Below are 52650 nucleotides of genomic sequence, written 5' to 3'. Positions count from 1 at the left end.
GCCGGCGCCCTGTTCCCGGTCGGCCAGTTGGCCGACATCTCGAACTCGGGCACGCTGTTCGCCTTCTTCATGGTGTCGATCGCGGTGATGATGCTTCGCGTCAAGGAGCCGGGCCGTCACCGTCCGTTCCGGACCCCGCTGGTCTGGATCATCGCGCCGCTGTCGGCGGCGGGCTGCGCGTTCCTGTTCTGGAACCTGCCGCACGACGCCAAGATGGTGCTGCCGATCTGGGGCGGCATCGGCCTGGTGATCTATCTGCTCTACGGCATCCGCAAGAGCCACCTCGGCCGCGGCCTGTTCCAGGTGCCGGAACTGGACCCCGACGCGCCTCCCGGACCGGTTCCGCCGATGCCGGGCGCGCGGTCGCCGACCGACAACAAGGACTGATCTCCACGATCTGTTCGAGCAAAGGCCCGGGAGCGATCCCGGGCCTTTCGCTTTTCCACCGCCTCGCCTACAGGCTTGGGCAGGACCTATGCGGATGTGGCGGAACTGGTAGACGCACTGGATTTAGGTTCCAGCGCCGCGAGGCGTGGAGGTTCGAGTCCTCTCATCCGCACCACGTCCGTCAGTCGAGCGTGACGCCGAGACGGGTCGCCTCGGCCTTGTAGAGGGCGGTGGCGCGGTCCCACTGGACCTCGTTGGCGCGGCCGATCTCCTCGACCATATTGATCAGGGACACGGCTTCGCGGCACGAGCCGACGGAGTCGCCGGCGTCGCGCATCTCGGCGATCTGCATCGTCGATTCCAGCAGGCGTGTCAGGCGGGCCATCTGCTCCTCCAGCCCCTGCATGATCACCTCGTCCTCAAGGAAGGACATGAGGAAGGCGTCGCGGTCCCGCTCGGTCCAGACGCCGCGGTCCATCAGCACCTGCCCGTACCATTGGGTCAGGTGCTCGAAATACTCCTGCGAACCGCGCGCGGCGTTCATGACGTCGGTCCCGCCGCCCGCCTCGAAGGAATCGTAGAGGGCCTCGGCCATGACCGGGTCGTCGCATTGGGCTGGATCGACACGGACGGGCGGCGCCAGGGCGGGCCGCACCGGGCGGTCGACACGGGTGCGCCCGAACGCCTCGTCCCAAGCCAGCTGGCGCAGGGATTCGTCGGCGCAGCCGGCGATCACCGACACGCCCATCTGCGACAGCTCCAACCGGACCTTCGAGGCGGGATCCGACACGGGCTCGGCGTAGACGATGGTTTCATTCTCCTCGTCCCAGGTGCGGCTGGCGAACAGGCCGGACCCGTCCACGGCGGCGTCGAGTTGATCGAGCAGCCGCGTCGCTCCGGCCCGTCGCTCCTCGGCCGTGCCGGCGTCGTCGGCGTGATAACCCCACAGGTCGACGCCGAAGAGAGTCTTCGATCGCTGGGTCGCCAGCACCTCGGCGCTGCCGAAAGGCTCCATCCCGGCATCGAGCTGCTGCATCCGCCCACCTTGGTAGGGCTGGCCGATGTCGAAGCCGAAGGCGGAAGACGGCGTGCAGCCCTCTGCGATCGCGGCGATCACCGTCGCGGGCGTCTCCGGAACCTGGGCGGCGGCGGGAACCGGTCCCATGGCGAGGGCCAGAGCCAGCCCCGTCGTAAGCAGCGTCTTCATGTGGTCGATCCCCCGTCTCCGCCAGAGTTGCACCAGACCCGGGCCGGCTGACAAGGTTCCGGGAGATATGTTCTTGCTTTGTTCCGGCCCTTCTGGCACGACTGCATCATGGCTGAAGCGGCGAAGGGACGGGGGGCGCGGTCGAATACGACCGGGCGGTTCGAACCGGAAACCGTCGAGGCCTTCGACGACGGCTGGACCAGCGACGATGTCGGGGCGGCGCCCCTGCGCACCACCCTGACGCCGGAGCACGCCCGGACGATCATCGCGCGCAACACCAGTCCGGACATCGGTTTCGACCGGTCCATCAACCCCTACAAGGGCTGCGAACATGGCTGCATCTACTGCTACGCCCGTCCGTCCCATGCCTACATGGGCCTATCCCCGGGCCTGGATTTCGAGAGCCGGCTGTTCTTCAAGCCCGAGGCCGCGGGTCTGCTGGAGCAGGAACTCTGCAAGCCCCGCTACGTCTGCAAACGCCTCCACATAGGCGGCAACACCGACCCCTATCAGCCGGTCGAGCGCGAGCTGAAATCGACGCGCTCGATCCTCGAGGTGCTGCAGCGATTCCGGCATCCGTTCAGCATCATCACCAAGTCGGTGCTGATCGCGCGCGACGCCGATATTCTGGGGGCGATGGGCCGCGAGGGGCTGGCCTCGGCGTTCGTGTCGGTCACCACCCTCGACCGGGGCCTGGCCCGGACCATGGAGCCGCGGGCCTCGACCCCGGCGAAGCGGCTGGAGGCGATCTCGCGCCTGGCCGAGGCCGGATGCCCGGTCGGCGTGGGGTTCGCGCCCGTGATCCCGGGGCTCAACGACCACGAGCTGGAGGCGGTGCTTGAGGCGGCGGCGAAGGCGGGGGCGACCTCGGCCATGTACGTCACGCTGCGCCTGCCGCTGGAGATCAAGGATCTGTTCCGCGAGTGGCTGGCCGACGCCCGGCCGGACCGCGCCGCCCGCGTAATGTCGCTGATCCGCCAGACCCGCGGCGGGCGGGACTACGACCCGGACTGGAACCAGCGCATGAAGGGGACGGGCCCCGTGGCCGAGCTGATCGCCGCGCGGTTCAAGGCGGCGGTGAAACGGTACGGGCTGGATGGGCCGCGGCGCCTGCTGGACGAGAGCCGGTTCCGCGTTCCGCCGGACATGAAGAAGCAGGGGGATTTGTTCGATCTCGGCGACGAAGCGGCGTGAGCGGAGGGACAGGGCTAACGCCGGAACACCCCGACCAGCTCGACGTGGGCCGACCACAGGAACTGGTCGACGGGGGTGACCGCCTCCAGACGGAAGCCGCCGTCGACCAGCACCCGGGCGTCGCGAGCAAATGTGACCGGATTACAGGACACATAGACGACGGTGTGGGCCCTGGTTCCCGGGAGCTGGGCGGTCTGGCCGCGGGCCCCCGCGCGAGGCGGATCGAGCACGACGGCGTCGCAGCCGCGCAGGTCGTAGGGAGCCAGCGGACGGCGGAACAGGTCGCGGGCCTCGGCCGTGATCGGCTTCAACCCCTTGGCCGAACCCATGCCGGCCTTGAGCGCGGCGATGCCGGCGGCTGAGGCGTCGGCGGCCAGCACCGGCGCCACCTCAGCCAGCGGGTAGGTGAAGGTCCCGGCGCCACAGAACAGGTCGGCGACCTTCTTCGCGCCACGCACCGCCTCGACCGCGCGCGAGACCATGGCCGCCTCGGCCTCAGGCACGGCCTGGAGGAAGCCGCCGGCCGGAAGGGGCACGGTGGCGGGGCCGAAGGCGACGAGGGGCTGGCGCGACATCACCAGGGTGTCGCCGGCCAGGCTCAGCCGGGCCAGATCAGCCTGCCCCGCCGCCTCGATGGCCCGCATCTGGGCGTCGCGGGACAGGCCGCCGCTGCGTCGCTCGACGCCGGTGACGTCCACGTCGAGGCCGGTCAGGGTCCAGGTCACGTGCAGGGTCGGGGCGGACTTGGGGTGTTCGAGGAAGGCCTCGGCCACCCGCGCCAGCGCCGGGAGGGCCGCCACCAGCCGCGGGTCGGAGACGGGGCAGACCCGGACCTCGACCAGTCGCCAGCTCTTGCGGGCCTTGAAGCCGAGGACGACCCGACCGTCCGGGCCGCGCCGGGCGTGCAAGGCGAGGCGGCGGCGCGTTCCCGGCGGAACCGCCACCGTCGGCTCGACGTCCGTTTCGATCCGCTCGCGCGCCAGCGCCAGGCGGACCTGTTCGCGTTTCCATTCGAGATAAGGCCCGCTGGCCCAGTGCTGCAGCGAGCAACCGCCGCAGTCGCCGTAATGGGGCGACACCGGCTCGACCCGGTCGGGGCTGGCGACCAGAAGCTCCATCGCTTCGGTCCGCCCGTCGCGCACCTCGGCGCGCACGGTCTCGCCCGGCAGGGTCAGGGGCGCGAACACCGGGCCGGCCGGGGTTTCGGCGATTCCGTCGCCCTGCCCGCCCACGCGCGCGATGATCAGCGTTTCCGTCATCGGGCGCTTCTAGAGGTTCCTCGCCCCGGACGAAACCGGGCGAAACCTGAACGAAGATGAACGGCGCACTCAAAGGCCGTTCAGCTTCCGGCCCTTAAGGGTGATTGCAACAGACCGGGGCGCCGTTCGTTCGGCCTCCATCTCTGCAACCGAGTTCCAGGAACGATCCCGATGTTCGCCCGTCTGTCCATCACGACCGCCGCCGTCGCCGCCGCCGGCATGCTGCTGGCCCCGGCCTCCGCCTCCGCCCAGAGCTACGGCTATTCGGGGGCGCAGAACTACGGCACCGGCGCCTATGACCAGTCCTACGACTACGACAACCGCTATAGCGACCGATACGCCTATGATCGTCGCACCGCCCGCTGCGACGGCTCCGGCGGCGCCGCCGGCGGGCTGATCGGCGCCACGGTCGGCGCGGTCGCCGGCTCGCAAGTCGCGGCGCGCGGCCGTCGAACCGAAGGCAGCATCCTTGGCGGAGTCCTCGGCGCGGTGATCGGCGCCGCCGCCGGCAGCAGCTCGGACCGCGATTGCGGTCGGTATAGCGACCAGTACCGCTACAGCGGCTCGTACGGCGACGATCGCTACGGCTATTCGTCCTACGGCCGCTACGACGACCGGTCCTACGGCTACGACCGCTACGAGGACTATGACCGGTCCGGTTACGGCTACGACCGCTACGGCGATGGCTACCAGTCCGGCTATTCCACCGACCGGTACGGCTGCCGCACCATCGAGACGCGCACCCGCACCCGCGAGGGCCGCCTCGTCACCCGTTACGAGCAGTCCTGTCCGGACCGCTACTGACCGAATCGCGTCGCCGGTTATTTTTCAGCCCCCCTGTCGATCGGCGATGTGACGGAGGCCCCCGGTGGAGAAATCCATCGGGGGCTTTTCCTTTTTGGGGCGCTAACGCTCGCAGCGCCGCGGCTCGTTGCTTGAGCGCGGGCTTGGAGATCTGTTGAGGCGCCAGCGCTCGCCGCTTGAGCGCGGCCGGGTCAGCGCGACGCCCAGAGCAGGAATTCGACGTTGCCGTCGCCGCCGGTGATCGGGCTCTCCGTAGCCGCCTGAACGGCCCAGCCCTGCCCTTCCAGCCACGCCGAGACCGAGGCGACGGCGGCCTGATGCGCCGCCGGATCCTTGACCACGCCCTTGCGGCCGCCGCCGGGGCGGTCCGCCTCGAACTGGGGCTTCACCAGAGTGATCAGGTCCGCGCCGGGCGCCGCCAGCGCCAGCGCGGCGGGCAGGACCTTGGCCAGGCCGATGAAACTGGCGTCGCAAACGATCAGCTGCGGTGGGTCGCGGATCAGCGCCGGCGTCAGGTCGCGGGCGTCGGTGTGTTCGAGGTTGACCACGCGGGGCTCCGCGGCGACGCGGGGGTGCATCTGCCCCGAGCCGACATCGACCGCATAGACTCGCGCCGCCCCGCGCTCGAGACAGACCTCGGTGAAGCCGCCGGTCGAGGCGCCCACGTCGAGGACCGTCCGTCCCTCGACCACGACCGGCCAGAGCGACAGGGCGTGGTCGAGCTTCAGGGCTCCGCGACCGACCCAGCGATGAGCATCGGCGTAGGTGAGAACGGCGTCGTCAGCCACCGGCTGGGAGGCCGCTTTCGCCACCGCCCCGTCGACGGTGACGCCGCCCGCCTCGATCGCCGCCCTCGCCTTGGCCCGGCTCTCGGCCAGGCCGCGGGCGACCAGCAGCTGGTCCAGGCGGACCCTTGTCACCCCACCGCGTCCAGACGGGCCAGCGCGGCCTGCAGTTTGGCCCTGCCGGCCTCGGCCTCGGCCAGCTTCTCACGCTGTTCGTCGACGACTTCGGGCGCGGCGCGGGAGACGAAGTTGGGATTGCCCAGCTTCTTGTTGACGTGGGCGATGTCGCTGTCGAAGGCGACGATCTCCTTCTCCAGCCGGGACCGCTCGGCGGCCAGGTCGATGATCCCCGTCAGCGACAGGGCGGCCGTGGCGCCGCCCGAGACGAAGGTCACGGCGCCGGTCGGGGCCGCATCCGCCGCGCCGACCTCCGACACCCGAGCGAGCGTCAGGATCAGGTCGCGGTGACGCGCGAGGCGGTCCGAGGTGGCGGCGTCTGGCGACACGAAGGCCAGCGGCGGCTTGGCCGACGGCGGCACGTTCATCTCGGCGCGCAGGCCGCGGATTTCCGTGACCAGATCGACCAGCCAGCCGATCTCGGCCTCGGCGGCGGGATCGATGAAGGCGTCGGGCAGTTCGGGCCAGGCGGCGGCGATCAAGGTCGTCTCGGTGCGCGGCGCGCCCTCGGCGGCCAGCTGGTCCCACAGCTCCTCGGTGATGAACGGCATCACCGGATGCATCAGCTTGAGGGTCTGGTCGAGGGTCCAGGCGGTCATGGCCCGGGTCTCGGCCTTGGCCGCCTCGTCGGCGCCGGTGAACACCGGCTTGGCCAGCTCCAGATACCAGTCGCAGAACACGTTCCAGACGAAGCGGTAGAGGGCCGAGGCGGCGTCGTCGAACCGGCCGCCCTCGATGGCGGCGGAGACCTGGCGTTCGGCTTTGGTGAGTTCCCCGCGGATCCAGCGGTTGATGGTCTGTTCGACGGCGGCCGGATCGAAGCCCTCGACGCGGCGGGCCTCGTTCATCTGCGAGAAGCGGGCGGCGTTCCACAGCTTGGTGCCGAAGTTGCGATAGCCTTCAATGCGTTGGCGCGACAGCTTGATGTCGCGCGTGCCGGACAGGATGGCCATGGTGAAGCGCAGGGGGTCGGCGCCGAGCTCGTCGATGATGGTCAGGGGATCGATGACGTTCCCCTTCGACTTGCTCATCTTCTGGCCCTTCTCGTCCCGGACCAGGCCATTGATGATCACCCGCCGGAACGGGACTTCATCCATGAAGTGAAGACCCATCATCATCATCCGGGCGACCCAGAAGAAGATGATGTCGGCGGCCGTCACCAGATCGGAGGTCGGGTAGAAGCGTTCGAGGTCCCCGGTTTTCTCGGGCCAGCCCATGGTCGAGAACGGCCACAGGGCCGAGCTGAACCAGGTGTCGAGGACATCCTCGTCTTGGGCCAGCGGCGTCTCGGCGCCGTAGTGGTGACGGGCGGCGGCGCGGGCGTCGTCCTCGTTCTCCTCGACGAAGATGGTCCCGTCCGGCCCGTACCAGGCCGGGATGCGGTGGCCCCACCACAGCTGGCGCGAGATGCACCACGGCTCGATGTTGCGCAGCCATTCGAAGTAGATCTTCTCGTAGCTCTTCGGCTCGAAGGTGGTGTCGCCCCGCTCGACGGCCTTGATGGCGGGCTGGGCGAGCGTGTGGGCGTCGACGTACCACTGGTCCGTCAGCCAGGGCTCGATGACCACGCCGGAGCGGTCGCCGTGCGGGATGACGTGGCGGGTCTTCTCGATCTCCCTGAGCCAGCCCTCTTCCTCGGCCCGGGCGACGATGGCCTTGCGGGCGGCGAAGCGGTCCATGCCGCAGTATTCGGCCGGCACGTCCGGCGTATCGGCGTTGGTGATCCGGGCGAAAGCGTCCAGCACATTCAAGGCCTCAAGCCCGGTGCGCTTGCCGACGCCGAAGTCGTTGAAGTCGTGCGCCGGCGTGATCTTTACCGCGCCCGAACCCTTGGCCGGGTCGGCGTAGTCGTCGGCCACGATGCGGATGCGCCGCCCGGTGATCGGGTGGTCAATCCACTTTCCGACCAGGCCGGCGTAGCGCGCGTCGTCCGGGTGGACGGCCACGCCGGTGTCGCCCAGCATGGTCTCCGGCCGGGTGGTGGCGACGACGATGTAGTCGCGGGTCTCCCACTCGGTCGGCTGGTTGTCGCCATCCCAGGCGACCGGGTGCTCGTAGGTCACGCCGTCGGCCAGCGGGTAGGCGAAATGCCAGTAGAAGCCATCCATCTCGCGCTGCTCGACCTCGAGGTCGGAGATGGCGGTCTGGAAATGCGGGTCCCAGTTGACCAGCCGCTTGTCGCGGTAGATCAGGCCCTCGCGGTGCAGCTGGACGAAGACCTTGCGCACGGCCGCGTTCAGCCCCTCGTCGAGGGTGAAGCGTTCGCGGCTCCAGTCGCACGACGCGCCGAGGCGGCGCAGTTGCTGGACGATGGTCCCGCCGCTTTCGGCCTTCCATTCCCAGACCTTGTCGACAAAGGCCTCGCGGCCCATGTCGCGCCGTCCGACATTGCCGCTGGCCGCAAGCTGCCGCTCCACGACCATCTGGGTGGCGATGCCGGCGTGGTCGGTGCCGGGCAGCCACAGCACCGCCTTGCCCGTCATCCGGTGATAGCGGGCGAGGATGTCCTGCAGGGTGTTGTTCAGCGCGTGGCCGATGTGCAGCGAGCCGGTCACGTTCGGCGGCGGAATGACGATCGAATAGGCTGCGGCCGCGCCGTCGGTCTTCGGCGCGAATACGCCGCTGCCTTCCCACATCGCATACAGGCGGGGTTCGGCGGCTTTCGGGTCGAAGGTCTTGTCGAGCATTGGGGAGGGACTTCAGACAAATGAGAAAGGGCGGCCCCGACTGGAGCCGCCCCGGAATGATCTAGCCTTGATCAGGTCGCAGGTGAAGCTAGCCGGCGTTGCGGGCGATGCGTTCGACTTCCTTGCGTACCTGGGCCTCGACGATGCCCGGCAGGTTGGCGTCGAGCCATTCCTTCAGCATCGGCCGCAGCAGCGAGCGGGCCAGTTCATCGAGCGTGGGGCCGGACGGGGTCGCAGATTCCATGGGCTCTGACTTCTTCAGGGAGGAGGCCAATCCGGCGAAGGCGGACGCGGCGCTGGCCGCGGCGCTGTCGCCGACGAGGGTGTCGTAACCGGTCGGAGGGCTGATGCTGGTCGTGTCGGCCGGGTGCTCCGGCTCGGGCGCGAAGACCGACTCGCTGACCGCTTCGACCGGGAAGGGATCGACCTCCGGTTCGGCCGGAGTGACGTCGAGATCGCCGATGCTCTCGGCGGCCGGCGCCTCATAGGTGTCGGTCAGCTCCAGCACGTCCTCCTCGGAGGCGGCCGGCTCCTGCATCGCGGGCGTCTCGTCCATGAGAGCGGGCGAGGCCTCGGCCGCGGCGGGCTGCTCGAACTCCGACTCGGGCTCGGCTTCCGCCGGCGCGGCGGCGGCGGGGGCGGTTTCGGCCGGGGCGTCGTCTTCGGAGATGATCCGGCGGATCGACGCCAGGATCTCCTCCATCGTGGGTTCCTGGGCGGTCTGGTCGGTCATGTCGAAACCCCGAGGCGCGCGGCGAACGCAAGGTCAAATGGATGGCGGCGCGCGGGACCGCGGCCCCTACCCCGCCTGGCTGTCGTCGCATCTCAGCCCGCTGGAATCAACGGGCGTTTTTCGCTTCGCGGGCTAGGCGGCCGTCCGCAAGTCGCCCGACGGGCGATCAGTCGTCGCTCACTCCCCCGGCGCCGTCTGGATGATCTCCGACTTCAGTTGCCGGTCGATGGGGGCGTCTGCGGCGTCATTGGCAGGCACGATCGGCGGCGCGACGACGCGGTCGATGGCCTCGATCAGGCCGTCCCACGGCAGGGCGCCGCGGTTGCGCACGCGCTCGTAGTTGTCGGCCGGATTGTAGACCGTCAGCGTCGGATCGAGGTCGGCGCCCTCCAGCCGGCCCATGGCGGCCAGCAGATTGGCCTGGGCGACGTATTCGTTGCGGCGGGCGCTGGCCAGGGTGACCTCGGCGTTGCGGAGCTCCAGCTCCTGGTTCAGCACGTCGAGCGTGGTGCGCAGGCCCACCTGGGCCTCCTGCCTGACGCCCTCCGCGGCCACGGTGGCGGCGCGCACGGCTTCGGTCCCGGCCTCGAGGCTGGACCGGGCCGACAGGGCCTGAGCGTAGGCCGAGCTGACCGACTGAAGGGTGGTGCGGCGCTCGCCCTCGACGTTGATCTGGGCGGCGTTGGCGCGTTCCAGCGCCTGGGCCACGCGCGAGCTGTTCAGCCCGCCCGTGAACAGCGGCACCGAAATAGTGGCCCCGGCCGTCAGGCGGGTGGTGTCGGCGATATCGCCGATCCGGTCGAAGTCGGCGTTCGATCCGCCGTAGGAGGCGGTCAGGCGCGCCGAGGGCATGTACTCGGCCTTGGCGGCGGCCGCGTTGGCCTCGGCGGAGCGGAGGGTATAGGCGGCGGCGCGGATGCCGGGGTTGTCCTGCATCGCCACGTCGAGGGCCGCGTCGAAGTCGGTGGGCACGCCGGGCAGCACGGGCATCGGAGCCAGATCGCCCGGCGACTGGCCGACCACGGCGGCGTAGGATGCGCGCGACACCGACAGCTGGGCCTGGGCGTTGGCCAGGTCGGCCTCGGACTGGGCCAGGCGGGCCTCGGCCTGGGCCACGTCCGTGCGGGTGATCTCGCCGACCTCGAAGCGGGCCGAGGCCTCCTCGAGCTGGCGCTGGAGCACGCCGAGGTTGGCCTGGCGGATGCGGAGGATTTCGGTGTCCCGGATCACGTCGGCATAGGCCTGGATCACCGACGCCAGCACCGTCTGTTCGATGTCGCGCAGGTTCTCGCGGCCGGCGAGGATGTCAGCCTCGGCGGCGGTGATGCCGTGGCCGATCCGGCCGCCGCTCCACAACGTCTGCGACAGACCGATGCTGGCCGACGCGCTGTCGCCGTCGAACCCCGCCGCGTCGCCATAGCTTTGGGCGTGGTTGCCCGAGATGGTCACATCCAGCGACGGCCGCAGGCCCGCGCGGGCCTGCACGATCGATTCGTCCAGGGCGCGCTGGTTGGCGCGCTGCGCGAGCAGCGACGGATTGGTCTGGTAGGCCAGGGCGATCGCTTCCTGCAGCGTTTCAGCCCAGGCGGGCGCGCTCAGGCCGGTGACGACGGCGATGATGGCGACCGAGGCGAGCGCGCGCGAACGTTTCAGCATGATTGTCCCTGCCTGGCGCGGAGGATGCGCGCCCTTTGTATCCCATAGGCCTGATGCGGGACGGTTTCGTCGTACGCCAGTTAAGATTTTTTCACGCGGGCCGACGGAAAGCCCGTCGCGGACCTAGAGGGCGAAGGCCGGCTCGGGCGCGAGTTCCGCGAGAACGGGCGGAGCGGCGTCGAACAATTCCCGGCGCGACAGGCCGGTCGGGCCCTTCACATAGAGGACCGCCTTGCCGGCCGGGCTGGAGCGCTCGACCACCGCCAGGCGCCCCCCGACCTTGAGGGCGGCCAGCCAGGCGTCCGGGCGCGCCGGGACGGCGGCTTCGGAGATGATGAGGTCGTAGTCCTCGCCGACCGGCCGGGCGAACGGCGCCGCGACCGCCTCGACGCCGGCCCCGGCCAGCGCGTCGGCCACCACCTCGAGCACGCCCGCGTCAGCTTCCTGGGCCACGGCCTTGAGACCCATCCCGGCCAGCACGGCGGCTGCGTAGGGGCCGGCGATGGCCAGCGCCGTCTCGCCGGCGCGCGGCTCGAGCGCCATCAGCAGCTTGGACAGGTCGCGGGGCAGCATCAGGCGGCGGCCGTTGGCGATCTCCGGCTCCATCTCGGCGTAGGCGGCGAAGGCGCGTTCGGCGGGCAGGAACTGCTCGCGCGGGACCGACAGCAGGACGGCCTGGAGGTCGCGATCGGTGACGTCGTTCACCCGGACCTGACTGTCCACCATAACCTTGCGCGCGGCGGCGAAATCCATCTGTCGTTCGTCCCGAAAAGCCGAAGGCGCAGTAACGCGCCGGAAATCTGGGGCGCTTATAGGTCTGTGCGTTGCGGGCGACAATCCGATCTGATAGCGAACGCGCCTCGCGATGGTGAGGTCGTCCCACGGACGATCCAGGGCCTGATGGCGGAGTGGTGACGCAGAGGACTGCAAATCCTTGCACCCGGGTTCGATTCCCGGTCAGGCCTCCATCGCGAATTTCAGACAGATCAGACCGGCGCGGTCATCCAGCCGATGACCGTGGCGGCGCTCACGGTGGCGGTGACGATGGTGATCGCGACGGCGACGCGCGCGTTGCGGTTCACGAAGAACAGAATGCTGTCGAACATAGCCAAACCTTCCCGGACGCCCGCACAGCGCCACAGATCGCGCCGTCCATCAAGGTATACGAAGGGTTAATCGCGGTTTGGTGATCGCTTCTCGCCTATCGGGTGAAATGATGCAGGGCGATACTCCCCGCAGTCGCCACATTGAGCGAATCGAACCCGCCCGACATCGGAATGCCGACCGTCTCACAGCGCGCCAGCACCCCGTCGGGCAGGCCGGGCCCCTCCGCCCCCAGCACGATGGCTGTCCGGCCGCCCCTCGCTGAGAGGTGCAGCGGCGACGGCGAGGCGGGCGTCATGGCCAGGACCCGGAAGTCCGCCGCCTTCAGCCCGTCGATCAGCTCGCCCGCCTCGAGACCGGTCGCCATCGGCGTGCGCAAAACGGCGCCGACCGAGACCCGGATGGCCTTGCGGTAGAAGGGGTCGCAGCAGCGGTCGTCGAGCAGCACGGCGGCAGCCCCGAAGGCCGCGGCGGCGCGAAAGATTCCGCCCATGTTGTCGTGATTGCCGATCCCGCAGGCCAGCACGACGACGGCGTCATTCCCCAGATCGGCCAGACTATCCGCCAGCGGCCGAGGGGGCGGCTTCTCCCCCAGCGCCAGGATGCCGCGATGGAGATGGAAACCCGCGATCCCGTCGAGCACCGGCTGCGCCGCTGAATACACCGGCGTCTCCGGCGGCAGGGCGGCGAGGACGTCAGCCAGACCCGCCAACCGCTTTTCCGCGATCAGCGCGGCGACGGGCCGGCACAACGAGGCGGGCGAGGCGAGCACGCGCAGCACGACCTCGCCCTCGGCCACGAACAGCCCTTGCCGGCCCGTCAGGTCGCGCTCGCGGATATCGCGGAAGGCGGCGACGCGGGCGTCCTGCAGATCGTCAATGAGGATTACGGCCAATCGGATATTTCCCGTTGCGTGAGGCTGACTCGCGCTGCTATAGCGCCCGCCTTCCCGAGAGGAAGTGTTCCGCGGTAGCTCAGTGGTAGAGCAGCCGACTGTTAATCGGCTGGTCGTAGGTTCGAATCCTACCCGCGGAGCCACTCTCAGGCCTTCTCCTCATTCCGGCGCCGGCCGCCCCTCCCCCAACTCGACAACGCGTTCGGCGTGCCTGACCCCGCCGACGGGTCGTGGCCCTCCACCCATGCGTCCAGTTCGGGGTCGATGATGGCGCAGGGCTCGATGTCGATGACCCCGGGGCCATGCAGCGTCATCAGGATCACCGGCGACATCGGACCGCCGCGGGACAGAAAAAAGCCCGACGCGAGCGCCGGGCTGGAGTGGTTCGGTGATGGTGGGTGTCCTCGAACAGAAGACATCCCCTCGTTCGGCTAAATTGGTTAACGAAATCCTTTGGGGCCGTCAGGCCGCGCCCCGGTCGGGCAGCCATGTCGACTGGCGCGCGTCCCCCGGCCCCGTCCAGAGGATTCGCCAGCCCGCTTCCAGACGTTCGACCGTGAGCGCCCGCGACGGCGCCGCCGACTGGCCCGGCCAGACGAAATCACGGCCCGCGACCCGGATCTGGTCCGGCCCCTCGTGCGGGGCCAGCATTACGCTCCAGCGGCCTTGAGGATCGGGCGTGACCTGCACCGTCTCGCCGCGGCTCTCCACCTCGACCAGGGCCGTTCCCGGGGCGACCCGGCCGGAGGCCAGCCGCATGCGGCCGTCGCTGTCGATCGCGCCGAGCACCGGCGCGGCGTCCAGCCGACGGGTCGGGCCGCCCGGCCGAAGCACGACGATCGGCCCCTGCCCGGCCGCCAGGATCAGCAGACGGTCCGGCGAAGGAGCGGCGTCCTGGCCGACCTGGGTCTCGGGACGAAGCAGCAGGTGTTCGGGCGGGGTCGGGAGGCCGACCTCGAACCGGCCGAGCGAATCGGCGGTGGCCGCGAAAGCCGCGCCCTCGTCGCTGCGCAGGACGACGCGGGCCTCGGGCTCAGCGACGCCCGACACCAGCAGCGCCGATCCGCTCCGCTCGACGCTCTCGACAACCGGCGGCCGGGCCCAGTCTCCGGCCGAGCCGGTCCGCTCTCCGGCCTGTTCCGGCGGCGGCGGGGAGCAGGCCGTCGCTCCAGCCGCGAGCACAGCCGCGACCGTGGACAATATCGCCCGTTTCATCCTGTCTCTCCGCCCGTTAGGAGTGTCGCCCCTGATAGCGCGGCCATGAGGCCGCTGTCTTTAATACTGTCTTTCGAGGCCCCATGTCGTCGCCCGCCACCATCCAGCCGTTCGACGGCAAGTCGGTCTGCCTGTTCTGCGGCTCCTCCGAGGCCGTCCATCCAGACTATCTGGCGGCGGCGCGGGCGTTCGGCGAGGCGACGGCCGAGGCGGGCTGGCGGCTGGTCTACGGCGGCGGCGGCGTGGGCCTGATGGGGGCCTCCGCGCGGGCGGCGCACGCCGCCGGCGGGCGGGTGCTGGGCGTCATGCCTGGCTTCCTGCGCAGCCGCGAACGGCTGTTCGACGAGGTCGAAACCCTGGTCGTGCCGTCGATGCACGAGCGCAAGACCATCATGTACGACCAGTCCGACGCCTTCGTGGTCGCGCCCGGCGGCGTCGGCACCCTCGAGGAGGCGATCGAGATCCTCTCCTGGAAGCGGCTGGACCTGCACGCCAAGCCGGTGATCTTCCTCAATCTCAACGGCTTCTGGGACGCCTTGCTGGCCGTCATGGAGCACAGCATCGAGGAAGGGATGACGCCCGCCTCCTTCCGGCAGGCGTGGGTTGTCTGCAACACAGTGGCCGAAGCGATCGAGACGGTGGCGGCCGCGGACGCAACGCCTCACTTGCAACATGATCGGCGATAAGTAATCACTGGTCAGTCACGTCTCGCGTTCGACGCCGGCCGCTGACGTCGCCGGGCGGATCAACGCCCTCTGCCATCTTCGGAGACTATCCATGCGTGCTCTGCTTATCGCCGCGACCATGCTGGTCGCCGCTCCGGCCTTCGCCGACGCCCCGGTCTCGAGCGCCGTGCTCGCCGATGCGTCCAAGGCCCCCGCCGAACGCACCATCATCGACGGCGCCGCCTGGCGCTGTGAAGGCGCGACCTGCACAGCCAACGGCGGCGCCAACCAGCCCGCCGCGCGCGCCTGCCGCCGTGTCGTGGCCCGTTTCGGCCCCGTGACGGCCTTCAGCTACAAGGGCGTCGAACTGACGGCCGAGCAGCTCGCCGCCTGCAACGCCTGACCGGCGAACCAGGATCGCCTGTGAAGAGGCCGCGCTTCTCCGGAGCGCGGCCTTTTTCGCGGCCGGTGCGCGGCGACTGACCCGTCAGGCGGTCTCGCCGGCCAGCCGCTTCACGATCCGCTCGCGGCCGATCAAGGGCACCAGGGTCGCCATGTCCGGACCGTGCGCCTGACCGGTCAGGATGTGGCGCAGAGGCATGAACAGGGCCTTGCCCTTGGCTCCGGTCCGTTCCTTCACCGCATGGGTCCAGACGGACCAGGCATCGGCGTCGAGCACCGGCGGCAGCACCTCCAACGCGGCGGCGGCGAAGGCGGGGTCCTCGACCAAGGGCGTGATCGGTCCGCTGATGATCCGTTCAAGATCAATCACATCGGCGAACTTCTGAAGATTGGGACGCAAGGCGTTCCAGACCGGTTCGCCGAGATCGCAGCCGAGCGCCTCGAGCCGCGGCTTCGCCGCCTCATACCCCGTCGCGTGCAGGGCCTGGGCGTTCAGGCGGTCGAGATCGGCGGTGTCGTAGCGCGCCGGAGAGCGGCCCATCTTCGCGAACGAGAAGCTTTCGCCCAAGGCTTCGATGGAGGGCGCGACCTCGAGCGGATCGGAGGTGCCGATGCGACCGAGGTGGCTGGTGATGGCGATCGGCTCATAGCCCTGCTCGCGCATCTCGGCGATCGACAGCGAGCCCAGCCGTTTGGACAGGGCGTGGCCGTCGGCGCCGACCAACAGCGGCATGTGGGCGAAGGCCGGAACGGGCCCGCCCAGCGCCTCGAAGATCTCGATCTGCGCGCCGGTGTTGGTGACGTGGTCCTCGCCGCGGATCACATGGGTGATGGCCATGTCGATGTCATCCACCACCGACGGCAGGGTATAGAGGAACAGGCCGTCCTCGCGGATCAGGACGGGGTCGGACATCGACGCCGTGTCCACCTCGGCGTGGCCGCGGGCCATGTCCTCCCAGGCGACGCGCTTGCCGTCGAGCCTGAAGCGCCAGTGCGGGCGGCGGCCCTCGGCCTCGTAGGCGGCCTTGTCGGCGTCGGTCAGTTCCAGCGCGGCGCGGTCGTAGACGGGCGGCAGGCCACGCGACAGCTGCACCTTGCGACGGCGATCGAGTTCGTCGGCGGTTTCATAGGCCGGGTACAGCCGGCCCGCCGCCTTCAGGCGCGCGGCGGCCTCCTCATAGCGGTCGAACCGCTTCGACTGGTTGTAGCGTTCGTCCCAGACCAGGCCGAGCCAGGTCAGGTCGTCCTCGATGCCCTGCTCGAACTCGGCCGTGGAGCGGGCCAGGTCGGTGTCGTCGATGCGCAGCACGAACGAGCCCCCCTGCCCCTTGGCGAACATCCAGTTCACCAGGGCGGTGCGCACATTGCCTACGTGCAGCTTCCCCGTCGGCGACGGGGCGAAACGAACCTTGACGGACATGGGGCGACCTTGAAACGCGAGGCGCGGTAGGTCGCGCTCCCGGGCGGTCAAGTCAAGGCGCTGGGTCCGGGCCGAACAGCCAGTTCATGCCGAGGCGGTAGGCGGCGGGCGCGTCCGCGGCGTGGGTTCCGCCGTCCAGCATCACGCCGAACAGCCGCCAGGGCTTCTCCGGGCGCGCTTCCCATTCGGAGAGCCATTGGGCCGCCTCCGCCTGCAAGTCGGCCCGATCGCGCGTGCCGCTGACCACGACCAGACCCAGGTTCGGCTGTCCGGACGGGGCGGCGGTCTCCACGAGGGATTCGAGGCCGGGGGTGACGGAGGGGTTGCTGGCGATCCGCCCCCAGAACAGATCCGGGTCGGTTACGGCGGAGTACAGCACGAAGGCGCCGCCGCGCGACTGTCCGAACAGCACCCGCCGGGTCGGGTCCGAGCGATAGCGACGCTCGATCAGGGGGATCAGGTCGGCCTTGAGGAAACGCTGGAAGGCCGCCGCCCCCGCCCGGGACGGCTCCACGCCGGCTCCCGGAGACTGGAAATCTATATTGCGCCGGTTCACCGAGGGGTCGAAGCCGCCATAGGCGATCCCCACCACCAGCGCCTCGGGCAGGCCGTCATCGTAGTGGAGGAACAGGTGATTGGCCGCCAGGATCGGGAACAGGCTGTCGCCGTCGGTGAGGTAGACGGTCGGCCAGGTGCGCTCCGCCGCCGGGCCATAGCCCTCGGGATAGCGGACATGGATATGGTAGCCGCGGCCGATCTCGTCCGACCGGATGTAGAAATAGTCGCCGCGAAGGGCCGCCGGGGTTTCGGGCGAGGCCCCATCGGCGCGCCGCGCGGGGTCGATCGCTTGCGCGCTGACCGGCGTCGACAGGCTCAGGAGCCACAGCAGGCCGATCAAGAGGCGCATGGCGCGACCTTCAGTCGTCGCGGTGGACCCGCTCGCGACGCTCGTGGCGTTCCTGGGCCTCAACCGACAGGGTCGCCGTCGGGCGGGCTTCAAGCCGGCCGAGGCTGATCGGCTCGCCGGTTTCCTCGCAGTAGCCGTAGGAGCCGTCCTCGATACGGCGCAGCGCCTCGTCGATCTTTGAGATCAGCTTGCGCTGGCGGTCCCGCGTCCGCAGTTCCAGGGCGCGGTCGGATTCCGACGACGCCCGGTCGACGAGATCCGGGTGATTCTCCGTCTCCGCCTTCAGGTTGACCACCGTCCCCTTGGACTCGCGAAGAATCTCGTCCTTCCAGGCCAGGAGTTTGGCCTTGAAGTAAGCCAGTTGCCGCTCATTCATGAACGGCTCGTCTTCCGACGGCCGATAGTCGCTCGGCTCGATCACAGACGCCAATGCGTTCATCGCACTCACGCTCTCAACCAGCGCCCCCCTGTGGCGCACCGCTGCGTATAGGGACGACGAAGAGTCGCGGCAACAACGCTCGCGCGAGCGTGACCGACGATTGATCCGGTCGGTTGCCGAGCGTGACATTTCTTCATCACCCGACACCGCTTGATCGTGCTTTTGCGAAAGATTTCGCCGGTTTATGCTGCGGTGCGGCGAAGATCAGCCTTGGCGAGCTCGACAGCGGCCCTCAGGTCGATCTGGGCGAGCAGGCTGTTCAGGGCGGGATCGGCGTCGATCGGGCGTTCCTCGCCCAGGCTGCGGCCGAGGCGTTCCAGCGCGCCCTCGCCGGCCTCGCCCCCCAGCAGGGCCAGCTTCAATTCATCGAGCCGGTCCAGCAGGCCGCCGCCGCGGCGGATGGCGCGCCGACGACGCTCGGTGGCGTCCTCTACCCCCTGCAGGGCCATGAGGGCGGAGACGCCCGCGACGCCGGATACGCCGGCGGCGGCCGCAGCGGCGCCGGTCGAGGCCGCGCCCCCGGCGGAGGGCACGGAAAAACCGCCGGCCGGCTTGGCGGGGCGAGCACCTTGCGAGGAAGACGGGCCAGAGGGGCCGGTGACCTTCATGGATTGCGACTCCGGGACATGCCGGACCATTCGTCGGCGGGGGTCACTGTTTGGTTAACGCCCCGGCATTTTCTGCCGCACCGCCAGCCACTCGAATCGTCAGTCGCGCTGTTTTTCTTGGATTTTCCATTTGGCACGGCGTTGGCATCGCGGTGAACACAACAGTTCGCGGACACCATACCGATGCAGAAACTGCTCGCCTCCCTCCTGACCGCCGCCGCCGTGGCCGGGTTCGCCCTCCCCGCCCAGGCGCAGTCGCGGATCAAGGACATCGCCGCCGTCGAGGGCGTCCGCACCAACCAGCTGGTCGGCTACGGGCTGGTGGTCGGCCTGAACGGCACCGGCGACAGCCTGCGCAACTGTCCGTTCACCCGGCAGTCGCTGGAAGGGATGACCGAGCGGTTGGGCGTCAACATCCGCGGCTCCAACGCCAACTCCAAGAACATGGCCGCCATCATGGTCACGGGCGAGTTGCCGCCCTTCGCCACGCCCGGCGCCCGCATCGACGTCAACGTCTCGTCCATGTGCGACGCCAAGAGCCTGCTGGGCGGGACCCTGCTGGTCACCAGCCTGCAGGGCGCCGACGGCGAGGTCTATGCCGTCGCGCAGGGCTCGATCCAGACCGGCGCGGTTTCGGCGTCGGGGGCTTCGGGATCGTCGGTGACGCGCGGCGTGCCCACCGCGGGCCGCATCGCCTCGGGCGCCACGGTCGAGCGCGAGACCGGCTTCCAGCTGGCCAACATGAACGAGATCCGGCTGACGCTGCGCAACCCGGACTTCACCACCGCCCAGCGCGTCGCCGCCGCCATCAACCAGGTCTATCCAAACGCGGCCCTGGCCGAGAACGGCACGGTCATCGCCCTGCGCGCGCCGGGCCAGATGGGCATGGCCGGCTTCATCAGCCGGGTCGAGAACCTGCCGGTCGCCGTTGACGCCCCCGCCAAGGTGATCATCGACGAGGTCAACGGCGTCATCGTCATGGGAGACGCGGTGCGGGTCTCCACCGTCGCCATCGCCCAGGGCAACCTGACCGTCTCGGTGCAGGAGACGCCGGTGGTCAGCCAGCCGGAGCCCTTCAGCCGCGGCGGCGAGACAGTGGTCGTGCCCCAGTCGGACGTCTCGGTCGAGGAGGACCTCGGCCGTCAGATGCGCATCATCGGCGGCGGCGCCTCGCTGTCCGACCTCGTCAACGGCCTGAACGCCCTCGGCGTTAGCCCGCGCGACATGATCAGCATCCTGCAGGCCATCAAGGCTGCCGGCGCCCTGCAGGCCGAAATCGAGGTGATGTGAGGATGAGCGACCTGTCCGTCTCCCCCGCCCTGCTCCAGCCGGCGCCGTCCGCCCCGCCGGCGGCCGCCCCCACGGCCCGGATGCGCGAGACCGCCGAGGCGTTCGAGGCCTCCTTCCTGGCGCAGATGATGAAGCCGATGTTCGAGGGCCTCTCGACCGAGGGCCCGTTCGGCGGCGGCGAGGGCGAAAGCACTTGGCGCAGCTTCATGATCGAGGCCATGGCCAAGCAGACGGTCAAGGCCGGCGGGATCGGCCTCGCCGACCAGGTCGTCGCCCAGATGCTGAAGATGCAGGAGCAAGCGTGATGACCGGAACCGCCGCCCTCAACGCCACCGCCCGGGTGCGTCAGCTGATCGACCTGACGGAACGGCTGACCGCCAGCCTCGGCGTCGAAGCCGAGGCCTTCGAGGCGCACCGGCCGCAGGACGCCGCCGCCAGCTTGGCCGGAACCCAGGATCTGGCCAACGCCTACCGTCGGGAATCGGCGCAGGTGAAGGCCGATCCGGGCACGCTCGCCGCCGCCCCCGCCAAGGAGCGGGCCGCCCTGATCCGGGTCACCCAGGCGTTCGAAGCCATCCTGACCCGCCATTCCCGCGCCATCGAGGCCGCCCGGATCATCTCCGAGGGGCTGGTCAAGACCATCGCCGCCGAGGTGGCCACCCAGCGGGGCAATCCGTCCGCCTATGGCGCCAGCGGCCGGGCCAACACCGGCGACAGCCGGGCGGTGGCCTTCAACCGGACGGCCTGAGTTCGATCGTTCGCTCCACGCCGATCGCCCGCAGGAAGTCGGGATCGTGGCTGACCACCACCACAGCGCCGTCATAGGCGGCCAGCGCCGCTTCGACCGCCGCGATCGAGTCGAGATCCAGATGGTTGGTGGGCTCGTCGAGGACCAGCAGTTGCGGCGGTCGGGCGGCGGTCATGACGCAGGCCAGCCCCGCCCGCAGCCGCTCGCCGCCGGACAAGGTGCCGACGACCCGTTGCGCCGTCGTGTTGCGGAACAGGAAGCGGGCCAGAGCCGCGTGCGCCTCATTGGGCGTCGCCTCCGGATTGAGGCGGCGGTAAGCCTCGATCAGGGTTTCGTCCGGCCTGAGCAAGGCCGTTTCCTGATCGAGCAGGGCCGCCGCGACGGGGCGCTCCACCCGACCGGCCGTCGGCGCGAAATCGCCTGACATCAGACGCAGCAGGGTGGTCTTGCCGGCGCCGTTCGGGCCGGTGATCGCCACCCGTTCCGGGCCGACGACCCGCAGCGAAACAGGACCGACGATGCGGCGACCGTCCGGCGCGTCCCACGCCGCCCCGTCGAGCGTCAGCACCGTCTTCCCGGACGAGAGCCCCGTGGAGGGCATCGGAATGGTCATGGCGCGGACCCGCTCAACGCGTTCGCGCGCCTCGCTGAGTTCGGCCTCGACCTCCGCCGCGCGGCGCTGGGCCAGCAGGGTCTCCCGGCCCCCCGAGTTCTCGGCGCGCTCGGCCATCGCGCCCAGCAGGATCTTCGGCTCCGACTTCCTCGCCGCGAAAGCGCGCCCCGCCCTGTCGCGCCTGGCCTTCTTCTCCAAGGCCGTCACGACCTCGCGGTGAATCCGGGCCGCGCTCCTTTCCGCCACGTCCAGATCGCGGTCCGCCGCCGCCCGCTCCGCCGCCTTACGTTCGGCGTACAGGTCGTAACCGCCCCCGTAGGTCGCGACGCCCAGCCCCGACAGTTCGACAATCCGGTCCATAAGGCGCAGCAGGGCCCGGTCGTGGCTGACCACCACCGCCCCGCCCTTCCAGCGGGCCAGCAGGTCGGCGATGGCGGCGCGGCCGTCGGCGTCCAGATGGTTGGTGGGTTCGTCCAGCACCAGCAGGTCCGGCCGCTCCAGCAGCAGGGCCGCCAGCCGGGCGCGGGTCTGTTCGCCCCCGCTCAGGGTCGAGGCGGGACGATCGAGGTCGAGGCCGGGCAGGCCGACGTCCGCCAGCGCGATGTCGATCCGGCCTTCCAACGTCCAGTCGACGGCGGCGAGGTCGTCCGGCTCGCCCTCGCCCGCGAGCAAGCGCCGGATCACGGCCATGGCGGGCGCGACGCCCAGAAGGCCCGAGAGGGTCTCGCCCGCCCGGGGTTCGCGCCGCTGTTCCAGCCAGCCGACCCGGCCCGCGCGCGAGATTGAGCCCTCGGTGGGTTCGGCCAGGCCGGCGACGAGGCGCAGCAGCGTGGTCTTGCCCGCGCCGTTGCGGCCGACGATCCCCGTGCGCTCACGCCCGAAGGCGAGGCTCAGGTCAGAGAATAGGGTGTGGCCGTCAGGCGTGCGGGCCGCGACGCGATCGAGCGTCACGAGTGCGGATGCGGACGGGCTTGGGACGAGGTTGGACGAGGACATAGGCCAGCACGAGCAGCGAAGCGGAAAGGGCGAAACCGATTTCCAGGGCGCTGATCATGACGGGCGGACCTCCAGTGAACTCACTCGAAGCAGGAGGATGGGCGCCAAGCCCCGGCTTCGCAAGCAATTTCGGAGGTCGGCGGTGCTGACGAAGCCGTTACCGCCGGCGGATCAGAGCGGCGGCCCCGCGTCGCACCGGCTGGTTTCCGCGCCGCTTCGGCCCTACATCCCGGACGATGAGCCACCCCGCCGATCCCCAGGACGCCGCCGGACGCCGCGCCGCGATCGTCGGGCAGATCCGTGCCGACACCGGCATCGACGAGCCCATGATCGCCCGCCTGGTCGACGGCTTCTACGACCGCGTGCGCGCCGATCCGCTGATCGGGCCGGTGTTCAACGACCGCATCAGCGATTGGGGGCCGCATCTCGAGCAGATGCGGCTGTTCTGGTCGTCCGTGGCCCTGATGAGCGGCGTCTATCACGGGCGACCGATGCCGAAACACCTGCCCTTGCCGGTCGACGCCCGCCATTTCGATCGCTGGCTGGAGTTGTTCGAGGCGACGGCGCGCGACCTCTGCCCGCCCGTCGCCGCCGACCATTTCATCGAACGCGCCCGCCGCATCGCCGAGAGCCTCGAACTGGGCATCGCCGGGGCCAACGGCGTCCTGCTCGGCAAGGGTGAGCGGTACCTTCGACCGACGGAGGCGTGGGCGCCGGCGGACTGACAAGACCGACGCCGGGCCCCGGCTGCCAGAAACTGTCAGCAGACTGGCGCAGCGGACATTTTGTTCCTACAATGTTCTTGCTGAATCCCGCGAACCAATCCCCATATAGCGCTGTCGCGCCGGACCCTCCCCGGCCCCTCCGCGTTCCCGGACTCCCAAGCCTTCAGGCCTCATGACCGAAAAGCACAATTTCATCCGCGTGCGCGGCGCGCGCGAGCACAATCTCAAGGGCGTCGATCTCGACATCCCGCGCGAACAGCTGGTGGTGATGACCGGCCTGTCGGGTTCGGGCAAATCCTCGCTCGCCTTCGACACCATCTACGCCGAGGGCCAGCGCCGCTACGTCGAGAGTCTGAGCGCCTACGCGCGCCAGTTCCTGGAGCTGATGGGCAAGCCGGACGTGGACCTGATCGAGGGCCTGTCGCCGGCGATTTCCATCGAGCAGAAGACGACCTCGAAGAATCCGCGCTCGACCGTCGGCACGGTGACCGAGATCCACGACTACATGCGCCTGCTGTGGGCCCGCGTGGGCGTGCCCTATTCGCCAGCCACCGGCCTGCCGATCGAGAGCCAGACCATCTCGATGATGGTCGACAAGCTGAACGCCCTGCCCGAGGGCGAACGCATCCTGCTGCTGGCCCCCGTCGTGCGCGGCCGCAAGGGCGAGTACCGCAAGGAGATCGCCGAGTGGCAGCGCTCGGGCTTCCAGCGGCTCAAGATCGACGGTCAGTTCTACGCCATCGAGGACGCGCCGACCCTCGACAAGAAGTTCAAGCACGACATCGACATCGTCGTGGACCGGATCGTCACCAAGCCGGGGCTGGAAGGCCGCTACGCCGACAGCCTGCAGACCGCGCTCGGCCTCGCCGACGGCATCGCCGTGGCCGAATGGGCCAATGCGCCGGAGGGCGAACAGCCGCGCCGGCTGACCTTCTCGGAGAAGTTCGCCTGCCCGGTCTCGGGCTTCACCATCAGCGAGATCGAGCCGCGGCTGTTCTCGTTCAACAATCCGTTCGGGGCCTGCCCGACCTGCGACGGCCTGGGGGTCAAGCTGGCCTTCGACGCCGACCTGGTGGTGCCGGACCGCGACAAGACGCTGCACAAGGGCGCCATCGCCCCATGGTCGCGCGGGCCGTCGCCGCTCTACACCCAGACCCTGCAGTCGCTGAGCCAGCACTACGGCTTCTCGATGGACAAGCCGTGGCGCGAGCTGCCGGAACAGGCGCAGCGGGTGATCCTGCACGGCACCGGGACCGAGAAGATCAAGTTCCGCTACGACGACAACGCCCGGACCTATGAGGTCTCCAAGGCCTTCGAGGGCGTGTTGCCCAACCTCGAACGGCGCTGGCGCGAGACTGACAGCGCCTGGGTGCGCGAGGAGCTGGGCCGGTTCCAGTCCGAGACGCCGTGCGAAGCCTGCGGCGGCAAGCGGCTGAAGCCCGAAGCCCTGGCGGTCAAGATCGCCGGCACGGACATCGCCGAGACCTCATGGCTCTCGATCAAGCACGCCCATGAGTGGTTCACAGCCCTCGGCGACAAGCTGACCGACAAGCAGATGGAGATCGGGCGGCGCATCCTGAAGGAGATCACCGACCGGCTGCGCTTCCTCAACAACGTCGGGCTCGACTATCTGAGCCTGTCGCGCGCCTCGGGGACGCTGTCCGGCGGCGAGAGCCAGCGCATCCGGCTGGCGTCGCAGATCGGCTCAGGCCTGACGGGCGTGCTCTATGTGCTGGACGAGCCGTCGATCGGCCTGCACCAGCGCGACAACTCCCGCCTGCTGGAAAGCCTGCGCGGGCTGCGCGACCTCGGCAACTCCGTGCTGGTGGTCGAGCACGACGAGGAGGCTATCCTCACCGCCGACTACGTCATCGACATGGGCCCGGCCGCGGGCATCCATGGCGGCGAGGTCTGCGCCGAGGGCACGCCGGCCGACGTCATGGCCAATCCGAACTCACTGACCGGCAAATACCTGACCGGCGAGCGCGAGATCGAGCTGCCGCCGGAAGGCCGCCGCCCCGTCGACCGCAAGCGGATGCTGAAGATCAGCGGCGCGACCGGCAACAACCTCAAGAACGTCACCGGCGAAATCCCCGGCGGCCTGTTCACCTGCGTCACCGGCGTGTCGGGCGGCGGCAAGTCGACCTTCACCATCGAGACCCTGTACAAGGCGGCCGCCCGCCGGCTGCATAACGCCTCGGACGCCCCCGCCCCGTTCGATCGCATCGAGGGACTGGAGCTGTTCGACAAGGTCATCGACATCGACCAGAGCCCGATCGGACGCACGCCGCGCTCCAACCCGGCCACCTACACCGGCGCCTTCGGTCCGATCCGCGACTGGTACGCCGGCCTGCCGGAGTCCAAGGCGCGGGGCTACGGCCCCGGGCGGTTCAGCTTCAACGTCAAGGGCGGCCGCTGCGAGGCCTGCCAGGGCGACGGCCTGATCAAGATCGAGATGCATTTCCTGCCCGACGTCTATGTCACCTGCGACGTCTGCAAGGGCAAGCGCTACAATCGGGAAACGCTGGAAATCGTCTTCAAGGGCAAGAGCATATCCGATGTTCTGGACATGACGGTTGAAGAAGCGGGGAGTTTCTTCAAGGCAGTGCCGTCGATCCGCGACAAGATGCTGACCCTGAACCGGGTCGGGCTCGGCTACGTCAAGGTCGGGCAGTCGGCGACGACGCTGTCGGGCGGCGAGGCGCAGCGGGTCAAACTGTCCAAGGAGCTGTCGAAGCGCGCCACCGGCAAGACCCTCTACATCCTCGACGAGCCGACCACCGGCCTGCATTTCGAGGACACGAGGAAGCTGCTCGAGGTGCTCCAGGAACTGGTCGACAACGGCAACACCATCGTGGTGATCGAGCACAATCTCGACGTCATCAAGGTGGCCGACTGGCTGATCGACTTCGGCCCCGAGGGCGGCGACGGCGGCGGTGAGATCGTCGCGGTCGGCACGCCCGAGCAGGTCGCGGCCAATCCGAAGAGCTGGACCGGGAAATACCTCAAGGAGGTGCTGGACCGGCACGAGGCGCGCCGCAGGACGCGGGTGGCGGCGTTGTCGGCGACCGGGACGAAGACCGGCCGCAAGGCGGCCGGGGCTCGACGGACCGCCTAGGCGCCGACCGGCTCGGGCGCGGCCTGGCCCTCGACGCCATGGTCCTGCGTCCGCCCGCGCAGGATCAGGACCGCGGTCCCGATCAGAAGCACCACGGTGGTGACCACGCTGCCCTCCGGACCGAAGGCCGCGCCGGTCACCCACCAGGGAACGGTCGCCTGCGTGCCCAGATCGACGACCAGCGGCGTCGTCTCGATCACCTGGCCCGAGACCTCGAGGCCGAAGCCGAGGCCGAGCAGCCAGTTCCAGGCCGCATGCCAGCCGCAGACGCCCCACAGCGAGCCTTCGCGCGCGGCGTAGATGCCGATGAAGACGCCGAACAGGACCACGTTCAGCACACCCGTCAGAAGCTCCGGCGAGGGATCGATGTTGGCCGCGTGCAACAGGCCGAACAGAATGGAGCTCAGGCCGATGCCCCAGGCCAGGCCGTGGCGGGACGCGATGACCTGCATCAGCCAGCCGCGCGTCAGGATTTCCTCGGTCGATCCCTGGATGACGAAACCCAGCATCAGGATCACGATCGGGATCAGGGCGGCGCCGACGTTCGCCGTCGAGAACGCCCCGCCGGCGTCGACCGTATAGCCGCCCAGCGCCCAGATGATCCCGACCACGGCGATCAGGAACGCCAGGCCGACGAGGTAGCCGCGCGTGAATCGCTTCAGGCCCGGGCCGTTGAAGCCGATGGTGGCGAGCCCGCGTCTCTCGAACAGGGTGACCCAGAGGATGACGACGCCGGCGGTCACGGCGAAGGAGGCGAGCGTGAACGCCGTCCCCTGCCAGCCGACGGTCTTCCCTTCGATGGTTATGAAGCCCAGCAGGATGCCGGGAACGGCGACGATGATCTGGCTGACGACGATGAAGACGATCGCCAGCGCCAGCGCCGCCGCCGTCCAGGTCCGCCGATGCCGCGGCTTGCGCGGCGCGTAGAGTTCGATGCCGGTCATGATTCCCCCCGATACCTGCACAAACAACTGATTGCTGTTGGCCGTCAACGCCGGGGCCGGGCCGTCAGGTCTCGGCCAAGTCCCTGCACAGGGCGGCGAAGGGCGCCCAGAGGATGACTGTGACCAGGGCGACGCCCAGCGGCATCAGCAACAGCATCAGCAAGGCTCCGATTCCCTGGGTGGGGCCGATCGCGCCCGCCCCGCCGACCATGACCTGCAGCGGCCAGCCGATCAGAACCAGCAGCAGGACCACGACCGCCGCCATGGCGATGACCATGACGGTCAGGCCGAGAAGCGGCCAGAACAGCCGCCCGCTCATCCGCCAGCCCTCCCGGAACGCCAGCTTGCGGCGGACGAAGGTGACCGGTGCGATCATCGACAGCCGGACGCTGATGAAGATGCTCAACGCGAACAGGGCCAGCGACAGCAGCAGGCGGAGCGGCAGCGTCAGGGCCCCGGCCGCCCATTGCTGAAGCGGGGTTCCGGCGAGGTTCAGCGCCACCGAGACGAGGCCCAGCACCAGCAGCACCACGAACATGCGTCCCTCGTCCCGGCCAATGCGAAGCCAGGCGAAGCCCTTCTCCTGCGGGCGCAGCACAGCCCTGTAGACGGCCGGCATGATCAGCGCCTGAAGCAGAAGGCCGACCGGGATGGCGGCGAACGTCGCCATCTGCATGGCCTGGCGGGCGCCGGGCGTCAGCGCGGACGCGTTGCCCTCGGCTGCGATGATCTCGTCCATCCAGGGCGTCATCAGAGGCAGGATCACCGCCATCATCAGGATCAGTCCGATCAGCCAGACGCCGGCCCAGATCAGCACGACGCCCGGATGGCGCCGGGTCACCCTGAAGCCTTCGAACGCCGCTTCGGTCGCCGACACGGTCACAGCTCGCCTCCGGATACAGGGGGGTGGAATTGGCGCCGCAGGTCGGGCCTCGGCGCTGATCTTATGGCCCGGTCCGGCGACTCGCCAGCTTGAAATCCAAATAAGAACTGGCGCCGGCGGCGGGGCGGGATAGAACCCCGGCGCATGAGCTCTCCCTCCCCCATCCATGTCATCGGCGGCGGTCTCGCCGGTTCCGAGGCCGCCTGGCAGATCGCCGGCGCCGGCGTTCCCGTGGTCCTGCACGAGATGCGCGGCGTCCCGGGCGTGAAGACCGACGCCCACCACACCGACGGCCTGGCCGAACTGGTCTGTTCGAACTCGTTCCGCTCGGACGACTGGGAGTACAACGCCGTCGGCCTGCTGCACGCCGAGATGCGGGCGCTCGACTCGATCATCATGGCCTGCGGCGACCTCAACCAGGTGCCGGCGGGCGGCGCGCTGGCGGTGGACCGCGAGGGCTTCTCACAGGCGGTGACGGCGAAGCTGGAGGCCCATCCGCTGGTCACCGTCGTGCGCGAGGAGATCGCCGGCCTGCCCCCCGAAGAGTGGGACAACGTCATCGTCGCCACCGGCCCCCTCACCTCGCCCGCCCTCGCCGAGGCGATCCTGAAGCTGACCGGCGAGGAGTCTCTGAGCTTCTTCGACGCCATCGCGCCGATCGTCCACGCCGACTCGATCGACTTCGACATCGCCTGGCGGCAGTCGCGCTACGACAAGGAAGGCCCCGGCGGCGACGCCGCGGCCTACGTCAACTGCCCGATGAACCGCGAGCAGTACGAGGCCTTCATCGACGCCCTGCTGGCCGGACCCAAGGCCGAGTTCAAGGAGTGGGAGAACGTCCCCTATTTCGACGGCTGCCTGCCCATCGAGGTGATGGCCGAGCGCGGCCGCGAGACCCTGCGCCACGGCCCGATGAAGCCGGTCGGCCTGACCAATCCGCGCGACCCCCAGGTCAAGGCCCACGCCATCGTCCAGCTGAGGCAGGACAATGCGCTGGGCACCCTGTTCAACATGGTCGGCTTCCAGACCAAGCTGAAGCACGGGGCCCAGGCCGAGGTGTTTCGCATGATCCCCGGCCTGCAGGACGCCCAGTTCGCCCGGCTGGGCGGGCTGCACCGCAACACCTTCCTCAACTCGCCCAAGCTGCTGGACCGGCAGCTGCGCCTGAAAGCCATGCCGCGGCTGCGCTTCGCCGGCCAGGTGACGGGCGTCGAGGGCTATGTCGAAAGCGCCGCCATGGGTCTGCTGACGGGGCGGTTGGCCGCGGCCGAACGGCTGGGCCGGCCGCTGGAGGCCCCGCCGCAGGTCACCGCCCTGGGCGCCCTGGTGGAGCACATCACCGGCGGTCACCTCGACGGCCCCGGCGGCATCTCCAAATTCCAGCCGATGAACATCAACTACGGCCTGCTTCCGCCGCTGGAGGCGCCGAAGGTCGACGCCGAGGGGCGGAAGATTCCGCCGAAGGACCGTGGGCGGGCCAAGAAGCGGCTGATGAGCCTCCGGGCGATGGACGCGCTGAAGGCGTGGCGCGACGCCTGACTTCCCGCCATAGTTCCGCGTCGCCGCTTCGGCGCGCGCGGGGGGCGAGCCATGAAGCTGTCGAGACGTGGGCTGCTGGGCGCGGCGGCGGCCGTTCCGGTCGTTTCGGCCGCCGGCCTCGGGCGGGCCGGACAGGGGGCCGCGCCGTCCGCTTTTAGGCTCATGGCGGCCGAAGCACGGTACCTGCCCCGCTGGATCGAGTTGCTCGACGAGCCCGGCGAACGGGCGCGGCTGGAGCGTCAGGGCGTGGACGGCGAATGGATTCCGCGCATGCTGCGGAACGGCGTCACCCAGTACGCCAGCTTCCTCGGGGCCGAGGCGATCGCCCTTCGGGACATCACCCGCCAGACGACCGCGCCCCTCGATCCGGATTCCCTCGTCGCCGTGGATGCGGTGGAGGCGATCGCCGAGGCGTCGGCCGGACGCCGGGTGGTGATGCTGAACGAGGCGCACAATGCGTCGCGGCACCGCGCCCTGCTGGCTTCGCTGCTGCCCCGGCTAAGGCGCGAGGGTTTCACCCATCTGGCGGCGGAGACTTTCTCCGAGACCGTCGGAAGCCTGACCCGGGGCGACGCGGTGACGCCCGCGCACGGCTACTATGTGCGCGACCCTGTCTACGCGGAGGCGGTTCGGCAGGCGCTGGAGCTCGGATATCGGCTGGTCGCCTATGAGCAGCGCGACGACCAGCGCATCGCCGGGTCCCAGCTGAATGACGCGGCGACCCTGGTCCGGGAACAGGCGCAGGCCGACAATCTGGCCGCCGTCCTCGCCCGCGAGCCGGAGGCGCGGGTGCTTGTGTTCGTGGGCTATGGTCATTTGAGGGAGGCGGCGGACCAGCCGTTCTTCGGCGCCCGGTTGAAGCGGGACACCGGCATCGATCCGTTGACTGTCGGCCAGGCCGGTGTAGGCGCCTTCGGGCCCCATATCGAGGACGCTCCGCCGGTCCGCGCCCTGCTGGAGCGGTTCAGGCCAGAGCGGCCGGTGGTCCTGTCGCTGAAGGGCCAGCGGGCCGCGAGTGCGACGACGGATACGGAACTGACCAGCGAAGGGACCGACCTGATCGTCCTGCATCCCGCCCTGCCCGACGTCGATGGACGACCCGGCTGGCTGGCGGGAGACCCGGGGCGGCGACGGATAGAAGTGTCCGTTCCCGCGGGATCGGGACCGAGACTGGTCCAGGCCATCCACGCCGCGGATGCCGACCCGGCGATACCGGCGGACCAGTTCCTTGTCGAGGACGACGGCGGTCAGGCCGTCCTGTGGCTGAGGCCGGGGCGATACCGGTTGAGACTGGAGACCGCCGCCGGCTTCACGGCGCTGGGCGAGGTCGAGGCGACCTAACCGCCCCGCCCGCCGTGTTTCGCATACTCCAGCCGCGCGATGGTCCGGTTGTGGACCTCGTCCGGGCCGTCGGCGATGCGCAGGGTGCGGACCATGGCGTACATCTCGGCCAGCGGGGTGTCGGCTGAAACGCCGGCGCCGCCGAAGGCCTGGATAGCGTCGTCGATGATCTGAAGCGCCATGCGCGGCGCCGCGACCTTGATCTGGGCGATCTCGGACTTGGCGTTCTTGGCCCCCGCCTCGTCCATCATCCACGCGGCCTTCAGGACCAGCAGGCGGCACATCTCGATGTTGGTGCGGGCCTCGCCGATCCGCTGCTCCCAGACCGAATGTTCGGCCAGCGCCTTGCGGAAGGCGGTGCGCGACAGCAGGCGTTCGCACATCAGCTCCAGCGCCCGTTCGGCGGCGCCGATGACGCGCATGCAGTGGTGGATGCGGCCCGGGCCGAGGCGGCCCTGGGCGATCTCGAAGCCCCGGCCCTCGCCGGCGATCAGGTTCCCAACCGGGACGCGGACGTTCTCCAGCACCACCTCGGCGTGGCCGATGGGGCGCTCGTCGTAGCCGAACACGGTCAGCATGCGTTCGACGCGGAAGCCGGGCGTGTCGACGGGGACGATGATCTGCGATTGCTGGGCATGGGTGGCCGCGGCCGGGTCGGTCTTCCCCATGACGATGGTCACCGCGACGTTCGGGTGGCCCATGTTGGTCGACCACCATTTGCGGCCGTTGATGACGTATTCGTCGCCGTCGCGGACGATGCGGGTCTGGATGTTGGTGGCGTCGGACGAGGCCACCTCGGGCTCGGTCATCAGGAAGGCCGAGCGGATTTCGCCGGCCATCAGGGGCTTGAGCCAGCGCGCCTGCTGGGCCTCGTTCCCGTACATATGAAGCACTTCCATATTACCGGTGTCGGGCGCGTTGCAGTTGAACACCTCGGCCGACCACAGGGCGCGGCCCATCTGTTCGGCGAGAGGGGCGTATTCGAGATTGGTCAGGCCGGCGCCGTGTTCGCCGGGCAGGAACATGTTCCACAGGCCGGCCTCGCGCGCCTGGGCCTTCATCTCTTCCATGGCGGGCGGCTGGCGCGTCGGGTCCGCGCGGACCTGGGCCCAGTATTCGGCCGAGCGCGGCAGCACCTTGTCGTCCATGAAGCGGCGGAGGCGGTCCTGCCAATGCAGCGCCCGGTCACTGGGGCGGAAGTCCATGGTCATGCTCCGGTGCAAAAACGGCGCGGCCCTGTTGGAGCCGCGCCGCTGAAAAGTCGGTCCGTCGCCGCGCCCTCAGCGCTTCAGCAGCGGGGCCAGCTTCTGGGCGATCATCATGTCGCCGGCGATCTTCAGCTTGCCCTGCATGAAGGCCATCATCGGGTCGAGCTTGCCCTCGGACAGGGCCATGAAGTCGTCCCACGACATCGACACCGTGGCGTCGGCGGGCTTGTCCTCGTTGGTCACGGTGTTCGGAACCGAGGCGCCGTCGATGAAGATCTTGCCCTGGTCGCCCAGGTCGATCTTCACGGTCTTGCCGAGACCGGAGTTGTCGCCCACGGCGCCGCGAATGTGTTCGGTGACTTGAGCCAGGTCGGCCATGGTGCGTCTCCTGAGAGGATTGAGGCTCCGACGTAGACCGGGCGGGGGCGCGTGCCAAGATCACGCCGGGTCAAGTTCCTCGTCGGGCCCGCTATCCCTTCAACCCCTCGTCCGCGGCGTCATACGGCTCATAGGGAACGGGGCCGCCGTCGCGATCCGGCCGACGCTCGTCACGCCCTGCCTCGTCACGCCAGTCGTCCCGCTGCTCGTCGAGGCGACGGCGATCCTCACGCCAGCGGGGCGCCTCGCCCGGCACGGGCCGCCAGCCCTCGCGGGCGTAGCGGTCGAGCGCTGCACGCTCATGGCGACGGCGCTCCCAGTCACGGCGCTCGCGGTCGCGTTGCTCCATCGCCTCGAGCCGCGCCCGACGGGCGGCCCGCTCGGCCTGGAAGTCCCGGCGCGGCGCATCAAAGCCGAACCAGCGCTGGAGCGCGCGCGCGGGTGAAGACCGCTCCGGCTCGGGCTGCGAGTAATAGTTGGGCGCCTCAGCCATGCGGCGGTCGGCGGGTCGCGACGACCCGTCGTCGTACCCGGCCCAGTCCCCCCAGCCGTCGTCGTAGGACCACAGCACGTCGGTCAGCGGCGGCAGCGGCGGCGGCATGCCCTGGAATCCGTCGACCAGTTCGCCGACGTCCATCACCGAGCCGGGGACGATCTCCGGTTCGACCGGATGGACGACCTCGATCCGCAATCGCCCGTCGTCGGTGACCGGGCGAGGCCCGGGGAGGTCGACGGCGCGCAGGCCCAGCAGGCCGAACCCCATGACCGCAACGGCCGACAACGCCACGACGTGTCCGCCGCGCAGGCGCGAGCGCGCCTGCCGGAAGGCTTGGGCGAGTCGAAAATGAACCGGGTGCGGGGACATGAAGGCGCCGGGAAGGAGTGTCCCGGGTTGAATCCCTCAGAAGCGATTGGGTTCTCGAACGCCGGTCGACGAAACCCCGGGCTTCGGGAGGCGTCCTGCTTCGCGCATCGGGTGGAGGTCAGTTCCGCGAAGCGCATCGGCGCGAAGCAGGATGGCGGAGACGGAGGGCGCCGCTCCCTGCCGCTGGGCGGGCGTTTGAGAGGCCCCCTGCCCTTCCGCCCTAAGCGCCGCCCTAAGCCGCGTCGGCCTCTTCACCCAGCAGGGCGAGCAGAGAAGATCTGGGGATAACGGTGCTGCGGCCGATTTTCACCCGTCTCAGGCGGCCATCCTTGAGCAGCTCGTAGATGGTCGTCTTACCCAGGCCCGTCGCTTCCGCGGCCTCGGCCGGCGTGTAGGCGAGCTTGAAGCCGTTGTCGTTCGCGGCGGTCACGGCTTCGGATCCATACGGGCGAGGAAGGCGGCCTGCGCTTTGTCGATGGGGCCGCGAAGGATGTTCTGAAGTTCGCCGCGCGTGGCGTAGCGACCGTTCGCCAGCTTGTTGAACACCTTCGACGCCGCCGACGACAGATCGCGCAGAGCCTCGCGCAGCCCCACAGCTTCCTCCAGTCCAACGGCAGGAGACGCGGGGGCGGCTTCGATCATGGCGGGCCAGATCGTGCCTACCCAGTTCCGGGCGATGAAGTCCCGGGCCGACGACAGGTCCGTCATCTGCGGCAGGTCTTCGTACTCGCGGATGACCCGCGCGCCCGCGTCGATCATCTTGGGCGTCGGCTCCAAAGGAACCACGACGCGGGCCGTGTTGGGGTTAGCGGTCATGACAGGCACCCGCCGCAGAAGATTTCCGCCATTGGCTTCGTCAATAGAGCGAACGTCATCTTCCACCAGAGGCGAACGAAGATCAGCCAGATCGGAGCGCTCGCGATAAGCAGGAGCGCCATGGGGGACCAGTCGACTGCCAGTCGGATTATTCTCTTCACGACTCTTCTCCCTGTTTGCTGGCGAGGGCGAGGATTTGATCGGCGGCCTCGTCGATACCTTGGAGACCCATGCCTGATCCAAGCCCGGCTCTGAACGTGACGCTTGAGCGAACCGCCCGCGCCACCGCCTCCCTATCCAGTTCAGGGGCCTTCGGGTGGGCGTAGAGACGGTGGGTGCCGGCCGTCAGCCCGTGGTTCTCCCATTTGCGGATGGCGTGACTGGGGACGCCGGGGATGGGCGGCGGTCCGTCAACGAGCGTGACGGTCAGCCCAGCCTCTCCCCCCTGAAGGGAGGGGGCGACTGGTTTGGACCGGGCGTCATAAGCGGCGAGACAGAACGAGCAGCAGCATTGATCGTCGTGGCCGCTCGCCCCTGTCTCGGGGTTCTGGTGGGGGGTCATTGGAAACCCGCTTTTCTAAGGCGGTAGCGGATTGAGCACGTGTTAGCGTCCAACCGCCGGGCAATAGCCCTCACGGAGAGGCCCTGAGACCTCCACCGAACAATGTCCGCCACTCGGTTGGCAAGCCGAGGGTGGCCGCCCCCGCTGCGTCCGACCCGGCCCTTGGCGGACCGGTCGAGCATGTTTTCCGATTGCGTTCCGGCGACGAGGTGCTGCGGATTGATGCATGCTGGCGTGTCGCACTTGTGGAGCACACACATTCCGACGGGGAGTGGCCCGTGTTCGCACTCGTAGGCAACGCGGTGGGCCGTGACCTTTTTCCGGCCGGGCATAGAAACTCGCCCATAGCCGTTGTTTCCGGTGTAGCCGGACCAAATCCAACACCCGCTATTCAGGTCGGGCTCGGCGTATAGATATAGGCGCTCGCTGAGCGGCATGCGGCGAGTCATGCGTCTTCCCCCTCTCCCGCCTTACTGGCGGTATCAGGTGCGGGAGGGAGGGGCATCCAGTGCAGAGGCCTGACCTCGCTGTCGGCGTCATCCTGCCAGTCGCAGCCCTCCTCGAACTCGTGCCACCACATGCGGTACACATCGCCGGACGCGGCTTGACCGATGACTTTGCTCCCATCCCTCGGAGCCGTCTCAATCGGTCTCCACCCTACCGGAGCGGGGGCAGGCTGTTTGTCGGGTTCACTCCGCTTCGCTTCGTCCCCACCGCGCTGATCCGTGGTAGCTGCGGAGAGGGCGGCGCGGATTGTCTCGGCGGCGCTGGCCATCATGGCGCGGGTGAACGACACCTGCCCGTTCGGGCTGGCGGGCTCAACGAGCGGCCCCCACGTTTCCAGCATGGTTGCCGTCGCCGCGAGGTCCGGCTCGGCGGCTGCGCGATCTTCGGCGGCGTTTTTCTGGTAGGCCGCTTCGCCGACAGGGCACTCCTCCGGCTCCCACGTCGCGGCGACGAACGGGGGCTTGCCGGGGTCGCTGCCCCAGCCCGGATGCCAGTTGAGCCGGATGCTCTGCGCGATCTCGGGGTGGGTCGCCTCGACGAAGCGCGCCATCATCTCGCGGCAGGCTTGCGCACCCCGCTGGAAATGACCGAAAGCGACAACCGCCCCATCCGCGCCCGGCTGGGTATCGGACCCCTTGAGGTCCGATGAAACCTGACCACTACCTGCGGGGGAGGCGGGGAGGCACTCCCTCAGCGCGGTTCTCCACCAGTACCGGCCAACACGCCCGCCGCCGAGCACCCGTTCGTCGCCGAACCACAAATCGTCGATCGGTCCCTCGCCCAGCAGGAACTTCACTAGCTCCACCGGAACGACAACAGACACTCCCTGTTCACTGGTCATTGGCTCAGTCCTCGCAGGGCTTCGGCGGCGGTTTCCAGGGCCTTCACGGCGACGGGCTGGGCCTGCGGCTGGGCGAATACGGCGAAGGACTGAACCTCGCCCTCGAAGCCCTCCGGCCAGACCACGAACACGAACCGGGCTTGGCTGCCCTCGAAGAGATCGTCGGCATGGGCGCAGACTTCCCCGCACATGGCCTCAAGCCGCTCCTTCGGAGTGCCCGCGAGCAAGCGTTCAACCGAGATTGTCATGGGCGGGGCTCCTCTTGGAATGGGAAAAGGTCGGGCTGGTCTTCCGCCTCGGCTTCATCAGCCCGGCGGTCTGCATTGGCGGCCCAGGTATCGAGCGTTCCCGCGAAACGGCGCTGCGCCGGCGAGTCCGAATGGCGGAACACCTCGGCTGCATGTCGATGGGCCGCGGCGGTGAAGCGAGCGGGGGTCAAGCCGCCCTCCCCGTTCTGGCGGAGGCAGCGCGGCTCTTGTCGAAACCCCGGCCCTTGAGGGGGCGCTTGGACTTCGGCCAGGTTCCGTTGTGTTTGGCCCGGATCCTGTAGGTCTTCGATTTGATGGCCACGTCGTCGGCGGTCTTCTCGCGGTGCTTGTCCCGGAGGGCGGGGGCGAGATTGCTCTCACGGTTCTCCCCGCCGTTGATGATCGCGATGACGTGCTCAGCGTCCCACTGATCGCCCGGCATGATCTTGCGGCCCGACAGGTAGCAGCGCCCGCCGTGGGCCAAGAACACCCGGTCCTTCACCCGGGGCGGGATCGGGGTGTCAGGCGTCTTGCCGATCCATTCGGGGACGCTGCGAGTGTCAGCCATAGTAGAACCTCACCCGCTTGCCGCTGGGATCGGTCGCGACACAGCCCCGGCTCAGCGGCCCGAAGCTGTCCTGTTCGCCCATGTAGAAGCCCACGCCGGTGAAGCCCCGGCGCTCAAGAGCGGGTCGGAGCATCTCGCTCTCGCCCTTGCCCCAGTCGGCGAAGTCGAAGGCATCGGCATCCGGCCCCAGGAACGACAGGAGGTCCCGCGCGGCGGCCTCTTCCTGTTCGCGCTGTTCCCGCGCCGCACGCTGGCGGGCGCAGGCCTCGACCTCAGACACGGCCACAGGCAGGACGCAGCGGGAAAGCTCGACCTCATCGTGAATGTCCAAGCCCCGCCGCTCGAACGCTTCGGCATCGCTGTAGCCGCCATATGCCGGGTTAGTATTGGCCGGATCGGCGCCGTCATAGCTGAAGACAGTTTGGCCGGTCAGGCGGTCCTTCCAGATGATGTCGTAGGTGTAGTCGTCCGGCTCATAGGTGCTGCGGACGTAGCGGCGGACCATCTGCGGCCGGTCGCCTTCACAGGCGAGGTCGTTCTGTATCTGCCAGAGGGGGCGGGTCGGCTCGGTCATTTGTCCCCCGGAAAGTCATCGTCGGCCGGCTTCGGCGGGTCCTGCGAGAAGTCTGCCGGCTGGCTCGCCTCGACTTCCTCCCGGTCAAAGGTCTCGGGAATGTCGTCGTCGCCAATGGGGCTTTCGACGGGCTCGGCGGCGTTGACGGTGTTGAAGCCCTCGACCGGATGGTCGCCCGAATGATCGGCCAGACGGGCGGCCAGGTTCGGCGCCTCGCGAGGCGTGATGTCGCGGACCGTCTCCATGCGCTCGTATTCGTCCGGGTCTACGATACCGGAGAAGCCGAAGGCGTAGCGGGCGCACTGGATCATCGCCTTGTGGCGAAGCATCCGGCGGGGCCACGTCTTCCAGACGTCGGTGCCGCGCCGGCACTCGGCCATGTATTCCGTCGCCTCAATGGACCGGCTGCGGTCTTTCCGGTGCATCCGGCAGGTGATGGCGGTGAGCTCGTCGCCGTCGCGGACGTCCTCGAACTCCATCCCGTCGAACATCGGGTGGTCGTTGATGATCCGGGCCCAGCCGTCGATGCTGACGATGGGCTGGATGCCGCCGCCCTTCGCCGGGAAGGCGTAAAGCTCCTTCGTCATCGGGTTCAGGCCGTATTCCTTGGCGACCAGAAGGAAGGCGGCGAACTCCTCGCGCGAAACCTGGCCCTTGCACACCGTGGCGCGAAGGGTGGCCTCGAACGGTGCGGCCTCCATGCCGTAGCGGCTCGCCATGTCGACGAGAACGGACTTGGCGGGGCGCTCAGCGAGCGCGGTGGATTGCTCGGTCATATCAGGCGGCTTTCGGTTGGTCGGCGTTGTCGTTGGCCTCGGCCGCGGCGACCTCGAGCGCTTGGTCGATGCGCTTGGCGGCCCATGCGGGAAGTTGGAGATATTCGGCGTCGGTCCTGCCCCCGCCCGGCCCCGGCCATTCACCGGAGGCGACACAGCGGGCGAAGGTGTCGATCGACCGGCGCAGTTGCATCCGGCCCCGTTCCAGATCTTCACCCGTCAGGACGGTGACGCGGACGCAATGCGGCGGGGCCTTCTCGACCCAGACGAAGGCGAACTCCTCCATCTGGCGGCCAAGGACCGCCTCGGAGGCCATGCCGACCAGCGCCGCCTGCATGTGGTAGCCGAAGCTGGCCAGCGAGCGTTCCAGGCTCTCGTCCGACACGCTCTCGGTCGTCTTGAGGTCGGCGAACAGGCCGGAGCCGGTCGGGATGTTGTCGGGGCGGCTCTTGAGCCACGCGCCCGACGGGTCCTGCCAGATCAGCGACCGCTCAACGGCGCCGTCGAGGATGCCCTGCTTGACCAGCGGATGCGCCCCCAGCGACCGGGCCATGCCGGTGATCTTCTCAAGCTCGCCGTCCGTGATGATGGTCCGGCCGGTCTTGATCTGCTCTTCCCGCCATTCGCGGGCGGCGGCGGTGCGCCAGTCCTTCCACTCCGAAGGCCTGACCACGAACTCGTCATCGAAGCCCTTGCGGCCCAGATAGAGCAGGTGGTGAGCCGCCCGGCCGATAGAGAAGTGCGGACGCTCTTCCGGCTCCGGCGGGTTCGGATTGTAGGGGCTCGAATACCAGTAGTGCGCCGCCGACTGGCTCCAGATCGTGCGGAGGCCAGACGACGAGATCGACGGCCCTTCGCAGCAGGACGAGTGATAGACCGACATGGTCAGGTCCCAGACCCCGGGCGCTGTGATCTTGGCGCCTTCTGGCAGGACGTTCGGGGTGGCGAGGCTCACGGCTCTCTCCGGGTCGGAATGGACAGGATGATCAGGGCCGCGATGGCGATGATCAGGATGGCGACGGCGGGGCCCATCAGGCGCAGAGAGCCACTTCGTGCGGGAAGGACAGGTCATGGCGGCGGATGGCAGCGGGCGCCGGCCGGTAAATGCGGCGCGCGATCTGGACGGTCGTCAGTTCCTGGAGATGCAGGTCCGCATGAAGGGCGGCATTCTCACGGACCCAAGCGCGGCCCTTGGCGGCGTCGTTGAAGGTGCGGAGGATCACGCCTCGTGCATTCACGGCGGCGTAGTCGATGCGGGTTGAGCGGTTCATGGCCGTCCTTTCGACAGGTGGATGAGCGCGGCCAGACCGGCCGCGAACCAGACGCCCGCGATCAGCAGGCCGGTGATGATGGTGACGAGGGGCGGCATCAGACGGAGGCCTTCGCGATGCGGGCCACGGCGGCGGCGGCGTCGGCGATCAGCGCCCTCGCCTCGTCGTGGGTCATTACAGGGAAGGCCGTCTCGACCTGGTCCCATGTCCCTTCGCCGTAGAAGGCGATGCGGCAGCCAATCCCGGCGCCAGGGTCGCAGTGAGCGATGCGGGTCGGGTTGGTCTGGGCGACCAGAGAGGCGCAGACGGGTGTGCGGGGCATCAGACCTGCTCCCCCGGAATCGGGCGGGCGGCGATGTCATTCATCAGCGCGAGAACCTGCTCCGGTGTCTGCCACCCGAGAACGGTGTCCCCGTCACCCAGAGCGATCATTTCGCCGCCGTTCGGCCACGCAGCGACCTCCGCGGTCGGCGAAGCAGGAACCGGATCGGCATAAGCGCCGGTATGGTCGTAGTTGCCGCTGTAGTTGCCGCGTCCGAACTGGACACTGACGGTCCAGCCATTCTCGAACGTGACGTGAAAGCCCTTCTGATCGCAAATGCGAAAGCCGGGCGCGCGGTGAGCCATTGTCCCCATCTCAGGCCGCCAGCCTGAACGGACGCGCCTTGCGGCCGGTGTCGAAGGAGAAGGCGGCGACCAGCTTGTCGGTCCAGACCTTGCCGACCCATGCCTCACAGACCGCCTTGGCCGGGTAGGCGTGGACCATCTTCGGCTCCGGCCTCGAATGGCCCGGGAGTATGGCCCACGATATCTCGCCGCCCGGGGCCGACAGGATGCTCGCGTGGACACCGCCGGGGATGGTCCCGCCGCCGCCGAACATCGGGGCGTCAGGGACCGAGAACAGCAGGACGTCGCCCGGCTGCGCGTGGCGCGACTTGATCTCGACCAGGCCCCACTGGCCGAACGCCAGACGGGCCGCGGCATCCGAGACGCCGGCGTAGCCCGGCTCGGTCCGCGGAATGTCCACGCAGTCCCGTTGGGCGGCATGGGCCGCGCAGGTGCGGATCAGCGACCATGCGTCGTGACGCCCATGCCCTCCCCTGAACTGGTACGGCGTCCCCCGGTAGGACAGCGCCGCTTCCAGCATCCGGCAGCGTTCGGTCCCCTGTTCAGGAGCCTCCCAGCCTTGGGCGTCGGCAATGGTCTGGACGATCGACTTGCCCGACCGCGAAGCCGCAGCTTCGTCCAGTCGGATCAGGGCGCCGCCAAGGGGTTCGGTGATGTGCGCGAGGGGCATCTGTCTCTCCGGTGTTGGAGAGAAGTTTGCATATGCCGAACCTCACCGCAAGAAGAAAGTTCGGCATGTGCAAACCTACGGGCAGGACCGCCCTTCTCCTCCACCCCACGTCAGAAACGGACGCATCGCTCCACGGGCTGGCTGGACTCCTGTGAGCGGCCGTGCGGAATCGGATTAACGATTGGAGGTCCACGAGACATGCCGCGCCGGCTTCACTACTTCGCTCAGCCCTTCTGGAATGACCGCAGCGTCCCGGCTGAACGGTACGAATTCCTATGCGCGGTCGACGCTGAGGAAGGCGGATTGATCCTGGCGAAGTCCGCCGACGGCGTTTTGGTTTACCAGCAGTGGATCGACGCAGCGGCCGAGATCTTCGCCGATCCTGAAGTTCTCGCCGTGCATGGAAAGGTGCCGCGGGGAGCACTCGCGATAGACCCCGACGGCCGCGAGCCTTGGCTGGACGACGCCGCTTGATTGGACACCGTTCGCTGTTGTGCTAGCTCTGCTTGTGGGGCTCGCGCGCGTTGTGCGGGCATGAGGGGTTAGGTTTATGAAGAAGATCACTGCCGTCGCGCTGTGCGCGGCGATGCTCGGCGCGAGCGCCTGCACCACGACCGAAAAAGTCAGCGTCACTCAGCCTGGCGACCGAATGCTGACCTGCACGGAACTGCGCGACCAGTTCGCCCAGCTCGACGGGATCACCAGAGACGCTCAGCGCGACCAGGGCGTGAACGTCGCCAACGCCGCTGCTCTGGTGCTGTTCTGGCCGGCTATCGCGGGGAACTACCTGTCGGCCCGTGACGCTCGGCAACTGGCCGAGGACCGCAAGACCCACCTGATGCAGTATTACGTCGAGAAGAACTGCGACAACCCGGCGAACGCCGAAGTTCAGGTCCGGGTGCCGGCGGCTCTCCTTGCGCCGATCGGGCGCGGCATGCACTAGCCCAGCAGTATGCTGGGTGCCAGGCGGCGGTCCTCACGGGCCGCCGTTTTGACTCTAGCGGCCAGTCTGCTGCGCATCCCTCAGCAGCGTTTCCAACAGGCCTCGAAGGCCTCGGGTGTGCTGCACCTGATCGCTTGCCAGCGCATCGATCTCATCGGCACATCCGCGCGGCGACAGGCCTCGCTGATCAGCCTGAAGGCCCTCGGCGAACGAGACCGCGTATATCCGGGCGAGTGCATCGCTCAGCTCTGGTATGCCGATCTCGGCAACTTCGACCGACGCCTCCGAGACTGACGGCAGACTGGACCCGGTCGGCAGGATCCTCGCGCACTTGCCGAGTTCGAAGGCGAGCGCCTCGTGTGCATCGAAAACCCGACCAGAAGCCTGCTCGACGAGCGCCGGCCCCTCGCGCTGGAAGTCAGACTGGCTGGCGGCCTGGGCCTGAAGCAGCGCGGCAGCAGCGAGCCATTCGATCATGCTGCCGCATCCTTGCGGACCAACCGCTCGGCCATATCAAGGACTGCATTCCGATCCTCATCGGCCAACCGGCTGAGGGTGGAGTTCAAGCGCTCCTCGTGTTCCCACGCCGTGAACGGATTGACGTCGATCAGGCGCCCTCCCTTTGTTCCCACCGCATTGGCCACCTGTTGCACGAGATCGCGGTTGAAGCGCGTCGGCGGCCGGTCCTTTCGGACGGCGCCAGTCTCGAGATCGGAAATGTAGCCGCGGGACCGGCCGAGCTCTGACGCCAACTCTTCGAGCGTGAGGCCGGCCCAATCGCGCCAGGCGGCAAGATACCACCCGCTCTTCTCGCGGTACTCCTCGTAGAGCTCTAAGGGGCGTGTCTTGTGAGGCTTGTCCGACATGTTCGGAGTATGCGAACCCGACGCGAACAGGTCAGTACGGATATGCCGAACATCGGGCTTGCCCAAATGTTCGGCATATGCAAACTTCCCTGCATGGACATCGCCGCACTCCGCAAAGACCTGGGCCTCTCTCAAGAGGCGCTTGCCGCCTTGGTGGGCCTGAAGAGCAAGGGTCATCTGAGCCAGATCGAGCGTGGCGAGCAGACACCGAGCGTGCGCGTCGCCCTTGCCTTCGAACGAGTGTCTGGCGGGCGGGTCAGGGCCGCTGACCTTTGTCCAGACGTGGCGCTGGTTGAGCAGTTCAGGGCCGAGGCCGCCAACGACACCGCCCCGAACAGCGAGGCCGCCTGAATGCGCGCCTCCCCTTTATCGCTGAGCGCCCAATCGCTCGCGATGGCGCCCGCCGGCCGTTCGCCCTCCCCCCTCCGCGCGGCCGGCGGGCTGGCCCTCTTCACAGGAGCCCCCGATGCGCATGCTCTCGCATGATGCGCTGACCCATGCCTTGCGGGTCTACGACCTGGTCGAGCGGGCCCGGCTTCACATCGGTCCCGGCCACGAGGCGAAGCTGCGGTCCTTGGTGACCGAGGCGGCGTCCATCGTCTCGGCTGAGAAGGCCATCCTCAAGGGTGTCCTGTCCGCCCAGGCGAATGCCGCACAGGACCTCGATCGGGCGAAGTGGACCCCCGGGTGCCGGCTCCCCCTCGCCCCGCGTCCCCAAGAACATCTGCACGCCGCCAACGACGAACACGTCACCACCCCCGAACTGCCCGCCTCCCCTGTCGCCTGAACAGCGCGCCGCCGCACCTGAAACCTCGACCGGAACGAACAGTGTCCAAGCTCAACCACATCGAACATTCGAACCTGGCCCGCCGGTTGATCGACACCGTAGGCGGCTTGGAGAGCGCGGCGCGCATCTGTGAGATCAGCCGGACGCTGCTGTCCAACTACCAGAACCCCTACAAGTCCGAGACCATGCCGGGCCGGGTGATCAGCGCCCTCCAGATCGCCGGGGGCACGACCCTCTACAGCGACGCCATGGGGAACGAGGTTGATCAGCCCGAAACGGTGATCGCCGACCCGATGCACCACACCTGCGGTCTCGTGAAGGAGACGGCGGACGCCCTGAGCGCGGTCGAGAAGGCCGTCAGCGATGGAGCCGTCTCGCCCGGCGAGTTCAGCGAATGCGACCGGGAGCTGGCCGAGATCGAGGAGCGGGTCCGCATCATCCGCTCCGGCCTGCGCGGGAAGATGCGCGCCCCCTGACCACCACCAACGGGACTGACCGCCCCGTTGAGCGGTCGTGAAGGAGGGCCAGATGGCCAAGAAGCTGGAAGCCGCCCCGAGCGGTGATGAGTATCCCGCCGAACAGGGAACGATCGGCAGCATCCCGAACGAGCCCGACAACGGCATGCCGTCTCACGACGACATCCGCATGGCGGCGAACGAGATGGTTTCGTGGAATGAAAAGCGCGCCGCCCTGAACGCTCAGATCAGCGCCTTCCGGAAGGGCCTGAAGGCCAAGGGCATCACCCTCGGCGTCCTCGATGAGCAGGTTCGGATGCTCGACTGGACCCCGGAGGAGATCAAGAAGCACTACGCCGAGCGCGACTGGTTCGCCGAGGCCATGCGCTACCCCATCGGATCCCAGCTGGAACTCTACGGCACCGACGCCACTCCGGACCCGGTCAAGGAGCAGCTTCGCTGGCGCAACATCGGCTTCAAGGACGGGCTCGCCGGCCGCGGATGGGCGGACCAACCGCCGAAGGAATGCCCGCACGAATGTCACCAGTCCTACGGCGAGGGCCATGAAGAGGGCCAGGCCACCGTTCGGCGCGCATTCGAAGCGCGGCTAACGGCGGCGAACCTCCAGCCGGAGGACCAGACCGACCTCGAGGACGCCGCCAACGACGCCGGCGACGACAGCGAACACGCTCAGGACGCCGCCTGATGTACCTGGCGCTCGACCTCGCGACCTGCACCGGCTTCGCCTTCGGCCAGCCCGACACAGGCGAACTGCCGGAGATCGGTCACGTCCGGTTGCCGAAGACCGGTGAGGACGTGGGGGCCTTCCTCATCGCCTTTGAGGATTGGCTCACGTCCAAGGTCCGCGAGGTCGAGCCCGCCTTGATGCTGTTCGAGGCGCCGATCCTCGCGTCGAGCGCGACCCCGCACGTCACCCGCAAACTGCATGCCCTCGCGGGCGTGACCGAGATGGTCGCCATCCGGGCCCGGCTGGAATGCTGCGAGGTCTATCCGGTCACGGTCAAGAAGGCCCTGACGGGGTCCGGCCGGGCCGACAAGGACATGATGGTCGGGGCCGCCCGTCACTACGGGCTGAGCCCGGCCGTGGCCGATGAAGCCGACGCCTTCGGGCTGTGGCTGCACGCCGTGAAGACCCGGCACCCGCGTGAGGCCGGCCGCTGGGACCCGATCAACTTTCAACGGAGGGCGTCATGACAGCGCACGGGAACAACAAGCCTTGGTCCGCTGAGCGGGTCGATGACCTGAAGCGCCGATGGGCGGCAGGACAGTCGGCGTCTGAGATCGCTAGGGCCTTTGGTAGGGGCGTGACCCGGCTCGCGGTCATCGGAAAAGTCCACCGCCTCGGCTTGCCGGGCCGATCAGATGCGAGCGTGCCTGCTGTTGGCCTCCGCGCCCCGGCCGTGAAGTCGGACAAATACGCGGGCAATGGCAACAATGCCCGCCGCGGCCGCCCGCCGAAGCCTGGCCCTCACCTCAAGCCCGGCGCCGTGTTCGGTCCGGTCGCCACCCTCGACCCGGTTGAAGCGCAGAAGCGGTCAGAGGCTCAGGCGGCGGCTGGCAAGAAGCTGCTGGACCGGTTCTCGGCCCCAGCGAACGACGACGCCATCCTGCTGATCGAACGCAGCTTCGGGCAATGCTCGTGGCCTGTCGGTGAACCTGATCGTCCGGCCAACCAGCTTTGCTGCGGCCAGCCCGTCCCCTCTGAACCGGCCAGGGGCGTCGACACCTACTGCGAGCGTCACGCGCTGAGGGCGGTCCAACGGACCACGCTCGGCGGGAAGCCGGACGTGAAGGCCTACGAGCGCTCGCTCCGGAGGTTCGCATGAGGGTCGCCGCTGCTGTCCTGGCCATGCGGACGCGGGCCACATCCATCGAGATCGAGCGCGCCCGTTTGTCCGGCGCGATGCGGGCCATTCGTGACATGGGCGGCATGGACGCCGTGCGCGCCATCTGTGCGGCCGAGATCGAGCGCCTGACCCTCACGGCGAACGATAACGGAGCCTGGATCGCATGATTGGCCTCACCCCCAAACAGGCCGAGTGCCTCGCGTTCCTGAAAAGCTACACGGCTGAGAATGGCGGCGTCTCACCGACCGTCCGCGAGATCATGGACGCCATCGACCTCGCGTCTTCCGCTGGCGTCCAGCGTCTCCTCAAAGCGCTTGAGGAAAGGGGCCTGATCCGCCGCCTTCGTCAGCGTGCGCGGGCGATCGAGGTCCTCTTGCCGGCCGCTGGCGCGCCACTCGATCTGGCCGCCCTGTCGGTCGCTGAGTTGACCGCCCTGAGTGATCGGGTGGACGCGGTCCTCCGTCAGCGTGCGACGGGAGCCGTCGCGTGAGCCGAGAAAACTACCTAGTCGATCGCATCGACCGCCGCCGCGAAGCCCCCAAGGCCAAGGCCGAGCGCACCGCCCGGGCCATGACCATCCGTATGGAAGCGAGGAAGCTCCTCACTGCGGCCAACGACTATGAGCCGGACGAGCGCGCCGCGTTCCTGGGTGACGTCCTCGATGTCGTCGCCGAGCAGCTGCATCCCCTGATCGGACGGGTCGAAGCCGCCACCGCCTTCAACAGCCGGGCTGCCGACATCTGCGCCGCCTTCAAGCTCGGAAGCGCCGTCAAGAACGCTGCGGCTGAGCAGGCCTTCGCCAAGCTCACCCGGGCGGCGAATGACGGGGGCGAAGGATGACGGACCCCTACAAGGCCTTCGTCGCTTCCAAGGTCCCGCCGGCGCAGGAGACGGGCTTCGACATCGACCCGGCCCTGATCAACCCGGCCATGAAACCCCACGCCGCTGCCCTCACCCGTTGGGGCGTTCGCGGCGGACGGCGGGCCTACTTCACCGCCTTCGGTCTGCACAAGACCTCGATCCAGCTGGAGACCGGCCGGCTGACGCTGGATGCCGCCCACATCGCGCACGGCATGGATCGGCGCGGCCTGATCGTCCTGCCCCTCGGTGTTCGCCAGGAGTTCAAGCGCGACGCCCTGCAGGTCCTCGGCTGGGACGCGGCGCCGGAGTTCATTCGGTCAACTGCCGACGCCCGCGAAGGCATCAGCCTGACCAACTACGAGAGCGTGAGGGACGGCAAGGTCGACCCCTCAGCGTTCACCTGGGCCTCGCTGGACGAAGCGTCCTGCCTCCGGTCCTTCGGGTCGAAGACCTTCCAGACGTTCCTCCCGCTGTTCGACAAGGTCGCCTACCGCCACGTCGCGACGGCTACGCCTTCGCCGAACCGCTACAAGGAACTGATCCACTACGCCGGCTTCCTCGGCATCATGGACACCGGGCAGGCCCTGACGCGCTTCTTCCAGCGCAACAGCGAGCAGGCCGGAGACCTGACCCTCTACCCGCACAAAGAACGCGAGTTTTGGATGTGGGTGAACAGCTGGGCGACCTTCCTGCAGAAGCCCTCAGACCTCGGCTTCTCCGATGAGGGCTACACCCTGCCGGACCTCGTCGTCCGCTGGCATGAAGTTCAGGCCGATCTCGTCTCCACGGAGGTCGATCGCGACGGCCAGGGGGCATTGTTCCGCAACGCCGCCATGGGCCTTCAGCAGGCTGCGAAGGAGCGGCGGGACACCCTGCCGGCGCGCATCGCCAAGGTGGCCGAGATCCGTCAGGCCAGTCCGGACGATCGCTTCATCCTCTGGCACGACCTCGAGGACGAACGCCGCGCGCTCGAGCAAGCCATTCCCGGCGCCGTGTCGGTCTACGGGACGCAGGACCTCGACCTTCGGGAACAGGCCATCATCGACTTCTCCGACGGGAAGATCACGGACCTCGCCGCCAAGCCGGTGATCGCCGGGTCGGGGTGCAACTTCCAGCGCCACTGTCACCGCGCCGTGTTCGCCGGCGTCGGCTTCAAGTTCAACGACTTCATCCAAGCCATCCACCGCATCCAGCGCTTCGGCCAGACCAAGCCGGTCGAGATCGACATCGTCTACGCCGAGACCGAGCGCGAGGTCCGCAGGGACCTGGAAGCCAAGTGGGCGCGAGACCGGGAGCTCCGCCAGATCATGACCGACATCATCCGCAAGTACGGGCTCAACCATCGCGAGATGGGGGCCGAGCTCGCCCGGGCCGCCGGCGTGGAGCGCATCGAGGCTTCGGGTGACGGTTGGCTGGTCGCCAACAACGATTGCGTAGAAGAAACCCGGCGTATGGACGAGAACTCGGTCGACCTGATCGTGACGTCGATCCCCTTCTCCAATCACTACGAGTACAGCCCGAACTACAACGACTTCGGTCACACTGACGACAACGTCCATTTCTGGGCTCAGATGGACTTCCTGACGCCGGAGCTCTTCCGCGTCTTGGCGCCCGGTCGGGTCGCCGCCATCCACGTCAAGGACCGGATCCTGTTCGGCTCTGTCACCGGCCACGGCCGGCCGGCGGTGTCACCGTTCCACGCCGAGACCATCACCCACTACCAAAAGCACGGCTTCGTCTTCGCCGGCATGATCACCGTCATCACGGACGTGGTCAGGGAGAACAACCAGACCTACCGCCTCGGCTACACCGAGATGTGCAAGGACGGCTCCCGCATGGGCGTCGGCTCGCCTGAGTACGTCTGCCTGTTCTTCAAGCCTCAGACCGACCGGACGAAGGGCTATGCGGACAGCCGCGTTGCCCGGTCCAAGGCCGATTACAGCTTGGCCCGCTGGCAGGTGGACGCTCACGCCTTCTGGCGGTCCTCAGGCAATCGAGCGATGACCGCCGAGGAACTGGCCGCCCTGCCGCCTGACAAGCTGGTCCGCGCCTTCACCGCCGCCAGCCTGGCCGACGTCTACGACTACGAGACGCACGTCCGTATCGGCGAGGCCTTGGAAGCCCGCGGCGCCCTGCCGTCGACCTTCATGGCCTTGGCGCCGGGCAGCCATGACCCCGACGTCTGGCACGACGTCCAGCGGATGCTGACCCTGAACGGTGAGCAGACCCGCCGCGGCCTCGAAAACCACATCTGCCCCCTGCAGTTCGACATCGTCGACCGTTGCATCGAGCGGTGGAGCATGAAGGGCGAGACCGTCTACGACCCGTTCGGCGGGCTCTTCACCGTGCCGAACCGCGCGATCCGACTCGGCCGGAAGGGCCGGGCTGCGGAGCTCAACACCTCGTACTTCCTGGACGGCGTGAAGCACCTGCAGGCAGCCGAGCGTGAGCTTTCCATCCCGTCGCTCTTTGACCTGCTGGCCAATGACGACGAGCCGTCGGCGGAGGCGGCCTGATGAACCGCGCCGACATCATCGACATGGAGCTCCACTACGCCCGGATGATGCGCCGGGAGGCCAAGGCGCGGGCGAAGCGATACCCGGCCGCTGCGGAGCAGCTGACGCGGTTCGCTGATGCTGCTGTGGCGCGCGTCGAGGCGATCAAGTGCGGGCCCCTCTTCGACACGGAGAAGGGCTGATGTTCGACGGTGATCCGCGCGAGGCCGTTGCCTCCCTCCCCCATTCCATCGAAGCCGAGCAAGACCTGCTGGGCGCCCTTCTCTACGACCCGGCCCTGCTCGAGCGTCTACCGGACCAGCTGCGCGGCCATCACTTCTACGAGCCGTTCCATGGCCGCCTGTTCGACGAGATAAGCGAGGCGGTGACAGCTGGACGTTCCGTCTCCCCTGCCCTGATGACTGCCCGGTTCGCCACCGACCCGGCGCTGGTCGACTTCGGTGGCGAGGACTATCTGCCCGGACTGGTCACCCGCGCTCCACCGCACCGCCTGGCCATCGACTCCGGCAAGGCGATCATCGATCTGGCCATCCGCCGCGACCTGATCCGGGTCGGGAACCAGATGGCCCGCGACGCGACCGACACCGACCGGCCGGCAGTCGATCACCTGTCCGCGGCCGAGAGCGTGCTGTTCACCCTGGCCGAGAGCGGAGAGCAGGCGAAGGCCGTCCACACTTTCTCCGATGCGCTGGATGGCGCTTTGGAGATGATCGAGGCGGCGTTCCGTCGGGATGGGGCTCTGACGGGCCTGTCGACCGGGCTGGTTGACCTCGACCAGAAGCTGGGCGGCCTGCACCCATCCGACCTGCTGATCCTCGCCGGCCGCCCTTCCATGGGCAAGACAGCGCTGGCGACGAACATCGCCTACCACGTCGCCAAGAACTACCACGCCGAACCGGACCCCGACGCGCCCCACGGGCGGCGCACCGTCGCCGGCGGCCGGGTCCTGTTCGCCTCGCTCGAGATGTCCAAGGAGCAACTCGCTCAGCGCATCTTGGCCGATGCCGCCGGCGTCTCGTCGGACAAGATGCGAAAGGGCCTGATCGACCGCGCCGACTTCGAGCGCATCCGGGACGCCAAGGATCTGATCCGGCAGTGCCCGCTCCACATCGACGAGACAGGCGGCATCCACATCGCCAAGCTCTGCGCCCGGGCCCGCCGTCAGCATCGGCGTGGGGGCCTGGACCTCTTGATCGTCGACTACCTCCAGCTGGCCACCACGGGCGACGGCCGGGGCCAGCGCAATCGCACCCAAGAGGTCAGCGAGATCACGGGCGCCCTAAAGGCTCTCGCCAAGGAACTCGGCGTCCCGGTCATCGCCCTGTCGCAGCTGTCGCGCCAAGTCGAGAGCCGCGACGACAAGCGTCCCATGCTGAGCGACCTTCGGGAATCGGGCAGCATCGAGCAGGACGCCGACTGCGTCATGTTCGTCTACCGCGAGAGCTACTACCTCGGTCGGTCAGAGCCCAAGGTCGGGAGCGAAGCCCACATGGCGTGGTGCGAGGCCATGACCCAGGCCAAGCACACCGCCGAGGTCATCATCGGGAAGCAGCGGCACGGGCCCATCGGGACGGTTCGCCTCAGCTTCGATGAAGACCTGACCCGGTTCGGGAACCTTGCCCGCAACAGCGAAGAGCAGTCGGCCGGCTACAAGTTCAGCTTCGGAGGCGACGCCTGATGGCCGCGCCTCCCTACCAGAAGCTCTTCTGGGGCTCGTACCACAAGCACACCGCCCACCTCGGCCATGCCCGGGAGCATGGGGCCTATCTGCTGCTGATCGGGGCCCTCTGGAACAACGAGGGCAAGCTCCCGGCCGAAGATGATGTCCTCGCCGGCTACGCGAAGCTGACGGTCAAGGAATGGCTGGCGGTCAAGCCGAAGCTGATGCCGCTCTTCCGGGTCGCGCGGGGCAAGCTGACCCAGCCGAGGGTGACCGAGGATTTGACGAAGTACCGTGACACTTCCGGTAAGCGCAGAGAGGCCGGAAAATCGGGAGGAAATGCAAGTGCCGGAAAACGGGCATTAAATCGGCAAGCAAATGCCTCCGGTTTGCCGACAAAATCAGAACCAGAACCAAAGAAAGAAAGAACCCCCAGCCCCCAAGGGGGCGAGGTCGACCTGAAGCGCTTCGCGAAAGCCCTGCTGATCGCCGCGGACGCCGGATGCGCCTTCCCGGTTCTGGTCGACCGGCTCCACAAGGCCCAGCCGGTCGTTGACGGCAAACGGCGCTCGACGGGCCCGGACGTTCAGCGTGCCTTGGGCGGCGCCCTGAAGCGCGGCGGGATGCCGTCGGAGATCGAGGCGGCGGTCCGGGCTTTCTACGCCCTGCCGGCCAGCACGAAGGACGGCGGCCAGTTCGCCAACGGCGCTGCGGTCATCCTCAACCGGGATCGGTGGAAGGAGTTCACCCCGGCTGCAGGCCAGGCACCCGCCGGGCAGGAGCCCGTCGCCACCTTCAACGCCCCGCAGGTGCGCGCCAGCCTCGTGAAGGCGACCGATGAGGACTTCGTCGTCCGCTACGTCGACCACTATTGCCGCTGGGTTCCGGACGGCCGGAGGCTGGAGGCCAAGACGCCCGGGATCGCCGCCGCCCTGTCCGGGAAGCTGAACGGCTGGGCCGAGCGGAACAACGTCACCATCACCGTGGCTGCGGCCAACGACCAGAAGCCCGACCTGTTCGCGAAGGGAGCCGCATGATGCCGATCCGTCCGTGCCAGAAAGCCCGATACCCGAAGGACTGGAAGGACATCAGCCTGGAGGTTCGCGAGCGCGCCGGCTGGCGGTGCGAAGGGTCGCCGGGCTTCTACCCGGACTGTCGGGCGGCCAATGCCGAGCCGCACCCGGTCACCGGATCGAAGGTCGTCCTGACGGTCGCCCATCTTGACCACCAGCCCGAGAACGTCGGGGAGCCGGGCGACCGACCGAACCTGATGGCGATGTGCCAGCGGTGCCACCTGACCTACGACGCAAAGCACCACGCCCATAACGCCGGGATCACCCGCTGGCGGAAAGCCGGCCAGCCCGACCTCTATGCCGCCAACGACGCGCAGCCCAAGGACACCGCCGCATGACAAGCACCACGCTCGCCGCCCCCATGGCGCACATACGAGAGTTCCACGAGGTATTCGCTCGGACGCCCCATCCGACAGGTCCGACCCTGCTGACGCCATTCCAGGTGGAGCGTCGCGTGACGTGGTGTGCCGAGGAAGGGCAGGAAATCCGGGAGGCAACGACCATCGCCGAACAGGCCGACGGCTTCCTCGATATGATCTACTTCGCCTTGGGTGGGCTGGATGAAATGGGGATCGACCCCTCGCCGATCTGGGACATCATCCACGGCGCCAACATGGCCAAGCGACAGCCGGACGGGTCGGTGAAGCGCCACCCGGAGACAGGAAAGACTCTCAAGCCCGGCGATTGGCAGGACCCTGACCCGCTCATCCGAGCTGAGGTCGAGCGTCAGATTGCGTCCGCGCTCCCCCAGGAATCTGAAGCATGAGCAAGTCCGACCGCCAGAAGAAGCGCCAGCAGCGCCGGGCCCGGTTCTGCAAACCTTCGGCGCCGAGGTCCATCGGGGCGAACGATAACGTCTACAGCGCCAACGACAACGCGCCGCCGGTGAACATCCGAGGCGTCGACCTCTCCGATGGCCAGGCCTACCGGTTCGCCACGGCCGAGGCGAAGCTGGCCAGCGCCAGCCTC

General features: G+C 68.5%; 65 protein-coding genes, 3 tRNA genes and 1 pseudogene (2 of these 69 running past the window's edge). 33 read left to right on the top strand and 36 right to left on the bottom strand.

Annotated elements, in window-relative coordinates; translation table 11 throughout:
- Together ACSQ1L_RS01815 and ACSQ1L_RS01810 are read left to right on the top strand one after the other, a co-directional pair.
- Positions 1–387 carry the final stretch of an amino acid permease gene (locus ACSQ1L_RS01815; RefSeq protein WP_435991373.1) on the top strand. It extends 1218 nt beyond the left edge of the window, so 387 of the gene's 1605 nt are visible here — the last part of the coding sequence; its start codon lies off the left edge, out of view; the stop codon is at positions 385–387.
- 90 nt (positions 388–477) lie between these two features.
- Positions 478–562: transfer RNA gene (locus tag ACSQ1L_RS01810), tRNA-Leu, on the top strand.
- A 6-nt stretch (positions 563–568) separates the two neighbouring features.
- On the opposite strand, the gene ACSQ1L_RS01805 is transcribed toward ACSQ1L_RS01810, so the two are convergent.
- The gene (locus tag ACSQ1L_RS01805) at positions 569–1594 is read right to left on the bottom strand and encodes a hypothetical protein (protein WP_435991371.1); all 1026 of its coding nucleotides are present in this window, start codon (positions 1592–1594) and stop codon (positions 569–571) included.
- A gap of 108 nt (positions 1595–1702) precedes the next feature.
- Here ACSQ1L_RS01805 and ACSQ1L_RS01800 point away from each other — a divergent pair, with 108 nt between their 5' ends.
- Positions 1703–2788 (top strand): PA0069 family radical SAM protein, encoded by a 1086-nt coding sequence (locus ACSQ1L_RS01800; protein WP_435991369.1) that lies wholly within the window; start codon positions 1703–1705, stop codon positions 2786–2788.
- Between the two features lie 14 nt (positions 2789–2802).
- Here ACSQ1L_RS01800 and ACSQ1L_RS01795 read toward each other — a convergent pair whose 3' ends face one another.
- Complete coding sequence (locus tag ACSQ1L_RS01795) at positions 2803–4047, bottom strand: class I SAM-dependent RNA methyltransferase (RefSeq protein ID WP_435991367.1); 1245 nt, start codon at positions 4045–4047, stop codon at positions 2803–2805.
- 171 nt (positions 4048–4218) lie between these two features.
- Between ACSQ1L_RS01795 and ACSQ1L_RS01790 the strand changes: the two genes are divergently transcribed.
- Positions 4219–4851, top strand: a complete 633-nt coding sequence (locus ACSQ1L_RS01790; protein ID WP_435991365.1) for a glycine zipper 2TM domain-containing protein — start codon at positions 4219–4221, stop codon at positions 4849–4851.
- 191 nt (positions 4852–5042) lie between these two features.
- Here the strand turns inward: ACSQ1L_RS01790 and ACSQ1L_RS01785 are convergent, their stop codons facing one another.
- The 5 genes from ACSQ1L_RS01785 to ACSQ1L_RS01765 form a co-directional block, all read right to left on the bottom strand.
- Positions 5043–5771 carry a TlyA family RNA methyltransferase gene (locus ACSQ1L_RS01785; RefSeq protein WP_435991363.1) on the bottom strand — a complete coding sequence of 243 codons (729 nt, stop codon included), beginning with the start codon at positions 5769–5771 and terminating at the stop codon, positions 5043–5045.
- On the bottom strand, positions 5768–8500 hold the full coding sequence (locus ACSQ1L_RS01780; protein ID WP_435991361.1) for a valine--tRNA ligase: 2733 nt from the start codon (positions 8498–8500) through the stop codon (positions 5768–5770). Before ACSQ1L_RS01780 ends, ACSQ1L_RS01785 begins: the two co-directional genes overlap by 4 nt.
- 88 nt (positions 8501–8588) lie before the next feature.
- Positions 8589–9233, bottom strand: coding sequence for a DUF2497 domain-containing protein (locus ACSQ1L_RS01775; protein WP_435991359.1), 645 nt, complete (start codon positions 9231–9233; stop codon positions 8589–8591).
- A 177-nt stretch (positions 9234–9410) separates the two neighbouring features.
- Positions 9411–10889, bottom strand: coding sequence for a TolC family outer membrane protein (locus ACSQ1L_RS01770; RefSeq protein WP_435991357.1), 1479 nt, complete (start codon positions 10887–10889; stop codon positions 9411–9413).
- Positions 10890–11012: 123 nt separating this feature from the next.
- Positions 11013–11642 (bottom strand): protein-L-isoaspartate O-methyltransferase family protein, encoded by a 630-nt coding sequence (locus ACSQ1L_RS01765; protein ID WP_435991355.1) that lies wholly within the window; start codon positions 11640–11642, stop codon positions 11013–11015.
- Between the two features lie 141 nt (positions 11643–11783).
- On the opposite strand from ACSQ1L_RS01765, the gene ACSQ1L_RS01760 reads away from it, so the two are divergent.
- Positions 11784–11857: transfer RNA gene (locus tag ACSQ1L_RS01760), tRNA-Cys, on the top strand.
- 233 nt (positions 11858–12090) lie between these two features.
- On the opposite strand, the gene ACSQ1L_RS01755 is transcribed toward ACSQ1L_RS01760, so the two are convergent.
- A complete protein-coding gene (locus tag ACSQ1L_RS01755) occupies positions 12091–12888 on the bottom strand; it encodes a TrmH family RNA methyltransferase (RefSeq protein WP_435991353.1) in 798 nt (265 codons plus the stop codon).
- 68 nt (positions 12889–12956) lie between these two features.
- Here ACSQ1L_RS01755 and ACSQ1L_RS01750 point away from each other — a divergent pair.
- Positions 12957–13031: transfer RNA gene (locus tag ACSQ1L_RS01750), tRNA-Asn, on the top strand.
- 3 nt (positions 13032–13034) lie between these two features.
- Here ACSQ1L_RS01750 and ACSQ1L_RS01745 read toward each other — a convergent pair.
- Positions 13035–13220 (bottom strand): hypothetical protein, encoded by a 186-nt coding sequence (locus ACSQ1L_RS01745; RefSeq protein ID WP_435991351.1) that lies wholly within the window; start codon positions 13218–13220, stop codon positions 13035–13037.
- Positions 13221–13350: 130 nt separating this feature from the next.
- Positions 13351–14103, bottom strand: a complete 753-nt coding sequence (locus ACSQ1L_RS01740; RefSeq protein ID WP_435991350.1) for a hypothetical protein — start codon at positions 14101–14103, stop codon at positions 13351–13353.
- Between the two features lie 83 nt (positions 14104–14186).
- Between ACSQ1L_RS01740 and ACSQ1L_RS01735 the strand changes: the two genes are divergently transcribed.
- Together ACSQ1L_RS01735 and ACSQ1L_RS01730 are read left to right on the top strand one after the other, a co-directional pair.
- Positions 14187–14789 (top strand): TIGR00730 family Rossman fold protein, encoded by a 603-nt coding sequence (locus ACSQ1L_RS01735; RefSeq protein WP_435991348.1) that lies wholly within the window; start codon positions 14187–14189, stop codon positions 14787–14789.
- A gap of 91 nt (positions 14790–14880) precedes the next feature.
- Positions 14881–15171: a CC_3452 family protein gene (locus ACSQ1L_RS01730; protein ID WP_435991346.1), complete on the top strand. Its 291-nt coding sequence runs from the start codon at positions 14881–14883 to the stop codon at positions 15169–15171.
- Between the two features lie 84 nt (positions 15172–15255).
- Here ACSQ1L_RS01730 and gltX read toward each other — a convergent pair whose 3' ends face one another.
- The 4 genes from gltX to ACSQ1L_RS01710 form a co-directional block, all read right to left on the bottom strand.
- Positions 15256–16590 (bottom strand): glutamate--tRNA ligase, encoded by a 1335-nt coding sequence (gltX, locus tag ACSQ1L_RS01725; RefSeq protein ID WP_435991344.1) that lies wholly within the window; start codon positions 16588–16590, stop codon positions 15256–15258.
- A 52-nt stretch (positions 16591–16642) separates the two neighbouring features.
- Complete coding sequence (locus ACSQ1L_RS01720; RefSeq protein WP_435991342.1) at positions 16643–17497, bottom strand: alpha/beta hydrolase; 855 nt, start codon at positions 17495–17497, stop codon at positions 16643–16645.
- A 10-nt stretch (positions 17498–17507) separates the two neighbouring features.
- Positions 17508–17936: an RNA polymerase-binding protein DksA gene (gene dksA, locus ACSQ1L_RS01715; protein WP_435991340.1), complete on the bottom strand. Its 429-nt coding sequence runs from the start codon at positions 17934–17936 to the stop codon at positions 17508–17510.
- Positions 17937–18118: 182 nt separating this feature from the next.
- Positions 18119–18544: a flagellar assembly protein FliX gene (locus ACSQ1L_RS01710; protein ID WP_435991338.1), complete on the bottom strand. Its 426-nt coding sequence runs from the start codon at positions 18542–18544 to the stop codon at positions 18119–18121.
- A gap of 183 nt (positions 18545–18727) precedes the next feature.
- On the opposite strand from ACSQ1L_RS01710, the gene ACSQ1L_RS01705 reads away from it, so the two are divergent.
- Genes ACSQ1L_RS01705 through ACSQ1L_RS01695 form a run of 3 tightly spaced genes read left to right on the top strand, consistent with a single transcriptional unit; the run spans position 18728 to position 20582 of the window.
- The gene (locus ACSQ1L_RS01705) at positions 18728–19834 is read left to right on the top strand and encodes a flagellar basal body P-ring protein FlgI (RefSeq protein ID WP_435991336.1); all 1107 of its coding nucleotides are present in this window, start codon (positions 18728–18730) and stop codon (positions 19832–19834) included.
- A 2-nt stretch (positions 19835–19836) separates the two neighbouring features.
- Positions 19837–20139: a rod-binding protein gene (locus ACSQ1L_RS01700; RefSeq protein WP_435991334.1), complete on the top strand. Its 303-nt coding sequence runs from the start codon at positions 19837–19839 to the stop codon at positions 20137–20139.
- Entirely contained in the window at positions 20139–20582 is a 444-nt protein-coding gene (locus tag ACSQ1L_RS01695; RefSeq protein WP_435991332.1) for a flagellar basal-body protein FlbY, read from the top strand. Before ACSQ1L_RS01700 ends, ACSQ1L_RS01695 begins: the two co-directional genes overlap by 1 nt.
- Here the strand turns inward: ACSQ1L_RS01695 and ACSQ1L_RS01690 are convergent.
- Complete coding sequence (locus ACSQ1L_RS01690; protein WP_435992487.1) at positions 20566–21183, bottom strand: ATP-binding cassette domain-containing protein; 618 nt, start codon at positions 21181–21183, stop codon at positions 20566–20568. The two genes, ACSQ1L_RS01695 and ACSQ1L_RS01690, sit on opposite strands and share 17 nt — an antisense overlap.
- A gap of 483 nt (positions 21184–21666) precedes the next feature.
- A pseudogene (locus ACSQ1L_RS01685) lies at positions 21667–22080 on the bottom strand (ATP-binding cassette domain-containing protein); the annotation flags it as partial.
- Positions 22081–22427: 347 nt separating this feature from the next.
- Here ACSQ1L_RS01685 and ACSQ1L_RS01680 point away from each other — a divergent pair.
- Together ACSQ1L_RS01680 and uvrA are read left to right on the top strand one after the other, a co-directional pair.
- On the top strand, positions 22428–22916 hold the full coding sequence (locus tag ACSQ1L_RS01680) for a group III truncated hemoglobin (RefSeq protein WP_435991330.1): 489 nt from the start codon (positions 22428–22430) through the stop codon (positions 22914–22916).
- A 172-nt stretch (positions 22917–23088) separates the two neighbouring features.
- Entirely contained in the window at positions 23089–26034 is a 2946-nt protein-coding gene (gene uvrA, locus ACSQ1L_RS01675; RefSeq protein ID WP_435991328.1) for an excinuclease ABC subunit UvrA, read from the top strand.
- Here uvrA and ACSQ1L_RS01670 read toward each other — a convergent pair.
- Together ACSQ1L_RS01670 and ACSQ1L_RS01665 are read right to left on the bottom strand one after the other, a co-directional pair.
- On the bottom strand, positions 26031–26978 hold the full coding sequence (locus ACSQ1L_RS01670; RefSeq protein ID WP_435991326.1) for a CPBP family intramembrane glutamic endopeptidase: 948 nt from the start codon (positions 26976–26978) through the stop codon (positions 26031–26033). The genes uvrA and ACSQ1L_RS01670 overlap by 4 nt on opposite strands.
- Before the next feature lie 64 nt (positions 26979–27042).
- Positions 27043–27861 (bottom strand): hypothetical protein, encoded by an 819-nt coding sequence (locus ACSQ1L_RS01665; protein WP_435991325.1) that lies wholly within the window; start codon positions 27859–27861, stop codon positions 27043–27045.
- Positions 27862–28005: 144 nt separating this feature from the next.
- On the opposite strand from ACSQ1L_RS01665, the gene trmFO reads away from it, so the two are divergent.
- On the top strand, positions 28006–29400 hold the full coding sequence (gene trmFO / locus ACSQ1L_RS01660) for a methylenetetrahydrofolate--tRNA-(uracil(54)-C(5))-methyltransferase (FADH(2)-oxidizing) TrmFO (RefSeq protein WP_435991323.1): 1395 nt from the start codon (positions 28006–28008) through the stop codon (positions 29398–29400).
- Between the two features lie 51 nt (positions 29401–29451).
- Complete coding sequence (locus ACSQ1L_RS01655; protein WP_435991321.1) at positions 29452–30741, top strand: hypothetical protein; 1290 nt, start codon at positions 29452–29454, stop codon at positions 30739–30741.
- On the opposite strand, the gene ACSQ1L_RS01650 is transcribed toward ACSQ1L_RS01655, so the two are convergent.
- From ACSQ1L_RS01650 to ACSQ1L_RS01575, 16 genes are all read right to left on the bottom strand, one after another.
- Complete coding sequence (locus ACSQ1L_RS01650) at positions 30738–31946, bottom strand: acyl-CoA dehydrogenase family protein (protein ID WP_435991319.1); 1209 nt, start codon at positions 31944–31946, stop codon at positions 30738–30740. The two genes, ACSQ1L_RS01655 and ACSQ1L_RS01650, sit on opposite strands and share 4 nt — an antisense overlap.
- A gap of 75 nt (positions 31947–32021) precedes the next feature.
- On the bottom strand, positions 32022–32327 hold the full coding sequence (locus ACSQ1L_RS01645) for an SCP2 sterol-binding domain-containing protein (protein ID WP_435991317.1): 306 nt from the start codon (positions 32325–32327) through the stop codon (positions 32022–32024).
- A 91-nt stretch (positions 32328–32418) separates the two neighbouring features.
- Positions 32419–33192, bottom strand: a complete 774-nt coding sequence (locus ACSQ1L_RS01640; protein ID WP_435991315.1) for a hypothetical protein — start codon at positions 33190–33192, stop codon at positions 32419–32421.
- 232 nt (positions 33193–33424) lie between these two features.
- The gene (locus ACSQ1L_RS01635) at positions 33425–33622 is read right to left on the bottom strand and encodes a helix-turn-helix domain-containing protein (RefSeq protein ID WP_435991313.1); all 198 of its coding nucleotides are present in this window, start codon (positions 33620–33622) and stop codon (positions 33425–33427) included.
- A complete protein-coding gene (locus tag ACSQ1L_RS01630) occupies positions 33619–34251 on the bottom strand; it encodes a hypothetical protein (protein ID WP_435991311.1) in 633 nt (210 codons plus the stop codon). The genes ACSQ1L_RS01635 and ACSQ1L_RS01630 overlap by 4 nt, the downstream gene beginning before the upstream one ends.
- A 315-nt stretch (positions 34252–34566) precedes the next feature.
- The gene (locus ACSQ1L_RS01625) at positions 34567–34902 is read right to left on the bottom strand and encodes an HNH endonuclease signature motif containing protein (protein WP_435992485.1); all 336 of its coding nucleotides are present in this window, start codon (positions 34900–34902) and stop codon (positions 34567–34569) included.
- Positions 34903–35015: 113 nt separating this feature from the next.
- Complete coding sequence (locus ACSQ1L_RS01620) at positions 35016–35918, bottom strand: hypothetical protein (protein WP_435991309.1); 903 nt, start codon at positions 35916–35918, stop codon at positions 35016–35018.
- Positions 35915–36166: a hypothetical protein gene (locus ACSQ1L_RS01615; RefSeq protein WP_435991307.1), complete on the bottom strand. Its 252-nt coding sequence runs from the start codon at positions 36164–36166 to the stop codon at positions 35915–35917. Before ACSQ1L_RS01615 ends, ACSQ1L_RS01620 begins: the two co-directional genes overlap by 4 nt.
- A gap of 187 nt (positions 36167–36353) precedes the next feature.
- A complete protein-coding gene (locus tag ACSQ1L_RS01610) occupies positions 36354–36734 on the bottom strand; it encodes an HNH endonuclease (protein WP_435991305.1) in 381 nt (126 codons plus the stop codon).
- Positions 36727–37308, bottom strand: a complete 582-nt coding sequence (locus tag ACSQ1L_RS01605) for a hypothetical protein (RefSeq protein WP_435991303.1) — start codon at positions 37306–37308, stop codon at positions 36727–36729. Before ACSQ1L_RS01605 ends, ACSQ1L_RS01610 begins: the two co-directional genes overlap by 8 nt.
- On the bottom strand, positions 37305–38084 hold the full coding sequence (gene bet / locus ACSQ1L_RS01600) for a phage recombination protein Bet (RefSeq protein ID WP_435991301.1): 780 nt from the start codon (positions 38082–38084) through the stop codon (positions 37305–37307). The genes ACSQ1L_RS01605 and bet overlap by 4 nt, the downstream gene beginning before the upstream one ends.
- 1 nt (position 38085) lies before the next feature.
- Entirely contained in the window at positions 38086–39039 is a 954-nt protein-coding gene (locus ACSQ1L_RS01595; RefSeq protein ID WP_435991299.1) for a PD-(D/E)XK nuclease-like domain-containing protein, read from the bottom strand.
- A gap of 76 nt (positions 39040–39115) precedes the next feature.
- Positions 39116–39355, bottom strand: a complete 240-nt coding sequence (locus ACSQ1L_RS01590; protein WP_435991298.1) for a hypothetical protein — start codon at positions 39353–39355, stop codon at positions 39116–39118.
- Between the two features lie 97 nt (positions 39356–39452).
- Positions 39453–39677, bottom strand: coding sequence for a hypothetical protein (locus ACSQ1L_RS01585; RefSeq protein ID WP_435991296.1), 225 nt, complete (start codon positions 39675–39677; stop codon positions 39453–39455).
- A complete protein-coding gene (locus tag ACSQ1L_RS01580) occupies positions 39677–39982 on the bottom strand; it encodes a hypothetical protein (protein ID WP_435991295.1) in 306 nt (101 codons plus the stop codon). Before ACSQ1L_RS01580 ends, ACSQ1L_RS01585 begins: the two co-directional genes overlap by 1 nt.
- A gap of 10 nt (positions 39983–39992) precedes the next feature.
- Positions 39993–40652, bottom strand: coding sequence for a hypothetical protein (locus ACSQ1L_RS01575; protein WP_435991293.1), 660 nt, complete (start codon positions 40650–40652; stop codon positions 39993–39995).
- A gap of 198 nt (positions 40653–40850) precedes the next feature.
- On the opposite strand from ACSQ1L_RS01575, the gene ACSQ1L_RS01570 reads away from it, so the two are divergent.
- Together ACSQ1L_RS01570 and ACSQ1L_RS01565 are read left to right on the top strand one after the other, a co-directional pair.
- Complete coding sequence (locus ACSQ1L_RS01570; protein ID WP_435991291.1) at positions 40851–41126, top strand: hypothetical protein; 276 nt, start codon at positions 40851–40853, stop codon at positions 41124–41126.
- A gap of 76 nt (positions 41127–41202) precedes the next feature.
- The gene (locus ACSQ1L_RS01565) at positions 41203–41595 is read left to right on the top strand and encodes a hypothetical protein (protein WP_435991289.1); all 393 of its coding nucleotides are present in this window, start codon (positions 41203–41205) and stop codon (positions 41593–41595) included.
- Between the two features lie 54 nt (positions 41596–41649).
- Here the strand turns inward: ACSQ1L_RS01565 and ACSQ1L_RS01560 are convergent, their stop codons facing one another.
- Positions 41650–42072, bottom strand: a complete 423-nt coding sequence (locus tag ACSQ1L_RS01560; protein ID WP_435991287.1) for a hypothetical protein — start codon at positions 42070–42072, stop codon at positions 41650–41652.
- Entirely contained in the window at positions 42069–42461 is a 393-nt protein-coding gene (locus ACSQ1L_RS01555; RefSeq protein WP_435991285.1) for a helix-turn-helix domain-containing protein, read from the bottom strand. Before ACSQ1L_RS01555 ends, ACSQ1L_RS01560 begins: the two co-directional genes overlap by 4 nt.
- Before the next feature lie 9 nt (positions 42462–42470).
- Here ACSQ1L_RS01555 and ACSQ1L_RS01550 point away from each other — a divergent pair, with 9 nt between their 5' ends.
- The 16 genes from ACSQ1L_RS01550 to ACSQ1L_RS01475 all read left to right on the top strand — a co-directional run.
- Positions 42471–42812, top strand: coding sequence for a helix-turn-helix transcriptional regulator (locus tag ACSQ1L_RS01550; protein WP_435991284.1), 342 nt, complete (start codon positions 42471–42473; stop codon positions 42810–42812).
- 115 nt (positions 42813–42927) lie between these two features.
- Positions 42928–43248 carry a hypothetical protein gene (locus ACSQ1L_RS01545; protein WP_435991282.1) on the top strand — a complete coding sequence of 107 codons (321 nt, stop codon included), beginning with the start codon at positions 42928–42930 and terminating at the stop codon, positions 43246–43248.
- Between the two features lie 41 nt (positions 43249–43289).
- The gene (locus tag ACSQ1L_RS01540) at positions 43290–43724 is read left to right on the top strand and encodes a hypothetical protein (protein WP_435991280.1); all 435 of its coding nucleotides are present in this window, start codon (positions 43290–43292) and stop codon (positions 43722–43724) included.
- Positions 43725–43776: 52 nt separating this feature from the next.
- A complete protein-coding gene (locus ACSQ1L_RS01535; protein WP_435991278.1) occupies positions 43777–44409 on the top strand; it encodes a hypothetical protein in 633 nt (210 codons plus the stop codon).
- Positions 44409–44918, top strand: coding sequence for a hypothetical protein (locus tag ACSQ1L_RS01530; RefSeq protein WP_435991276.1), 510 nt, complete (start codon positions 44409–44411; stop codon positions 44916–44918). Before ACSQ1L_RS01535 ends, ACSQ1L_RS01530 begins: the two co-directional genes overlap by 1 nt.
- Positions 44915–45550, top strand: a complete 636-nt coding sequence (locus ACSQ1L_RS01525; protein WP_435991274.1) for a GcrA family cell cycle regulator — start codon at positions 44915–44917, stop codon at positions 45548–45550. The genes ACSQ1L_RS01530 and ACSQ1L_RS01525 overlap by 4 nt, the downstream gene beginning before the upstream one ends.
- The gene (locus ACSQ1L_RS01520) at positions 45547–45738 is read left to right on the top strand and encodes a hypothetical protein (protein WP_435991272.1); all 192 of its coding nucleotides are present in this window, start codon (positions 45547–45549) and stop codon (positions 45736–45738) included. Before ACSQ1L_RS01525 ends, ACSQ1L_RS01520 begins: the two co-directional genes overlap by 4 nt.
- Positions 45735–46061, top strand: coding sequence for a LexA family protein (locus ACSQ1L_RS01515; RefSeq protein WP_435991270.1), 327 nt, complete (start codon positions 45735–45737; stop codon positions 46059–46061). Before ACSQ1L_RS01520 ends, ACSQ1L_RS01515 begins: the two co-directional genes overlap by 4 nt.
- Complete coding sequence (locus ACSQ1L_RS01510; protein ID WP_435991269.1) at positions 46058–46411, top strand: hypothetical protein; 354 nt, start codon at positions 46058–46060, stop codon at positions 46409–46411. Before ACSQ1L_RS01515 ends, ACSQ1L_RS01510 begins: the two co-directional genes overlap by 4 nt.
- Entirely contained in the window at positions 46408–48948 is a 2541-nt protein-coding gene (locus tag ACSQ1L_RS01505) for a DNA methyltransferase (RefSeq protein ID WP_435991267.1), read from the top strand. Before ACSQ1L_RS01510 ends, ACSQ1L_RS01505 begins: the two co-directional genes overlap by 4 nt.
- Positions 48948–49130 carry a hypothetical protein gene (locus ACSQ1L_RS01500; RefSeq protein ID WP_435991265.1) on the top strand — a complete coding sequence of 61 codons (183 nt, stop codon included), beginning with the start codon at positions 48948–48950 and terminating at the stop codon, positions 49128–49130. Before ACSQ1L_RS01505 ends, ACSQ1L_RS01500 begins: the two co-directional genes overlap by 1 nt.
- Complete coding sequence (locus ACSQ1L_RS01495; protein ID WP_435991263.1) at positions 49130–50626, top strand: replicative DNA helicase; 1497 nt, start codon at positions 49130–49132, stop codon at positions 50624–50626. The genes ACSQ1L_RS01500 and ACSQ1L_RS01495 overlap by 1 nt, the downstream gene beginning before the upstream one ends.
- Positions 50626–51645, top strand: a complete 1020-nt coding sequence (locus ACSQ1L_RS01490; RefSeq protein WP_435991261.1) for a DUF1376 domain-containing protein — start codon at positions 50626–50628, stop codon at positions 51643–51645. Before ACSQ1L_RS01495 ends, ACSQ1L_RS01490 begins: the two co-directional genes overlap by 1 nt.
- Positions 51642–52019, top strand: a complete 378-nt coding sequence (locus ACSQ1L_RS01485; RefSeq protein WP_435991259.1) for a hypothetical protein — start codon at positions 51642–51644, stop codon at positions 52017–52019. Before ACSQ1L_RS01490 ends, ACSQ1L_RS01485 begins: the two co-directional genes overlap by 4 nt.
- Positions 52016–52447, top strand: a complete 432-nt coding sequence (locus ACSQ1L_RS01480) for a hypothetical protein (RefSeq protein ID WP_435991257.1) — start codon at positions 52016–52018, stop codon at positions 52445–52447. The genes ACSQ1L_RS01485 and ACSQ1L_RS01480 overlap by 4 nt, the downstream gene beginning before the upstream one ends.
- Positions 52444–52650 carry the 5' portion of a hypothetical protein gene (locus ACSQ1L_RS01475; RefSeq protein ID WP_435991255.1) on the top strand. 600 nt of this gene lie beyond the right edge of the window, so the window shows 207 of its 807 coding nt (coding positions 1–207); the start codon lies at positions 52444–52446; its stop codon lies beyond the right edge, outside the window. The genes ACSQ1L_RS01480 and ACSQ1L_RS01475 overlap by 4 nt, the downstream gene beginning before the upstream one ends.

Origin of the sequence: Brevundimonas sp. LjRoot202 (genome assembly GCF_964253355.1) — a bacterium.
Lineage (GTDB): Bacteria > Pseudomonadota > Alphaproteobacteria > Caulobacterales > Caulobacteraceae > Brevundimonas.
This window is presented reverse-complemented; position numbering and strand designations above follow the sequence as displayed.

Bases quoted from the DNA above. Each gene is read 5' to 3' on its own strand.
- ACSQ1L_RS01805 (WP_435991371.1), bottom strand. From the start codon at position 1,594: ATGAAGACGCTGCTTACGACGGGGCTGGCTCTGGCCCTCGCCATGGGA.
- ACSQ1L_RS01800 (WP_435991369.1), top strand. From the start codon at position 1,703: ATGGCTGAAGCGGCGAAGGGACGGGGGGCGCGGTCGAATACGACCGGG.
- ACSQ1L_RS01795 (WP_435991367.1), bottom strand. From the start codon at position 4,047: ATGACGGAAACGCTGATCATCGCGCGCGTGGGCGGGCAGGGCGACGGA.
- ACSQ1L_RS01790 (WP_435991365.1), top strand. From the start codon at position 4,219: ATGTTCGCCCGTCTGTCCATCACGACCGCCGCCGTCGCCGCCGCCGGC.
- ACSQ1L_RS01780 (WP_435991361.1), bottom strand. From the start codon at position 8,500: ATGCTCGACAAGACCTTCGACCCGAAAGCCGCCGAACCCCGCCTGTAT.
- ACSQ1L_RS01775 (WP_435991359.1), bottom strand. From the start codon at position 9,233: ATGACCGACCAGACCGCCCAGGAACCCACGATGGAGGAGATCCTGGCG.
- ACSQ1L_RS01770 (WP_435991357.1), bottom strand. From the start codon at position 10,889: ATGCTGAAACGTTCGCGCGCGCTCGCCTCGGTCGCCATCATCGCCGTC.
- ACSQ1L_RS01765 (WP_435991355.1), bottom strand. From the start codon at position 11,642: ATGGATTTCGCCGCCGCGCGCAAGGTTATGGTGGACAGTCAGGTCCGG.
- ACSQ1L_RS01745 (WP_435991351.1), bottom strand. From the start codon at position 13,220: ATGTCGCCGGTGATCCTGATGACGCTGCATGGCCCCGGGGTCATCGAC.
- ACSQ1L_RS01740 (WP_435991350.1), bottom strand. From the start codon at position 14,103: ATGAAACGGGCGATATTGTCCACGGTCGCGGCTGTGCTCGCGGCTGGA.
- ACSQ1L_RS01735 (WP_435991348.1), top strand. From the start codon at position 14,187: ATGTCGTCGCCCGCCACCATCCAGCCGTTCGACGGCAAGTCGGTCTGC.
- ACSQ1L_RS01730 (WP_435991346.1), top strand. From the start codon at position 14,881: ATGCGTGCTCTGCTTATCGCCGCGACCATGCTGGTCGCCGCTCCGGCC.
- gltX (WP_435991344.1), bottom strand. From the start codon at position 16,590: ATGTCCGTCAAGGTTCGTTTCGCCCCGTCGCCGACGGGGAAGCTGCAC.
- ACSQ1L_RS01720 (WP_435991342.1), bottom strand. From the start codon at position 17,497: ATGCGCCTCTTGATCGGCCTGCTGTGGCTCCTGAGCCTGTCGACGCCG.
- dksA (WP_435991340.1), bottom strand. From the start codon at position 17,936: ATGAACGCATTGGCGTCTGTGATCGAGCCGAGCGACTATCGGCCGTCG.
- ACSQ1L_RS01710 (WP_435991338.1), bottom strand. From the start codon at position 18,544: ATGAAGGTCACCGGCCCCTCTGGCCCGTCTTCCTCGCAAGGTGCTCGC.
- ACSQ1L_RS01705 (WP_435991336.1), top strand. From the start codon at position 18,728: ATGCAGAAACTGCTCGCCTCCCTCCTGACCGCCGCCGCCGTGGCCGGG.
- ACSQ1L_RS01700 (WP_435991334.1), top strand. From the start codon at position 19,837: ATGAGCGACCTGTCCGTCTCCCCCGCCCTGCTCCAGCCGGCGCCGTCC.
- ACSQ1L_RS01695 (WP_435991332.1), top strand. From the start codon at position 20,139: ATGACCGGAACCGCCGCCCTCAACGCCACCGCCCGGGTGCGTCAGCTG.
- ACSQ1L_RS01690 (WP_435992487.1), bottom strand. From the start codon at position 21,183: ATGCCCTCCACGGGGCTCTCGTCCGGGAAGACGGTGCTGACGCTCGAC.
- ACSQ1L_RS01680 (WP_435991330.1), top strand. From the start codon at position 22,428: ATGAGCCACCCCGCCGATCCCCAGGACGCCGCCGGACGCCGCGCCGCG.
- uvrA (WP_435991328.1), top strand. From the start codon at position 23,089: ATGACCGAAAAGCACAATTTCATCCGCGTGCGCGGCGCGCGCGAGCAC.
- ACSQ1L_RS01670 (WP_435991326.1), bottom strand. From the start codon at position 26,978: ATGACCGGCATCGAACTCTACGCGCCGCGCAAGCCGCGGCATCGGCGG.
- trmFO (WP_435991323.1), top strand. From the start codon at position 28,006: ATGAGCTCTCCCTCCCCCATCCATGTCATCGGCGGCGGTCTCGCCGGT.
- ACSQ1L_RS01655 (WP_435991321.1), top strand. From the start codon at position 29,452: ATGAAGCTGTCGAGACGTGGGCTGCTGGGCGCGGCGGCGGCCGTTCCG.
- ACSQ1L_RS01650 (WP_435991319.1), bottom strand. From the start codon at position 31,946: ATGGACTTCCGCCCCAGTGACCGGGCGCTGCATTGGCAGGACCGCCTC.
- ACSQ1L_RS01645 (WP_435991317.1), bottom strand. From the start codon at position 32,327: ATGGCCGACCTGGCTCAAGTCACCGAACACATTCGCGGCGCCGTGGGC.
- ACSQ1L_RS01640 (WP_435991315.1), bottom strand. From the start codon at position 33,192: ATGTCCCCGCACCCGGTTCATTTTCGACTCGCCCAAGCCTTCCGGCAG.
- ACSQ1L_RS01625 (WP_435992485.1), bottom strand. From the start codon at position 34,902: ATGCCCGGCCGGAAAAAGGTCACGGCCCACCGCGTTGCCTACGAGTGC.
- ACSQ1L_RS01620 (WP_435991309.1), bottom strand. From the start codon at position 35,918: ATGACCAGTGAACAGGGAGTGTCTGTTGTCGTTCCGGTGGAGCTAGTG.
- ACSQ1L_RS01615 (WP_435991307.1), bottom strand. From the start codon at position 36,166: ATGACAATCTCGGTTGAACGCTTGCTCGCGGGCACTCCGAAGGAGCGG.
- ACSQ1L_RS01610 (WP_435991305.1), bottom strand. From the start codon at position 36,734: ATGGCTGACACTCGCAGCGTCCCCGAATGGATCGGCAAGACGCCTGAC.
- ACSQ1L_RS01605 (WP_435991303.1), bottom strand. From the start codon at position 37,308: ATGACCGAGCCGACCCGCCCCCTCTGGCAGATACAGAACGACCTCGCC.
- bet (WP_435991301.1), bottom strand. From the start codon at position 38,084: ATGACCGAGCAATCCACCGCGCTCGCTGAGCGCCCCGCCAAGTCCGTT.
- ACSQ1L_RS01590 (WP_435991298.1), bottom strand. From the start codon at position 39,355: ATGAACCGCTCAACCCGCATCGACTACGCCGCCGTGAATGCACGAGGC.
- ACSQ1L_RS01585 (WP_435991296.1), bottom strand. From the start codon at position 39,677: ATGCCCCGCACACCCGTCTGCGCCTCTCTGGTCGCCCAGACCAACCCG.
- ACSQ1L_RS01580 (WP_435991295.1), bottom strand. From the start codon at position 39,982: ATGGCTCACCGCGCGCCCGGCTTTCGCATTTGCGATCAGAAGGGCTTT.
- ACSQ1L_RS01575 (WP_435991293.1), bottom strand. From the start codon at position 40,652: ATGCCCCTCGCGCACATCACCGAACCCCTTGGCGGCGCCCTGATCCGA.
- ACSQ1L_RS01570 (WP_435991291.1), top strand. From the start codon at position 40,851: ATGCCGCGCCGGCTTCACTACTTCGCTCAGCCCTTCTGGAATGACCGC.
- ACSQ1L_RS01565 (WP_435991289.1), top strand. From the start codon at position 41,203: ATGAAGAAGATCACTGCCGTCGCGCTGTGCGCGGCGATGCTCGGCGCG.
- ACSQ1L_RS01560 (WP_435991287.1), bottom strand. From the start codon at position 42,072: ATGATCGAATGGCTCGCTGCTGCCGCGCTGCTTCAGGCCCAGGCCGCC.
- ACSQ1L_RS01555 (WP_435991285.1), bottom strand. From the start codon at position 42,461: ATGTCGGACAAGCCTCACAAGACACGCCCCTTAGAGCTCTACGAGGAG.
- ACSQ1L_RS01550 (WP_435991284.1), top strand. From the start codon at position 42,471: ATGCGAACCCGACGCGAACAGGTCAGTACGGATATGCCGAACATCGGG.
- ACSQ1L_RS01545 (WP_435991282.1), top strand. From the start codon at position 42,928: ATGCGCATGCTCTCGCATGATGCGCTGACCCATGCCTTGCGGGTCTAC.
- ACSQ1L_RS01535 (WP_435991278.1), top strand. From the start codon at position 43,777: ATGGCCAAGAAGCTGGAAGCCGCCCCGAGCGGTGATGAGTATCCCGCC.
- ACSQ1L_RS01530 (WP_435991276.1), top strand. From the start codon at position 44,409: ATGTACCTGGCGCTCGACCTCGCGACCTGCACCGGCTTCGCCTTCGGC.
- ACSQ1L_RS01525 (WP_435991274.1), top strand. From the start codon at position 44,915: ATGACAGCGCACGGGAACAACAAGCCTTGGTCCGCTGAGCGGGTCGAT.
- ACSQ1L_RS01520 (WP_435991272.1), top strand. From the start codon at position 45,547: ATGAGGGTCGCCGCTGCTGTCCTGGCCATGCGGACGCGGGCCACATCC.
- ACSQ1L_RS01515 (WP_435991270.1), top strand. From the start codon at position 45,735: ATGATTGGCCTCACCCCCAAACAGGCCGAGTGCCTCGCGTTCCTGAAA.
- ACSQ1L_RS01505 (WP_435991267.1), top strand. From the start codon at position 46,408: ATGACGGACCCCTACAAGGCCTTCGTCGCTTCCAAGGTCCCGCCGGCG.
- ACSQ1L_RS01500 (WP_435991265.1), top strand. From the start codon at position 48,948: ATGAACCGCGCCGACATCATCGACATGGAGCTCCACTACGCCCGGATG.
- ACSQ1L_RS01495 (WP_435991263.1), top strand. From the start codon at position 49,130: ATGTTCGACGGTGATCCGCGCGAGGCCGTTGCCTCCCTCCCCCATTCC.
- ACSQ1L_RS01490 (WP_435991261.1), top strand. From the start codon at position 50,626: ATGGCCGCGCCTCCCTACCAGAAGCTCTTCTGGGGCTCGTACCACAAG.
- ACSQ1L_RS01485 (WP_435991259.1), top strand. From the start codon at position 51,642: ATGATGCCGATCCGTCCGTGCCAGAAAGCCCGATACCCGAAGGACTGG.
- ACSQ1L_RS01480 (WP_435991257.1), top strand. From the start codon at position 52,016: ATGACAAGCACCACGCTCGCCGCCCCCATGGCGCACATACGAGAGTTC.